55 protein-coding genes, 3 tRNA genes and 1 other RNA gene (2 of these 59 running past the window's edge) are annotated in these 57,671 nt (G+C 40.9%); 34 read left to right on the top strand and 25 right to left on the bottom strand.

The annotated features are described in order from the left end of the window. Window positions 1-1,346 carry the 3' portion of a DNA helicase II gene (gene uvrD, locus EL144_RS09110; protein WP_005704070.1) on the top strand. 829 nt of this gene lie to the left of the window's left edge, so only the last 1,346 of its 2,175 coding nucleotides appear in the window; its start codon lies off the left edge, out of view; the stop codon is at window positions 1,344-1,346. Between the two features lie 76 nt (window positions 1,347-1,422). On the opposite strand, the gene EL144_RS09105 is transcribed toward uvrD, so the two are convergent. The 5 genes from EL144_RS09105 to EL144_RS09085 form a co-directional block, all read right to left on the bottom strand. Continuing rightward, the gene (locus tag EL144_RS09105; RefSeq protein WP_050332822.1) at window positions 1,423-2,970 is read right to left on the bottom strand and encodes a YdgA family protein; all 1,548 of its coding nucleotides are present in this window, start codon (window positions 2,968-2,970) and stop codon (window positions 1,423-1,425) included. A 183-nt stretch (window positions 2,971-3,153) separates the two neighbouring features. Then, window positions 3,154-3,981 (bottom strand): DNA ligase, encoded by an 828-nt coding sequence (locus EL144_RS09100; protein WP_005704074.1) that lies wholly within the window; start codon window positions 3,979-3,981, stop codon window positions 3,154-3,156. Between the two features lie 254 nt (window positions 3,982-4,235). Then, window positions 4,236-4,979, bottom strand: coding sequence for a YdcF family protein (locus EL144_RS09095; RefSeq protein ID WP_005704075.1), 744 nt, complete (start codon window positions 4,977-4,979; stop codon window positions 4,236-4,238). Next, complete coding sequence (locus EL144_RS09090; RefSeq protein WP_005704076.1) at window positions 4,979-5,938, bottom strand: polysaccharide pyruvyl transferase family protein; 960 nt, start codon at window positions 5,936-5,938, stop codon at window positions 4,979-4,981. Before EL144_RS09090 ends, EL144_RS09095 begins: the two co-directional genes overlap by 1 nt. Beyond that, window positions 5,935-7,458, bottom strand: coding sequence for an MATE family efflux transporter (locus EL144_RS09085; protein ID WP_005704077.1), 1,524 nt, complete (start codon window positions 7,456-7,458; stop codon window positions 5,935-5,937). Before EL144_RS09085 ends, EL144_RS09090 begins: the two co-directional genes overlap by 4 nt. Before the next feature lie 137 nt (window positions 7,459-7,595). Here EL144_RS09085 and EL144_RS09080 point away from each other — a divergent pair, with 137 nt between their 5' ends. From EL144_RS09080 to EL144_RS09070, 3 genes are read left to right on the top strand one after another with little or no spacing between them, the layout of a single operon-like run. After that, entirely contained in the window at window positions 7,596-8,366 is a 771-nt protein-coding gene (locus EL144_RS09080) for a glycosyltransferase family 25 protein (RefSeq protein ID WP_005704078.1), read from the top strand. A gap of 7 nt (window positions 8,367-8,373) precedes the next feature. Then, complete coding sequence (locus tag EL144_RS09075; protein ID WP_005704079.1) at window positions 8,374-9,573, top strand: hypothetical protein; 1,200 nt, start codon at window positions 8,374-8,376, stop codon at window positions 9,571-9,573. Further along, window positions 9,566-10,450 (top strand): glycosyltransferase family 2 protein, encoded by an 885-nt coding sequence (locus EL144_RS09070; protein ID WP_005704080.1) that lies wholly within the window; start codon window positions 9,566-9,568, stop codon window positions 10,448-10,450. The genes EL144_RS09075 and EL144_RS09070 overlap by 8 nt, the downstream gene beginning before the upstream one ends. 35 nt (window positions 10,451-10,485) lie before the next feature. Here the strand turns inward: EL144_RS09070 and EL144_RS09065 are convergent, their stop codons facing one another. Continuing rightward, on the bottom strand, window positions 10,486-11,070 hold the full coding sequence (locus tag EL144_RS09065) for a DUF1439 domain-containing protein (RefSeq protein WP_005704082.1): 585 nt from the start codon (window positions 11,068-11,070) through the stop codon (window positions 10,486-10,488). An 85-nt stretch (window positions 11,071-11,155) separates the two neighbouring features. Here EL144_RS09065 and EL144_RS09060 point away from each other — a divergent pair, with 85 nt between their 5' ends. From EL144_RS09060 to EL144_RS11705, 3 genes are all read left to right on the top strand, one after another. Continuing rightward, window positions 11,156-11,782 (top strand): hypothetical protein, encoded by a 627-nt coding sequence (locus tag EL144_RS09060; RefSeq protein ID WP_032995226.1) that lies wholly within the window; start codon window positions 11,156-11,158, stop codon window positions 11,780-11,782. A gap of 63 nt (window positions 11,783-11,845) precedes the next feature. Then, window positions 11,846-12,583 (top strand): lipopolysaccharide kinase InaA family protein, encoded by a 738-nt coding sequence (locus EL144_RS09055; protein ID WP_005700805.1) that lies wholly within the window; start codon window positions 11,846-11,848, stop codon window positions 12,581-12,583. Then, window positions 12,584-12,712 (top strand): hypothetical protein, encoded by a 129-nt coding sequence (locus EL144_RS11705; RefSeq protein ID WP_089503482.1) that lies wholly within the window; start codon window positions 12,584-12,586, stop codon window positions 12,710-12,712. Between the two features lie 85 nt (window positions 12,713-12,797). On the opposite strand, the gene tesB is transcribed toward EL144_RS11705, so the two are convergent. Next, complete coding sequence (tesB, locus tag EL144_RS09050) at window positions 12,798-13,664, bottom strand: acyl-CoA thioesterase II (protein ID WP_005704085.1); 867 nt, start codon at window positions 13,662-13,664, stop codon at window positions 12,798-12,800. 135 nt (window positions 13,665-13,799) lie between these two features. On the opposite strand from tesB, the gene ffs reads away from it, so the two are divergent. After that, window positions 13,800-13,898, top strand: an RNA gene (ffs, locus tag EL144_RS09045) — signal recognition particle sRNA small type. A gap of 28 nt (window positions 13,899-13,926) precedes the next feature. On the opposite strand, the gene cydC is transcribed toward ffs, so the two are convergent. From cydC to EL144_RS09025, 4 genes are all read right to left on the bottom strand, one after another. After that, window positions 13,927-15,660, bottom strand: a complete 1,734-nt coding sequence (gene cydC, locus EL144_RS09040; RefSeq protein WP_050332824.1) for a heme ABC transporter ATP-binding protein/permease CydC — start codon at window positions 15,658-15,660, stop codon at window positions 13,927-13,929. Further along, entirely contained in the window at window positions 15,660-17,423 is a 1,764-nt protein-coding gene (cydD, locus tag EL144_RS09035; RefSeq protein WP_005704088.1) for a heme ABC transporter permease/ATP-binding protein CydD, read from the bottom strand. Before cydD ends, cydC begins: the two co-directional genes overlap by 1 nt. Before the next feature lie 98 nt (window positions 17,424-17,521). After that, window positions 17,522-18,472: a thioredoxin-disulfide reductase gene (gene trxB / locus EL144_RS09030; protein WP_005704090.1), complete on the bottom strand. Its 951-nt coding sequence runs from the start codon at window positions 18,470-18,472 to the stop codon at window positions 17,522-17,524. Between the two features lie 55 nt (window positions 18,473-18,527). Beyond that, a complete protein-coding gene (locus EL144_RS09025; RefSeq protein WP_005704091.1) occupies window positions 18,528-19,385 on the bottom strand; it encodes a co-chaperone YbbN in 858 nt (285 codons plus the stop codon). Between the two features lie 530 nt (window positions 19,386-19,915). On the opposite strand from EL144_RS09025, the gene EL144_RS09020 reads away from it, so the two are divergent. The 4 genes from EL144_RS09020 (at window position 19,916) to EL144_RS09005 (ending at window position 23,467) form a co-directional block, all read left to right on the top strand. Continuing rightward, window positions 19,916-20,776, top strand: coding sequence for an SDR family oxidoreductase (locus tag EL144_RS09020; protein WP_005704092.1), 861 nt, complete (start codon window positions 19,916-19,918; stop codon window positions 20,774-20,776). Beyond that, complete coding sequence (locus EL144_RS09015) at window positions 20,766-21,590, top strand: ABC transporter ATP-binding protein (protein WP_005704093.1); 825 nt, start codon at window positions 20,766-20,768, stop codon at window positions 21,588-21,590. Before EL144_RS09020 ends, EL144_RS09015 begins: the two co-directional genes overlap by 11 nt. Before the next feature lie 101 nt (window positions 21,591-21,691). Further along, window positions 21,692-23,209, top strand: coding sequence for an ABC transporter permease/substrate-binding protein (locus EL144_RS09010; RefSeq protein WP_032995229.1), 1,518 nt, complete (start codon window positions 21,692-21,694; stop codon window positions 23,207-23,209). A gap of 81 nt (window positions 23,210-23,290) precedes the next feature. Beyond that, window positions 23,291-23,467: a hypothetical protein gene (locus tag EL144_RS09005; RefSeq protein WP_005704095.1), complete on the top strand. Its 177-nt coding sequence runs from the start codon at window positions 23,291-23,293 to the stop codon at window positions 23,465-23,467. 144 nt (window positions 23,468-23,611) lie between these two features. On the opposite strand, the gene EL144_RS09000 is transcribed toward EL144_RS09005, so the two are convergent. Continuing rightward, complete coding sequence (locus EL144_RS09000) at window positions 23,612-24,436, bottom strand: D-hexose-6-phosphate mutarotase (protein WP_050332825.1); 825 nt, start codon at window positions 24,434-24,436, stop codon at window positions 23,612-23,614. 60 nt (window positions 24,437-24,496) lie between these two features. Between EL144_RS09000 and EL144_RS08995 the strand changes: the two genes are divergently transcribed. The 5 genes from EL144_RS08995 (at window position 24,497) to rnd (ending at window position 30,714) form a co-directional block, all read left to right on the top strand. Further along, complete coding sequence (locus EL144_RS08995; protein ID WP_080987872.1) at window positions 24,497-26,440, top strand: ATP-dependent DNA helicase; 1,944 nt, start codon at window positions 24,497-24,499, stop codon at window positions 26,438-26,440. A gap of 8 nt (window positions 26,441-26,448) precedes the next feature. Continuing rightward, window positions 26,449-27,171 (top strand): tRNA (adenosine(37)-N6)-threonylcarbamoyltransferase complex dimerization subunit type 1 TsaB, encoded by a 723-nt coding sequence (tsaB, locus tag EL144_RS08990; protein ID WP_005704100.1) that lies wholly within the window; start codon window positions 26,449-26,451, stop codon window positions 27,169-27,171. Window positions 27,172-27,201: 30 nt separating this feature from the next. Further along, the gene (locus EL144_RS08985; protein WP_005704101.1) at window positions 27,202-27,759 is read left to right on the top strand and encodes a Slp family lipoprotein; all 558 of its coding nucleotides are present in this window, start codon (window positions 27,202-27,204) and stop codon (window positions 27,757-27,759) included. A gap of 41 nt (window positions 27,760-27,800) precedes the next feature. After that, window positions 27,801-29,489: a long-chain-fatty-acid--CoA ligase FadD gene (gene fadD / locus EL144_RS08980; RefSeq protein WP_050332827.1), complete on the top strand. Its 1,689-nt coding sequence runs from the start codon at window positions 27,801-27,803 to the stop codon at window positions 29,487-29,489. 67 nt (window positions 29,490-29,556) lie between these two features. Further along, the gene (gene rnd / locus EL144_RS08975) at window positions 29,557-30,714 is read left to right on the top strand and encodes a ribonuclease D (protein WP_032995230.1); all 1,158 of its coding nucleotides are present in this window, start codon (window positions 29,557-29,559) and stop codon (window positions 30,712-30,714) included. Between the two features lie 83 nt (window positions 30,715-30,797). Here the strand turns inward: rnd and EL144_RS08970 are convergent, their stop codons facing one another. Then, window positions 30,798-32,183 (bottom strand): cytochrome-c peroxidase, encoded by a 1,386-nt coding sequence (locus tag EL144_RS08970; RefSeq protein ID WP_005704105.1) that lies wholly within the window; start codon window positions 32,181-32,183, stop codon window positions 30,798-30,800. Between the two features lie 368 nt (window positions 32,184-32,551). Here EL144_RS08970 and EL144_RS08965 point away from each other — a divergent pair, with 368 nt between their 5' ends. After that, complete coding sequence (locus EL144_RS08965; RefSeq protein WP_005700782.1) at window positions 32,552-32,761, top strand: hypothetical protein; 210 nt, start codon at window positions 32,552-32,554, stop codon at window positions 32,759-32,761. Between the two features lie 57 nt (window positions 32,762-32,818). Continuing rightward, on the top strand, window positions 32,819-33,241 hold the full coding sequence (locus EL144_RS08960) for a DUF417 family protein (RefSeq protein ID WP_005704107.1): 423 nt from the start codon (window positions 32,819-32,821) through the stop codon (window positions 33,239-33,241). A 57-nt stretch (window positions 33,242-33,298) separates the two neighbouring features. On the opposite strand, the gene EL144_RS08955 is transcribed toward EL144_RS08960, so the two are convergent. Next, window positions 33,299-33,796 carry a DUF302 domain-containing protein gene (locus tag EL144_RS08955; protein WP_005704108.1) on the bottom strand — a complete coding sequence of 166 codons (498 nt, stop codon included), beginning with the start codon at window positions 33,794-33,796 and terminating at the stop codon, window positions 33,299-33,301. A 183-nt stretch (window positions 33,797-33,979) separates the two neighbouring features. Here EL144_RS08955 and EL144_RS08950 point away from each other — a divergent pair, with 183 nt between their 5' ends. Further along, window positions 33,980-34,807: an endo alpha-1,4 polygalactosaminidase gene (locus EL144_RS08950; RefSeq protein WP_005700779.1), complete on the top strand. Its 828-nt coding sequence runs from the start codon at window positions 33,980-33,982 to the stop codon at window positions 34,805-34,807. A gap of 92 nt (window positions 34,808-34,899) precedes the next feature. On the opposite strand, the gene EL144_RS08945 is transcribed toward EL144_RS08950, so the two are convergent. The 4 genes from EL144_RS08945 to pgsA form a co-directional block, all read right to left on the bottom strand. After that, window positions 34,900-34,975: transfer RNA gene (locus tag EL144_RS08945), tRNA-Lys, on the bottom strand. A gap of 49 nt (window positions 34,976-35,024) precedes the next feature. Then, window positions 35,025-35,111: transfer RNA gene (locus EL144_RS08940), tRNA-Leu, on the bottom strand. A 1-nt stretch (window position 35,112) separates the two neighbouring features. Beyond that, window positions 35,113-35,188: transfer RNA gene (locus EL144_RS08935), tRNA-Gly, on the bottom strand. Window positions 35,189-35,350: 162 nt separating this feature from the next. Beyond that, window positions 35,351-35,908 carry a CDP-diacylglycerol--glycerol-3-phosphate 3-phosphatidyltransferase gene (gene pgsA / locus EL144_RS08930; RefSeq protein WP_005704109.1) on the bottom strand — a complete coding sequence of 186 codons (558 nt, stop codon included), beginning with the start codon at window positions 35,906-35,908 and terminating at the stop codon, window positions 35,351-35,353. Between the two features lie 189 nt (window positions 35,909-36,097). Here pgsA and metC point away from each other — a divergent pair, with 189 nt between their 5' ends. Then, a complete protein-coding gene (gene metC, locus EL144_RS08925) occupies window positions 36,098-37,285 on the top strand; it encodes a cystathionine beta-lyase (RefSeq protein ID WP_050332829.1) in 1,188 nt (395 codons plus the stop codon). A gap of 208 nt (window positions 37,286-37,493) precedes the next feature. Next, window positions 37,494-38,537 carry a porin gene (locus EL144_RS08920; RefSeq protein WP_005700736.1) on the top strand — a complete coding sequence of 348 codons (1,044 nt, stop codon included), beginning with the start codon at window positions 37,494-37,496 and terminating at the stop codon, window positions 38,535-38,537. Window positions 38,538-38,678: 141 nt separating this feature from the next. Here the strand turns inward: EL144_RS08920 and dnaJ are convergent, their stop codons facing one another. Next, window positions 38,679-39,803, bottom strand: a complete 1,125-nt coding sequence (gene dnaJ / locus EL144_RS08915) for a molecular chaperone DnaJ (RefSeq protein WP_005704113.1) — start codon at window positions 39,801-39,803, stop codon at window positions 38,679-38,681. Window positions 39,804-40,202: 399 nt separating this feature from the next. Beyond that, a complete protein-coding gene (gene dnaK, locus EL144_RS08910; protein ID WP_080987868.1) occupies window positions 40,203-42,179 on the bottom strand; it encodes a molecular chaperone DnaK in 1,977 nt (658 codons plus the stop codon). Between the two features lie 207 nt (window positions 42,180-42,386). Here dnaK and EL144_RS08905 point away from each other — a divergent pair, with 207 nt between their 5' ends. Continuing rightward, complete coding sequence (locus EL144_RS08905) at window positions 42,387-43,820, top strand: YdgA family protein (protein ID WP_005704116.1); 1,434 nt, start codon at window positions 42,387-42,389, stop codon at window positions 43,818-43,820. A gap of 359 nt (window positions 43,821-44,179) precedes the next feature. On the opposite strand, the gene argS is transcribed toward EL144_RS08905, so the two are convergent. Next, window positions 44,180-45,913 carry an arginine--tRNA ligase gene (gene argS, locus EL144_RS08900; RefSeq protein WP_005704117.1) on the bottom strand — a complete coding sequence of 578 codons (1,734 nt, stop codon included), beginning with the start codon at window positions 45,911-45,913 and terminating at the stop codon, window positions 44,180-44,182. 88 nt (window positions 45,914-46,001) lie between these two features. Here argS and EL144_RS08895 point away from each other — a divergent pair, with 88 nt between their 5' ends. From EL144_RS08895 to EL144_RS08865, 7 genes are all read left to right on the top strand, one after another. Beyond that, window positions 46,002-46,589, top strand: coding sequence for a VOC family protein (locus tag EL144_RS08895; RefSeq protein ID WP_005700729.1), 588 nt, complete (start codon window positions 46,002-46,004; stop codon window positions 46,587-46,589). Between the two features lie 79 nt (window positions 46,590-46,668). Then, on the top strand, window positions 46,669-47,124 hold the full coding sequence (locus tag EL144_RS08890) for an outer membrane lipoprotein (protein WP_005700728.1): 456 nt from the start codon (window positions 46,669-46,671) through the stop codon (window positions 47,122-47,124). 144 nt (window positions 47,125-47,268) lie between these two features. Next, on the top strand, window positions 47,269-48,351 hold the full coding sequence (gene prfA / locus EL144_RS08885; RefSeq protein WP_005700727.1) for a peptide chain release factor 1: 1,083 nt from the start codon (window positions 47,269-47,271) through the stop codon (window positions 48,349-48,351). Window positions 48,352-48,364: 13 nt separating this feature from the next. Next, a complete protein-coding gene (locus EL144_RS08880) occupies window positions 48,365-48,919 on the top strand; it encodes an RDD family protein (RefSeq protein ID WP_005704119.1) in 555 nt (184 codons plus the stop codon). Next, window positions 48,916-49,815, top strand: coding sequence for a peptide chain release factor N(5)-glutamine methyltransferase (gene prmC, locus EL144_RS08875; RefSeq protein WP_005704120.1), 900 nt, complete (start codon window positions 48,916-48,918; stop codon window positions 49,813-49,815). The genes EL144_RS08880 and prmC overlap by 4 nt, the downstream gene beginning before the upstream one ends. Before the next feature lie 9 nt (window positions 49,816-49,824). Further along, a complete protein-coding gene (gene kdsA / locus EL144_RS08870) occupies window positions 49,825-50,679 on the top strand; it encodes a 3-deoxy-8-phosphooctulonate synthase (RefSeq protein WP_005700722.1) in 855 nt (284 codons plus the stop codon). Window positions 50,680-50,858: 179 nt separating this feature from the next. Beyond that, entirely contained in the window at window positions 50,859-51,365 is a 507-nt protein-coding gene (locus EL144_RS08865) for an NlpC/P60 family protein (RefSeq protein ID WP_005704121.1), read from the top strand. 91 nt (window positions 51,366-51,456) lie between these two features. On the opposite strand, the gene EL144_RS08860 is transcribed toward EL144_RS08865, so the two are convergent. From EL144_RS08860 to EL144_RS08850, 3 genes are all read right to left on the bottom strand, one after another. Further along, window positions 51,457-52,152: an IS3 family transposase gene (locus EL144_RS08860; protein ID WP_089503470.1), complete on the bottom strand. Its 696-nt coding sequence runs from the start codon at window positions 52,150-52,152 to the stop codon at window positions 51,457-51,459. Window positions 52,153-52,261: 109 nt separating this feature from the next. Further along, a complete protein-coding gene (locus EL144_RS08855; protein WP_005704123.1) occupies window positions 52,262-52,636 on the bottom strand; it encodes a helix-turn-helix domain-containing protein in 375 nt (124 codons plus the stop codon). A gap of 81 nt (window positions 52,637-52,717) precedes the next feature. Then, window positions 52,718-53,167, bottom strand: coding sequence for a LexA family protein (locus EL144_RS08850; RefSeq protein WP_005700716.1), 450 nt, complete (start codon window positions 53,165-53,167; stop codon window positions 52,718-52,720). A gap of 321 nt (window positions 53,168-53,488) precedes the next feature. On the opposite strand from EL144_RS08850, the gene sstT reads away from it, so the two are divergent. The 3 genes from sstT to dinB all read left to right on the top strand — a co-directional run bounded on the left by sstT (window position 53,489) and on the right by dinB (window position 56,545). Continuing rightward, window positions 53,489-54,736 (top strand): serine/threonine transporter SstT, encoded by a 1,248-nt coding sequence (gene sstT, locus EL144_RS08845; RefSeq protein ID WP_005704126.1) that lies wholly within the window; start codon window positions 53,489-53,491, stop codon window positions 54,734-54,736. Window positions 54,737-54,874: 138 nt separating this feature from the next. After that, entirely contained in the window at window positions 54,875-55,387 is a 513-nt protein-coding gene (locus EL144_RS08840) for a hypothetical protein (RefSeq protein WP_005704127.1), read from the top strand. A 75-nt stretch (window positions 55,388-55,462) separates the two neighbouring features. Beyond that, entirely contained in the window at window positions 55,463-56,545 is a 1,083-nt protein-coding gene (gene dinB, locus EL144_RS08835) for a DNA polymerase IV (RefSeq protein WP_005704128.1), read from the top strand. Window positions 56,546-56,551: 6 nt separating this feature from the next. Here dinB and EL144_RS08830 read toward each other — a convergent pair whose 3' ends face one another. Next, window positions 56,552-57,013 (bottom strand): Lrp/AsnC family transcriptional regulator, encoded by a 462-nt coding sequence (locus tag EL144_RS08830; protein WP_005700711.1) that lies wholly within the window; start codon window positions 57,011-57,013, stop codon window positions 56,552-56,554. Between the two features lie 139 nt (window positions 57,014-57,152). On the opposite strand from EL144_RS08830, the gene rarD reads away from it, so the two are divergent. After that, on the top strand, window positions 57,153-57,671 hold the 5' portion of the coding sequence (rarD, locus tag EL144_RS08825; RefSeq protein ID WP_050332831.1) for an EamA family transporter RarD. 387 nt of this gene lie beyond the right edge of the window; 519 of the gene's 906 nt are visible here — the first part of the coding sequence; its start codon is at window positions 57,153-57,155; the stop codon falls past the right edge of the window.

The raw sequence follows: 57,671 nt of genomic DNA, 5'->3' as shown, positions 1-57,671 counted from the left end.
CAGAAACCATTCGATTAGAGCAAAATTACCGTTCCACTATGAATATTTTGCAAGCGGCGAATGAGCTGATTTCCAATAACAACAATCGACTAGGAAAAAATTTGTGGTCGGAAGGTAATCAAGGTGAGCCAGTAGGCATTTATGCGGCTTTTAACGAATTGGATGAAGCGCTGTTCGTTGCCTCACAAATTAAAACTTGGATTGAAGACGGCGGCAAACTGAATGATTGCGCCATTTTATATCGCAGTAACAGTCAATCACGGGTGATTGAGGAAGCGTTAATTCGTTCACAAATTCCGTACCGTATTTATGGTGGCATGCGCTTCTTCGAACGTCAGGAAATTAAGGATGCATTGGCCTATTTGCGCTTAATTGCTAATCGCCAAGACGATGCCGCCTTTGAGCGCGTTATTAATACGCCACCACGGGGCGTTGGCGATCGCACGTTGGACACCTTGCGTAATCTGACTCGTGAACATCAAATCACGTTATGGCAAGCCACAAATTTGGCGTTACAGGAAAATAAACTGGCAGGCCGCGCCGCGACCGCCTTACTTCGCTTTATGGAGTTAATCAATTCTCTGCAACGGGATACGGAAGAAATGCCGTTGTTTGCACAAACCGATTTTGTTATTAAGCATTCCGGCTTGTATGAAATTTACAAACAGGAAAAGGGCGAAAAAGGCGAAGTGCGCATTGAAAACTTAGAAGAGTTGGTCTCTGCCGCCCGCGAATTTATCAAGCCTGAAGAGGCGGAAGACATGACAGAACTTACAGCTTTCTTGACGCACGCCTCGTTAGAAGCCGGCGAAGAACAAGCGGCACCGCATCAAGCTTGTGTGGAAATGATGACCTTGCACTCGGCAAAAGGCTTGGAGTTTCCACGAGTCTTCATGATTGGCGTGGAAGAGGGATTATTCCCAAGTTTCCGCTCTTTTGAAGAAGCCGGGCGTTTGGAAGAAGAACGTCGTTTGGCTTATGTGGGGATTACCCGTGCCAAACAAAAACTCACCATTTCTTACGCAGAAAGTCGTCGTTTATATGGCAAAGAAGAACGTCATTTGCCTTCTCGTTTTATCACAGAATTACCACCACAATGTTTGCAGGAAATCCGTTTACGTGGCACCGTTACACGCGCCTTGAATCAAGCCAAAGTAGGTAGCGTTTCGCCGAACGCTAATGAAAGCGAATGGAAAATGGGGCAAAAAGTGAAACATGAAAAATTCGGTTTTGGCACGGTGATCAATGTAGAAGGTGCGGACAATAATTTGCGCTTACAAATCGCTTTCCAGAATCAAGGGATAAAATGGCTGATTGCTCATTTGGCGAAGTTGGAGAAAGTTTGATTTCCGGTTATCCATAAAATAAAGTGCGGTCAAAAAAACATTTAAATTTTTGACCGCACTTTTTTATTCATGCCGCTTATTTGGTTTCCGGCATTTCCGGTGTTTCGGATTCTTCCAGAGTTTCATCAGGAATCGAGTTTGGAACCATTGCTACCATCATAACAAACTCTTCCCAAGATAGCATATTGCCATTGAGGTTGATTTTGTTGTTTTCTAATTTAGCATTGAGTTTTATGCTTTTATCATCAACCACAAACAACGGAGTGCTTTCAGCGAGTGATAAGAATTCACGTAGTGTTTTCTCTGCTTCTTTCTCCGGAGTTTCCTGCATGGTGACATTGGTATCTAGACGTTTTGCTTGAGTAATAAAATCTAAAATTGCAGGGTTATCTAAATTAATGTTTAGAGCAAATTGCTTAAACATTTCTAACACCTTATTAGATTGGATTTTAGCCTGTAAATCACCCGGTGCAAATTCAATATCTAAATCGGCACTGAGTTTCCCTCCCTTGTTCGATAATTTGAAGGGGGCAATTTTCACTTGAGGCTGTTTTTGGGAAAGTTCTATAAATGCCTGGAATACTTCTTCAGATGGAGTATCTTGTTTTTTATCGCTCTCGGCAACCTTGGCCGCTTCAGTGAGAATAATATTTAGCGGTTTTGCCGCCAAGTGATTAAATTGAATATTAAAAATACTGTCGTTGATAGAGAAGTTTTCTTGACTATCGGAAACAAAACGTATTCCGCCGAGTTTGTAAGTGAAGTCATAATCAACAAAGTTATCTTTTATTTTGCCGTTAATGTCTGATTGAATATCTTTCATTTCTAACAAAATATCTTTGTCATTATCTTTGGCGCTAAATCGCATATTTGCAAGTTTAGTGCTGTAGTTACCAACGATAATTTTATCCAGTTCGGCTGATGCGCGATCCCAATTTAGGGAGGTTTGTGAATCAGTAAATTCAAAAATTCCATTTTGGAGATCGTTTTTCTTCTCATTTTGGATTGTTTGTTCCACCTTTGGAAAAACTAATTTTGCATAAGGAGAGAAAATATCCACTTTCCCAAAACCGTTTTCATCAATGTCATAATTGGCCGTGAATTTCCAGTCAATGTCTCCACCGTCAATATGTGTATTGACTTCAGAATTCAGATTTCCTGACACCTGTTTGTTATAGCTCATGGAAAAATTAGAATATAGTGGGCTTTTTCCATTTTTACCAAACCATTCTTTATTTTGTTCGGTTTTTGTGACTTCGGTTTCTGTTGAAAACATCACCGGTGTAAAGTTGAATTGGCTAAGTTGATTTATTGGTAACGGGCCATGGTAAAGTTTGCCGTTAAATGGGACTGTGTTGATGTTATCGCTTTCATTAGATGAGAAAACGAGCTCATAGCTAATATTAGAACTAAAAAAGCCGCGTTGAAATTTTGCGTTATCAATTTTTACAGTTCCAGTAGATTTCACATTTGGTGTGCTAAAAAAACGATCTAACTTTTCGTTGATTTGGTTGATTTTCGCGTGAAATTGTTGTTCTGCCGTTTTGCCGGAATACCAAGTCACGCCAGCCCAAGCTCCCCCTAAAACGGCGATTATACCTAATGCCACAGCTGATTTTTTCATATTTAAGTTCCTTATTTTGGTTAGATGATCAAATTTTACGCATTCTATCATATTGAAATTTAAACGAATAGATATAGAAGTGCGGTCACAAAAAAATCTATTTCTGAACGTTGACTATGCCAACAGCGCCGACGCAACAAATAAATGACATAAGTGATTTATGAGTATTTTAAGATGCACTTTTTAAGGTGTTTTTTCTTGAGCGGCAATTCGCCAAAAGGTCGCAAATCTTGGTTTTCCTTTGTTAGTTAAGCCACGATATTTATAAGTAATTTGTGAACCGACTGGCGGCGGATTGATTCGCTCCTCCAGTTTGAATCCCGAACCAATTTTAAATTGACCTAGATGATTTTCACAGGTGAGCGATCCCATGACATTTTCAAATTGTCCTTTACCGGCATGATGAGCAATGACCGTACATTCTTCATCAAGTGCGGTCTTTAGTTTAAGAATTTGTGTACTGCGTTTTCGTTCATAAGGTGCGTTTGGGTTACGGATGATCACTCCTTCGCCTTTCGTTTGTTCAACCTGTTGTAAAAATTGTTGAATGTGTTGCGGATTTTCGATGGGAATCTGCGTAATGATTTCAATAGGTGCTGAAGGATGCTGCGCTAAGTAGGCTTTTAATTGGTCTAAGCGTTCAAATAAATTGCCGTTGGCATCAGGAACATCAAACACATGAAGCTTTAATTTATGCCAACCTTTATCCTGTTGAGAGCGAACAATAGAGGAAATTTCTGCAAATTGATCACGTTGGCTAAACAATTCTCCGTCAATGGCAAAAGGAGGAAATTCGGCTAAAAAATCTTTTGGTGGCGATAGTGTTACTCCCCCACGGGTAAAGAGTTGTTTGCCGTCCCAGTAGCCACGAACACCATCTAATTTTTCGCTCATAACCCATCCTGTCACATTCTGGTTTTTGTAGGATTCTAATAGCATTAGGTCAGGTTTTTCTGCGTAACAAATAAGATGAAAAAAGAGTAAGGCAAAAAATGAAGTGAAGTGGCGCATATTACGTTCCTTTAAATAAAAAGAAGATTAGCGACAGGGCAAAGAGACAACCATGAAAAGACAAGATTTTTGTGAAGCAGATCGAAGATAAAAGAAAAAAGAATAAAAAAATACGCCTTGCGAGGGCGTATTTTAGGCATATTTTGATGGAAAGTGCGGTTAAAAAAATAAACGTTTTTTAACGCCGATGACATCAACGACTCAGTCAGGAGGAGATAAACGAATGACTGAGCTTATGAATAAACACCGGGGAATTACTTCTCTTTTAAGTAACCTAGCCATTCTTTTAGCAATTGCATATTTTTCGTCATGGCGCCGGCTTGAGGAATAAAATGCATCATGTTGAGTTTATATTCTGTCGGTGTAAGACCTTCACCGACGCTTGCCGGCAATACTTGAAATCCTTGTTCTTCAAATAATAATTTTGCCCGTTGCATATGCCACTCGTTGGTGACCAAAATAATTTTATTAATGCCTTCTTTTTCCAGAAGTTGACGGGTAAACAGCGCATTTTCTTTGGTGGTTAAGGATTTTTCTTCCAACCATTGCGTTGGCACATTAAAGAAATCTTGTAATTCTTGCATCGATACCTTGGCTTCAGAAGCACCCGTTGGGCTAATACCACTGATTAGCAGCGGCAATTGGGTTTCTTTTTGTAAATAAGCGGCATAACGTAACCGTTCCAATTGAACAGCAGAAGAGGCGAGAGGCGCATAGAGTTCTTTACTATCACGCACGCCACCGCCAAGCAACACAATGGCCTGTGCTTGTCTGTAGTCATTTAAGGTTAAATGATCCTCTGTGATTAAACTGTCCTTTAGCGTTTGCGCGGTGTAAGGAATACTTACAACGTACAAAATGGCTATTCCTAAAAAAGCACAAAGGCGGCTGAAGACTTTGCATTTAAATAGAGAAAAGAAAAGGGATAACAGCCATAAAATTAACACATTAAATGGCGGTAACATCATGGCGGTGAGCAGTTTTTTAAGTTCGAACATCATGCTTTATAAAACTCCACAAAATCCATTGCTTTGGTCCACAAATTTGCGTAGCCGGTATTTTTGCCGTAGGCGTTATCACATACGACGTTTGGGATTTCCAACAGGCAGGAAAAAATGTGGCCGTGTAAGCGGGTAGTCGTAATTTTGTCATAGCTTAGGAAGTTTTTTGCCACTCGCTTCACAATGCGTAAGGTGTAGCTTTTCCAGAATTGATGCACAACATCTTTTAGCCAACAGATATTGTTACGATTGGCAAATTTTGCTAAACGCCAGCTTATCGCTAGTACGATGTCATCCCGGCCGGATAAAATGTCGTCCCAATCTTTAATATGGCTACCGACGGGTAATTGCGCCGTGATATTTTTCTCAATATCGCTGGCTTCAATATCTTTGCGTAAGAAATAAAGAGATTGTTCCATTTTGGTATTTTTTGTCGGTAACGTGCCGTACAATTCATGTGCCATGTCAGGGGATAAATAAACGTGCGGAGAAAATTTTTCAAAGACGTTGGCGGTTCTTTCATCCCTCGCCAATAGATGACAATCGTTATGCTGCATGAAAAGTGCGGCAGATTTTTCCAACGTTTCTTGGTTTTTATAATAAAGGGTTTGTGGCAACACAATCACCCGATTATTCGGAAATGTCTGTACAATCGTTTCCCGTAAATTTTGATGCTGTGGATAAAGATCACCAAAATTACCTCCACCGTGCAATAAAATGGTCGTATTTGGCGTGATTTTACGTTTTATTTCCGTAAGATCCATGTCGAATTCGCTACGTTTTAAAGTAACGTTAATGCCGTGATCGACAAAAAACTGCTCCGTTCCATGATAAATCAATAAATCACCCACGTTTAAATGCAGCGGGTAATCTAGATAAAAAACATCATTTTTATCTTCGATTAAGCCTGCAATGGGAGAAAGTTTATTCTTTAAATCAATAAGTTGTTGATTCATCTCATCACTCTTTTCTTTAAATAGCTAAATAAAAAATCTTTTTCGGCTTTGTTTAATCCCACAAATAAAATGACCGAAATTAAAATGGTTTCTAAAAGGACGGCTTCACCCACAAACGTCCAAAATGAATAGGTATGTTGTGTGTCCGATAAGTAAATTAAGCCCAGCAATAAGGCGAAAATGATGCTGATATTCACTAAGTATGAGGCAAATTCTTTGCGATTAAATTTGATTTTTTTGTTAATAAAATACAAACGATAAATTTGCATAATGACCATGATGCCGAATTTCCCAATAAAAGCATATACGGGGTTATAGCCAAGCGTGAATAAATAATAGGCAAGCGGCACGGTACAAAGATCGATGACGGCCAATACGATATTGTATTGTTTAATGCTATTTGTGCCGATAGCCAATGCCGTCATCCAAAAAGAACCTGCCATGGCACTGATTAAGGAACAGACAATGGTAGCCTGTACTAATTTTTCGGCATACATTGGTACATGATCGCCCAACCATAATGTTAGTAATGTGTGACTAAAATACAGTACTGGTGCAGATAAAATGGCAATTAAATAGAAGGAATATTTTGATGTGCCTAAAATCAGTTTTTTGTTGCGATCGTAATCTTTCGCAGCATAGGATTGTACTAACTGTGGGTTAAATGCCACTTGGAAATTATTCACAAAACTATACACGGCGGTATCTACTTGGGTCGCAATTCCCACAGCTGCATTAGCGGCAACGCCAAAGAATAGGTTGGTTACCATATTTAAGCCTTGCGTAGAACCGACATAGGCCAATTGTCCCACCAACATCCAGCCGGAAAAGCTCATCATTTCTTTAGTTTTGGTAAAGTCTTTTTGTAGGTGAAAACGGGTTTCGGCATGAAATGCTTTGCGGGTAAATCGGAAATAAAGACTAAATACCGCTATACTGACGCACAGTAATAATAAACTGTAAGAAATGAGTTTGTCGTAATGTTCAAGCTGCATCAAAATGAAAATGGCGCTCAGTTTTAGTGCGGTTTCCGCTAAGCCCAACCAAGCATAAAATGACATCTTTTCATGAGCCACAATCATGGCGTTAAACGGCACTTTAATGATTTCAATGAGGGCAATAATGAGGGCAACTTGATAAACGATATTGGCCGCTTGCATACGGTTGGCCGGGATGATGAGTTTATGGTTGAGAAACCAAAGCCCAACGGTTTCTGCCAAAATGACCACGACCAACATGATAAATAAGTGATTGATAATACTTATGTTAAAGACTTTATTGACACGGCTTATATCGTTTGATGCTTTTTCTACATTAATGAATCGTTGGGAGGTGGCCGTCATGGTGCCATTAAAGAAGGAAAATAAAATTACCACGCCCATAACGATGTTATAAATCCCAAAGTCTTCTACGCCCAATACGCGCAACACAACACGCGAAATATAAAGCATCGCGCCCATGTTGAAGAGCATGCGGATGTAAAGAAACAGCGTATTTTTAGCAATGGTTTTATTGGACATGGTGAGACATTGAGTTTGTGTTTTTACCGTAAAATAGGTGGGGGATTATAGTTTTCTTTAGTATAATCGGCAATCTTTTATGCAACTATTTCCCCTTAGCATAATCAAACAGAAAATAGGTTTTAATTGAGATAATTATGAATAAATATTTGATTTCACTAGATAAAGATGTTCAGCGTCGTGAGCTGTTTTTTGCTCAACCCGATACCGCAGATTTTACTGTGTTTTCGGCCATTAATACCATGCAAAAAGAATGGGATGAGTTGGCAGAAGTGTTCAACCCAACGAAGTTTGAACAGCATTATGGACGCAACGTCACAAAAGGCGAGATTGGCTGTACATTAAGTCATTTGGCAGTTTATTGTCAGATTGTAGAAGATCAAAATGTGACGGAAAATGAATATGCTTTAGTCTGTGAAGATGATGCGCTATTTAATGCGAATTTATCCCCAAAAACGACCGCACTTTTAACTGAAAAGTGTGATGCGGATATCGTGTTAATCGGTCAATCAAAAATTGCGGAATTTAATGATGTGGAATTAGAAATTAATTATCCGACAACTTTCTCGTTTTTACGCAAAACATTTGGCGATGTCACTGTGGCTTATCCATATAAAAGTTACTTTGCCGGTACGGTGGCGTATTTAATTAAAAAATCGGCTGCCCGTGCATTTTTAACGGTGTTAGAAAACGAAAAACCGTTTTGGCTTGCCGATGATTTCTTGCTATTTGAAACGCAATTTCAGATTAATAACAACGTGGTTCGCCCGCTTGTGGCTATTGAAAATCCACAGTTAGTGAGTAATTTAGAAGCGATTCGCGGTTCAAAATCCAATAATTTAGTGAAGAAATTAATTAAATATCCGTTCAAAAAAATCTTAGCGGTGAAAAAGAATTTAGGAAAATAACGTAAAAATGACCGCACTTTTTAACCTTTTTTATCTTTACGATCCTTGGTTGTTTCATGTCGTGCGAATGTCCTTTGTCGCGGGCTTGGCAGCACTGGTTGTTTTGGCTTATCAGTACATTAAAAAGCAGAAACCGCAAGGCATCATTTTGCCTTTAGACAGTCTTGCTGTTTTAGGCGGATTGATCGTTTTCAGTGTGATTCCGTTATTGCTTAATGGCACAAAAGATCTTTCTGTTATCACCATGTATGTGAAAGAATTGATTTTATTCCTCTTAGGCGTGGGACTGTATAATGCGTTTTATTCCAATGCAAACGGACAACAACGAGTTGTGAGAGATTTGCAAATTGGTGTTGTGGTGCAATTTGCAGTGGGCATCATTGGCTTGCTCGGCGCATCATTTATGATCGATTTCTTGCTTTCGACCAATGCGGTGTTACCTACACGTTTTTATGGTTCAGAGCAGGAATATCGCTTATATAACATCACCGCAACCGCCTTTTTCCAACTGAGTTTATTCTATTTAATGCTGTTGCATTTCTTACTGGCTTACAACGCTAAACATAATACACTTCCAAGTATTTTAGTGTTTTTTATGCTATGTATCGGATTAATTTCAGGACGTACATTCCTTCTGTTATCCGTTGTGAGCATTTTAGTGTATTTCAAATGGCGTTATTTGCCGTCACTGATTGCATTTGCGGTTCTCGTATTGTTATTGGCGTATTTTTTACCCGAGAATCCTTATGTGGCACATGCTTTAGAACCGGTGATCAATTTATTACACGGTGCAGGTTTTGCGAGTTCTTCAACCGATACTTTGATGAAAAACCACCTGTTCATGCCAACGCTTAAACAGTTTATTTATGGCGATGGCATGTATATGACAGGGCAGTTAGAAGTAGGCCGTTATTATGGTCATACGGATTCCGGTTTCTTACGTCAGATTCTTTATGGTGGCGTATCTTATGCCTTAGTGTGTTTTGCCGTGACATTCTATTTTGTGCGCAAAGTCGCCTTAAATTGGTTTGATGGCAGCTGGAAATTTATCCTTTCTGCCTTTGTGATTTTGGCATTTTGTAACATCAAAGCAGACACCTTTGCTTTCCCTGGCATTATGTTTGTGATGTTGATGTTCTTATCGCTTTTTGGCACTCACGGTAAACAGCTTATTTTATTTAAACAAAAGGAGCCGAAAGATGTTTAGTATCATCGTGCCTTCTTATAATCGAAAAGAAGAAATTCCTGCGTTATTGGAAAGTTTAACCAAGCAGACCGCCTATAATTTTGATGTGGTGATTGTGGATGATTGCTCGAAAGAACCTGTTAAAGTCACGCAATCGTATCCATTTCCAGTTAAAGTCATTCGTAATGAAACTAATCAAGGGGCAGCGGAAAGCCGTAATATCGGCGTAAGAAATGCCGATAATGAATGGTTGTTATTCCTTGATGATGACGATCGTTTTGCAAATGATAAATGTCAAAAATTGGCAGATGTGATTGCCGAGCATGCTGATGTTAACTTTGTTTACCATCCGGCAAAATGCAAAATGGTGAATGAAGGTTTTACCTATGTAACAACTCCAATTGAGCCGCAAGAAATTAGTGTAGATAGAATTTTACTGGCGAATAAAATCGGCGGCATGCCGATGATTGGGGTGAAAAAAGATCTGTTTTTAAAAATAGGCGGATTATCCACCGCACTTCGTTCATTGGAAGACTATGATTTCTTATTAAAACTCGTGCTGGAACCCACATTTAAGCCATATAAAGTGGCAGAACCATTGACCTATTGCACATTCCATACCAAGCGTTCTAGCGTGTCAACCGATACAACCAATACGCAAAAAGCGATTGATTATATCCGTGAAAATTATGTGAAAACGGTAGAGCAAGAAAAGAATTTTGCTATTAACGCACAATATATGTTGGCTTACCCACATATTATGAATTTATCCCGTAAAGCGGCTTTTTACTATTTTGAGATTTTTAAATTAACGAAAAGTATTAAGCAGCTAATCATCGCTTTGGTAGTTTTAATCACCCCGAAATTAGCAATTAATGTGAAACGATTTATTTCGTAAGTATATGGGCGGCTTTATTCCGCCCATGCCATCATCTAATTCCCAAATGCATTCTCAAGCGTATCTACTTCCAAGCGACCTTGTTCAATCCGGATGCCTTTGGCGATTTTTTTGATCATAGCGTCTCGTGAGTTGCGCTCATCTAACGTGTAGATTGGGGTACTGCTTAAATAATTTGCTACGCTGGTTGTGAGTAAGGGAACTAAGCTTTGCACTTGATCCATATATTGCTGCGGAGAGCCGGACCAGTTGAGTATGCGAATATCTCTTAAATAAATGGCACCTTTTTGAGGATCGTAATAAGGCACGGTGTCGAAGGTTAGGTTTAATTTAGCGGGAAATTGATTGTTTGGCAGCTTAAATAAGCCGTCAACAATACCGCTGAGTTCTAGGCGTTTTTCTGCGGTTTGTCCGATTTTTGCGCTAAAGTCATGTAGCTTGTAATCTACGCTGGCAATACCAGGAATGCCATAGTTGCTTTGGTAATTATTGTTGCGGGCTAATAATTGGTTAATTTCAGTTTCTCCGATGGCTAATGCGAAGGCGGAAGAGGATAGGGTGAATGTGAGAAAAAACGTCGCAAAAAGCGTGAAAAATTGACCTTTTAAACGTTGAAACATGCTTGATTCTCCAAATAGATTGAGGTTTAAAAATCGCAAAAAAACGGTTAAACTAGACCGCACTTTGATCAAATAGGAGTTATTTATGCATAAATATATCACTAAAATAGCATTATGCTCATCGGTTTTATTATTATCAGCCTGTGGTTCATTGACTACCGACAGTTCACAAAGTCCTGCTGCTGTTGTTACCGCAGGCAACACCGATATTCAGGCGCTAATTAAAAAAGCCGAAGCGCTACCAAGTTTTGAATATATCCACAATAACACCCAATATATTGCTTACTTAAATGGACAACCGGAATTAATTAAAGTTAGCAATGGTACTGATAATAAATTGTTCTTTTATAAAGGTGGCAAGGTCTTTGTAATTCAAAATAACCGAGAGGTTTATCAAATTAGTGGGCAAAATCATCAGCAAGAGGCTTTAGTCGCTGAAGCGGCTAAGTTGCAGAAAATGCTTGGGCCGAATAGTGCAGACAAAGGGGCATCTAATGTAAAAACCGGTAGTGATGCAAAATTGAACTATTTATGTATTACCAAAATTCAGCAAGTGGCTCAAACTAAACGAGTGTTTCGTAGTTCTGCCAATGCGGCAAATAGCGATTCTCGTTTAACAGCGGATGTACGTTTAAACGGTAATCAATTCTATAAAATGGATTGCCAGTTAGCGGGAGAACGTGTCGCCAAATTAAGTTTAATTAAGAAGTAATTTGTATCGTTGCGCTAAAAGTGCGGTTAAAATTAACCGCACTTTGCGTTTATGGGAATATTCATGTCGGACTCAGCACGGAGCGCGTTTAAAGAGTATGTTTGGCAGTTGTTGGCCGAACACAAAGGGGAGCGTGTCTATCATTTTACTTATCAAAAACAGGCTTATTGGCTAAAACAGCCTGAGCAGCTACGTGGTGTGTGGCGTTTATTAAAGCCCCATCCCAAACAATCTTTTCTAAATGAAATTCATAGTTTACAGCATTTTGCCGAGCGTCAGGCGCCTGTGCCGAAATTGATGATGTTTGGTGAAGATTATCTAGTGCTAGAAGACGGTGGCCATAATGTGGCATATTGGGTCAGTCGTAATATTGATAACCAAACCAAGCAACGGATTTTATGTGATGCGGCAAAGGCATTGGCTGATTTACACCGCCGTGGTTTAGTACATGGCCGTCCGGCAATTCGCGATATTTTGTGGAAAGACGGCAATGTATTATTTATTGATTTTGAAGTGAATGCGGAAAAACATAGTCTGAATGAGCAAAAAGCCCGAGATTTGTTATTATTTATTTATAATTTATGCCGTGAGCAACATCTATCTGATGAATTAATTTGTAATGTAATGCGGAAATATCAGGCATATTGTGATCCCCAAGAATGGGATGATATGATGCATACGGTTTGTCATTATCGGTTTATTTATTATTTGTTGTTACCGTTTAAATACATTGCGAAAAAAGATTTAATCGGCATTTATCGTTTATTTAAAAATGTTGATTTAGTCAAAAAAGGAAAATAAATGAAAACATTCATTCTTGCGTTATTTATTGGTTTAAGTGTGACGGCTTGTTCTGTCGGCGTAGGTGCCAGCGGCGGATCAAATGGCGTTGGGGTTGGCTTTGGAGTAGGAACCGGCGTGCGATTTTAGAAAAAATTCCCGATAAGTAAATTTATCGGGAATTTTTTTGTTATTTTTTAGAGGGAAAAGTGCGGTCACTTTTCTTTCTATTTTTTTATTTTTCTTCCGCCTGATAACGAATTAATCCTTCTTGCTGAGTGGTAGCAATGAGTTTACCGTCTTCTGAGAAGAACTGACCGCGAGCTAAGCCACGCGCTGCGTAGGCGTTATTGCTTTCGATGGCATAGAGTAGCCAGTCGTTCATATTAAAAGGACGATGGAACCAAATGGAATGGTCAATGGTGGCGACTTTCATGCCTTTTTGCAAAAAACCTTTTTCATGCGGGTGAAGTGCGGTCAAAATACAATGAAAATCTGAGAAGTAGGCAAGCAGACATTGTTGAATGCGGTAATCCGTCGGTGCTTCGCCATTAGTCCGAACCCATGAAAATTGTTGTGGTGGTAGTTTATGTCCATGGAAAGGGTTATTTAAATATTTCGTGCGAATGTCGAAAGGACGCTCGGCAGTAAATTTATCACGCACGGCTTCCGGAATCGTTTGAGCCATTTGTTGAATTACTGAGCTTTCCGACATCAAGTCATCAGGTCCTTCCACTTGTGGCATATCGCTTTGGTGTTCAAAGCCCTGTTCCTGTGTTTGGAAGGAGGCGGTGATGTGGCAAATCGGCGATTTATGCTGAATGGCTTTTACCCGCATAGCCGTGAAGTTTCGGCCTTCACGCAAGATTTCTACATCGTAAATAATGGCATATTGGCTGTCGCCCGGTGATAAAAAATAGGCGTGGCAAGAGTGCAAAATACGATCCTCCGGTGCGACTTGAATGGCAGCAGAAAGCGCTTGTGCCACGACCTGACCGCCAAACACTTGACGAAAACCGAGATCTTGGCTTTTACCACGGAATAATAAATCGTCAATTTTTTCCAATTTTAATAAGTCGATTAATTGGGTTAATGCGTTCATGGTTTTTCCTTATTTGTTTAAAGTTCAGGCAGTTCTGAAGGAATTCGGTGATAAAATTTGCAATTCAGAAGTGCTTATTGCATAATGCGAGCCCTTAGCTAGTCGGTTATTCCATTAGCTAATTCAATGGAAACCTTTTCGGTTCCTCGCAATGATGTCTGATTTACCCGGTCAGGTTCGGAAGAAAGCAGCCAAAGTCAGAATTTTCGTGTGCCGAGATCAAGCTGGAAAGGTTTCCACCTCTCCAACCCTATCAAATTGCCTAAATTCGCTGTGTGAGTTGTTTGAAAAAGCCGTTTTCTTTATTCACCAAGTCTTGATAAGTCCCTTGTTCAATAAGTTTGGCATTATCGATAATCACCAAGTGATCAAACTGTTCAATCGCCGTTAATCGGTGTGTCACCATAATCAGAGTTTTATTGGCGCTGTGTGCCAAAATAGCTTGTAGCATTTTTCGCTCTGTTTCGCGATCCAAACCTTCTGTCGGTTCATCTAACAATAAAATCGGGGCGTCATTTAATAGAATACGTGCCAAACCCAAACGGCGTTGTTCGCCGCCGGATAACGGACGACCGCCGTCACCCAGCCATAAATCCAAGCCTTGTTCTTGCTGCAATAGTTTTTCTAACCCCACTTGTTGCAAAATCGCCATCATTTTCTCATCGCTGATTGGCGTATGAGTAGCAATTTGCAGGTTGTTGCGCAGGCTGTCACTAAATACGTGTACCCGTTGAGTTAAGAAACAGAATTGTTGACGTAAACTTTGTTCACTGTAACGTTGAATCTCTTTACCGGCTAAGACAATCCGTCCTTGGTCAGCGTCATAATTACGAACCAAGAGTTGTAATAAAGTGGATTTTCCGCTACCGGTTTTACCTAAAATGGCGATTTTTTGTCCTGTTTGAATAGTTAAATTCAATTCGATTAATGCCGGATTGCTTCGTTGCGGATAATGAAAATCGAGATTTTGCACGCTTAACAACGGTTGTGCGGTGTTGAATTCAACTCGCTCCGTACCGGAAAATTTAACTAAGGGTTGTTGCTCAATAATGTCGCTGACCCGTTCAGCTGACGCGATAACTTGTCCTATGTGTAAAAATGCCGCACCAATAGGCATCAGAATTTCAAATGCCGCAAGGGCAGCAAAAGTAAATAAACCGATAAAGGCGGCGCGGTATTCATCGTTGCCTAAATCTGCCTGAGAAGCGGCCCAAAGGGTAATGGAGAGCACTAAACCGTTGGCAAGCAATAAAAGTGCGGTGGAAAATCCGGATAAATTTGCTTCCCGTTGTTGATAGGCTTGCCATTGTTGTTCGGTTTGTTGCAATTTTTCTTTAACTTTGGCTTCGCTGTTAAATAGCAATAATTCCGCCTGAGCCTGGATAAATTCGACAAATTGTGTGCGATAGGTGGCACGGGATTGCGTTAATTTTGCACCGAATTTTGTGCCTAAACGGTAAAAAATGATCGGGATCACCAATAATAAAATCAATAAGGTTCCACCGATGAATAACGCCAATGGCACATTGATAAAACTCAAGCCGATCGTCATCATCAAAATCACGACAATGGCGCTGATAAATGGGGCGACAAGGCGTAAATACAGGCTGTCTAGGGTGTCAACGTCGGCAACCAAACGGTTTAATAAATCACTGTTGCGATAGCGATTTAATACAGCCGGGCTAAGCGGAATGATTTTGCTAAATACTTGCACGCGCAATTTCGCCAATACACGGAAGGTGGCGTCATGGGTGACAACTTTCTCAAAATAACGGGCAACCGTGCGACTGATGGCTAATCCGCGTACGCTGGCGGAAGGGTAGAAAAAGTTAAATAATGTGCCAAAGCCCGCAATGGCGGTAGCGGCCAAGAACCAGCCGGAAAGTGTTAACAAGCCGATACTGGAAGCCAAGCCCAAGATCATTAACAGCCCGCCCAAGAACAATGGCCATTTAGCAAATTTGAATAAGCGAATAAAAGGAAGTAAAGCACGCATTAGTTAATGTCCTGTTGTCGTTGTGCTAACAATTCGGCAAAGAAACCTTCATGTTGTAATTGCTCGAAATGCCCTTGTTGAATGATTTGCCCTTGTTGCATAACTAAAATATTGTCGCATTGTTTTAAATCTTCAATACGATGGGTAATCATCAAGGTCGTTTGTTGTTGGCTGATCGTTTGTAGTGCTTGTAACACTAAATTTTCCGATTGCGCGTCAAGGCTCGCAGTCGGTTCATCTAACAGTAATAAGTGACCTTTGCGCAACAACGCGCGAGCCACCGCTAAACGTTGGGCTTGTCCCACGGACACGCCAATGCCGCCTTCCTTAATTTCTGCCTCCAAGCCCAAACGATCGGTAAACTCTTTCGCTTGTGCCAAACTTAAGGCCTGATCGATTTCTTGTTCAGTGGCTTGGATGTCACCTAATAGCAAGTTTTCTTTAATGGAGCCTTGTAACAACAGTGGGTTTTGCCCAACCCACGCGATGTGTTTGCGCCATTGCATTAAATCTAACTCACGCAGTTCCTGGCCGTTAATGGTTAAGCTGCCTTGATAGGGTAAAAAGCCCAAAATAGTATTGACCAACGACGTTTTACCCGCACCGCTTTGGCCGACAACAGCTACATGGCTATGAGCGGGAATATGGAAATTTAATGCCTCTGTCAACGGCTTGCCATGCGGTGATAACACCACCACATTTTTAGCGGAAATTTCCACCGCACTTTGCGCCTCAAATGAGGTTTTCTTTTCACCTTGCGCGATTAAATAATCGTCTTCCAAGAAATCCACAATGGCATCCGCGGCGCCGATACCTGCCGCACGGTCGTGATAATAGGTGCCAAGATCACGCAATGGTTGATAAAACTCCGGTGCAAGAATGAGACAGAAGAAACTGATAAAAAGGGTAATTGGCGTACCGTAAGTACCAAACTCAATTTGGCCTAAATAGCTGAAACCGAAATACACAGCCATAAGCGCGATGGAAATAGACGTAAAAAATTCCAACACGGCAGAGGAGAGAAACGCCATTTTTAGCACATCCATGGTGGTTTCGCGGAAGTCCTCTGTGCTTTCTTCAATGTGACGGGTTTGCTCTGAAGTGCGGTCAAATAATCTCAAGGTTTCTAAACCGCGCAGACGATCCAAAAATTGGCCACTTAAACGGGCAAGCGTGGCCATATTTTTTTGACTGCTATCTGCTGCCGCTTTACCCACTAAAATCATAAAAACTGGAATTAATGGCGCTGTGCCCATTAAAATCAAACCGGCTGCCCAGTTAAGTGAAAAGACGGCAATTAAAATAATTATCGGCACAATGGCGGAAAGCGCTTGTTGTGGCAAATAACGGGCATAGAAATTATGTAAGTTTTCTACCTGTTCCAACATAATACTTGCCCAACTGCCGGCAGGTTTATTATTGATGGTGGCCGGGCCGACTCGGTGAATTTTATCTAAAATTTGTTGGCGAATAATATTTCGTAATAATTGACCGCACTTAAAGCCGATTTTTTCACGCAGCCATAAGATAAATGCACGCAAGACAAAACTGATAACTAACCCGATAAAATAAGGTATAAGATCGGCCGCGGCTTCGTTTAGCATAATTAATTTATGCAATAACGAAGCCAGTAAATAGGTTTGCGCCACTAAAATCACGGAAGAAATAGAAGCGAGTAGGATGTTTAGATTTAAATATTTTTTAATCGGCTTTTGCTGTTTCCGTAGCCATTGTTGTAAATATTTTTGACGGGATTTATCCATAAGTGACGGTTTTTTAGTAATGTATAAAAAAACGTAAGGTGGGCTTTAGCCCACCTCTTTTACATAATGAGTTATTGGGGAAATTCTACCCATAATTATTACTGAGTATCCAAGAAACGTTCGGCATCTAACGCGGCCATGCAACCAGTACCGGCAGATGTGATGGCTTGGCGATAATTGTGATCCATCACATCACCTGCAGCAAATACGCCTTCTACAGATGTGGCGGTCGCATTGCCCTCTAAACCGGATTTTACTACAATATAGCCGTTATTTAATTCCAGTTGGCCTTGGAAAATTTCCGTATTCGGTGCATGACCGATAGCGATAAATATGCCGTCTAATACCACGTCTTCTTTGGCGCCGGATTGAACATCTCGCAAACGAACGCCAGTCACGCCCATGTCATCGCCCAATACTTCATCTAAAGTGCGGTTGGTATGCAGAATGATTTTTCCTTCTTCCACTTTTTTGTATAAACGGTCGATCAAGATTTTTTCTGCACGGAAGCTGTCACGGCGGTGGATTAAATGTACTTCACCGGCAATGTTAGCCAAATATAACGCTTCTTCCACTGCAGCATTGCCACCGCCCACTACGGCAACCGGTTTATTGCGATAGAAGAAACCGTCGCAAGTTGCACAGGCAGAAACACCACGACCTTTGTAGTTTTCTTCGGAAGGCAAGCCCAAATAACGGGCGGAAGCGCCAGTCGCAATAATTAAGGCGTCGCAACTAAAAGTTTGAGCGTCACCATAAAGTTTGAATGGACGGGAAGATAAATCAACACGGTTGATGTGATCAAACACGATTTCCGTTTCGAATTTTTCTGCGTGCTGCAACATTCTTTGCACTAATTCCGGGCCGGTTGTTTCCCCAAAATCACCCGGCCAGTTTTCGATTTCTGTCGTGGTGGTTAATTGACCACCTTGTTGTAAGCCGGTCACCAATACAGGATTTAAATTGGCACGTGCCGCATAAATCGCAGCAGTATAACCTGCCGGGCCTGAACCCAAAATTAATAGTTTAGTATATTTAATATCTGACATAAAACATCCTTATATAAATTGAAAAAACGTACCCGCTATTATAAAAGATTTCTTTTTAGTACAACAATGAATAGAGCAATCGGCGAAACTTATTGGTTAGCGGATCATTTGTGCCGATAGCAGCTAAAATAGATAAAAATTCCTGCTTAATTTTGCCGTCTTCCGCGCCCAAATCTTGTCGTAAAATGTTAAACAATAACTCCAAGGCTTCTTCGTTGCGGTTGGCTTGGTGTAATTGTAACGCCAGTTTCAGCGCCAAATCATGGCTTGGTTGTTTGGCAAATTCTTCTTGTAATTGCTGAACTTCAGGGGTGTCGGCGGCTTTAATTAACAACTCAATTTGAGCCTGTAAGCCTTGCCAACGGCTATCGCGATCTTGTAGCGGGATCTTGTTCAAAATCTGCTGTGCCGGTTCGGTTTTCTTCATGGCGATATAAGTTTCCGCATAGAGCAGGGCAATATCGCTATTTTTTTGATTCGATAATTCCCATGCCTCTTTTAGCAATGGCAACGCCTGTTCATAGTTTTCCACCTGCAACAAATCCAACGCCTGATTGAATTTAATTTCTTCCTCTTTCGGTAAAATAACACTCAAACGTTGTTGCAACGTAGCCTGCTCCAACGCCCCTTGAAACGCGTCTAACGCTTGACCTTCTTTGAATAAATAAGTGGTCGGCAAGGCTTGAATAAGGAATTGTGCCGCCACCATTTGTTCTTTTTCACAATCCACCTTCGCTAATACAAATTGCCCTTGATATTGGTTGGCATAATCTTCCAAGGTCTTCACAAACGCCACAGAATCTGCATGGCTTGGCGCATAAAAGGTGATAACGAGAGGAGATGCTTGTGAAAGCTGGAGGATCTCGTTGAGATTGTGTTCGTTTAGGTCACGGATATAAGGAAAATCGGTCATGGCTATCTCTTATTTTTGATGAAATGAAACGGGGCGCATTATAGCAAAGTGCGGTGGGATTTTTTAGTGTTTTTCGAGAATAGAGTAGATGCGTTTTCGGCAACAGTAGTATGAATTTCAGTAAAAATAATACTTGAAGGAAATTTGAAAAAGGAATTTAAGAGATAGCCAAGCGGGTAGATTTTGAAAGAAATTTGCAAAAATGCTTTGAAATTTGACCGCTCTTTATTAAAAAACGGTTCTACCGCGGTCTATCCCAGTGCAAAATTCATGATAAATGTCGAATATTTTTTTATTTTAATCAACGACAGGAAATGCCCTCATATGGTCATGATTCCTCGTTGGAGGCACGAGAATAGGTCTGTGCCGATATGGGGTTGGCGGTGTTACTTTTCGGTGATGCTACACCATTGATAGAAAATATGGCCAATTGAGTGTTGTTTTGCCTGAATGCAAACTTCCTACTACCCTAAAGCCACTTTTTCAGCTACCCTTATCCTATATCTACACAGTTCCCCAAGGAGTTTCTCATGAACATCGCCATCACCGGTTCCAGCGGTAACATCGGCGGCATGGTCGCCCGACACCTCAGCACACGCGGCCTGCCGCTTATTCTGCCGCTGCGCAACCCCGCCAAAGCTCCCGATCTGCCGAACTGCGAGGCGCGGCGGTTTGCCTATGGCGATTTGGAGCTTGCTAAGCAGGCGTTAAATGGGGTGGACGTGCTGTTTATGGTGGCCGCCGCCGAAAGCCCGACGCGCGAACAAGAGCATTTGACTTTGGTGCAGGCTGCTTCGGAAGCGGGTGTGAAACACATGGTCTATCTCTCTTTTGCACAGGCGGCGTTGGACAGCACCTTCACGCTGGCGCGCACTCATGCGGTTACTGAAAATGCAATCCGGCAAACGAATATGCGTTACACCTTGCTGCGCGACAATTTTTACAGCGAGATGATGGCAACGATTGCCAACGCAGACGGCATCATCGCAGGCCCAGCCAACGACGGACGCGTTGCTTGCGTTTCGCAGCGCGATGTCGCCCAAGCGGCAGCAAACGTCATTGCCGACATCGCATGCGGCAACCACCGCCACGACAATCAGACCTACACGTTGACAGGTTTCCAATCATTAAGTTTTGCTGAAATAGCTGCCGTCTTAACCGAAATCACCGGCAAACCGCACCACTACCACAATGAAACCCTAGAAGAAGCCTTCGCCAGCCGCAAAGCCGCGTACCCTGACACGCCCGATTGGCAGATTGAAGCCTGGGTTTCCACCTACACCGCCATTGCCAAAGGCGAACTTGCTGCCATTTCAGACGACCTGCCGCAGTTATTGGGACACGCACCGCTTAATTTTGAAGATGTAGTAAAGGCACAATATGCAAAATAATCTTGTTCCCTTTATCGAATTTCGTGGCGCAGGCAAGCAATATGATGGCAAATATGCTGTGCGCGATTTGGACTTGACCATTTATCAGGGTGAATTTTTCGTGTTGGTGGGCGGTTCGGGTAGCGGAAAATCCACCACTTTACGCATGATTAACGCGCTAATTGAACCGACCGATGGCAACGTTTATCTGCACGGCAAACGCATTAAAGACTACGACATCCGCCAGCTCCGCCACCAAATCGGTTACGTATTGCAGCAAATCGCCCTGTTCCCCACTATGACTGTGGCGGAAAACATCGAACTCATGCCAGACGTACTGGGGTGGCCGAAAGCCGAACGCAAAACGCGTGTGAATGAATTATTGGAGTTGGTGGAACTTGACCCTGCGCACTACCGCGACCGCTATCCGCATGAACTTTCCGGCGGTGAACAGCAGCGCATCGGCATTTTGCGCGCCATTGCCGCCAAACCCCAAGTACTGCTGATGGACGAACCGTTTTCCGCGCTCGACCCGCTGGTGCGCACCGTGCTGCAAGACCAAATTGCCATGATTCACCAAAAATTTGGCACCACTATCGTTTTCGTTACCCACGATATGCAGGAAGCCGCCAAACTTGCATGCCGTATCGGTGTAATGCATAACGGCAAACTGGTACAAATCGGCACACCGGAAGAAATCAAAAAGCAGCCGGCAAATGATTATGTGCAATCGCTGTTTTCCACCGCCGACGCACCCGATGCCGAACGCATCATCAACCAATTCTTACGGTTGGATAAACAGGGGCAGGAAGCTGTGAGAAGGACAGTGTTATGATGGTGAAGGCCGTCTGAAACCTCTTTCAAGGCGCTAACACCTTGCTGTAAAGCAAACATAAACATCTATTATTCAACATACTAACCATAAAATTTAAAACTATGTTCTCATCCCTAAACGTTACCCTAACAGAACTCTGGCAAATGCTGCTTACGCATTTATGGCTTTCCGGACTGGCTTTGCTCGCGGCAGTGGCAATTGCAGTGCCTGCCGCCGTGTTGTTTGCGCGCAGACAGTGGGCAGCGGAAGCGGTATTGCAGTTCACCAATATATTGCAAACCATTCCGTCTTTGGCGCTGCTGGGTTTGCTGATTCCGTTTGTCGGCATTGGTTCGCCGCCCGTCTTGATTGCGCTCACGCTATACGCGCTGTTGCCGATTTTTCAAAATACCTATTTGGGGCTGACCCAAATCGACCAATCGATTCAAGATGCGTACACCGCATTCGGGCTATCGCGTTGGCAATCATTGTGGCGGATTGAACTGCCGATGGCACTGCCTGCCATGATTTCGGGCATCCGCACAGCGGCAGTGCTGATTGTTGGCACGGCAACACTGGCGGCGTTAATCGGTGCAGGCGGTTTGGGCAACCTGATTTTGCTCGGTATCGACCGAAACAACATGACGATGACGTTTACCGGCGCATTGCTCTCCGCGCTGCTGGCGGTCGGCGTGAGCGGCATCATTGGCCTGTTGCAAAAATCGCGGCGCAAGCTGCCGATTATTCTTGCATTGGCTGTGGGCTTTGGCGCACTCGGCCTGTCGCAGATTTCATTTACGCCTGCCACAAAAAACGTAGTGATTGCCGGCAAAATGGGCAGCGAGCCTGATATTCTGATTAACATGTATAAGTTATTGATTGAACGTGAAAATCCGAATATCAAGGTTACAGTCAAACCTAATTTCGGCAAAACCACTTTCCTGTTTAACGCACTGAATAGTGGTGAAATCGACATTTACCCTGAATTCACCGGCACCGTGCTAGAAGCCTTAGTACAAGTGCCAACTGAACAGAAAAACCACCATCTGTCGCCAGATGAAACCTATCAACGGGGCAAACAATTATTGGCGGAACAATATCAGCTGGGGTTTCTACCACCGATGTCTTATCAGAACACTTACGCGTTGGCGGTCAAAGAAAGTTACGGCGCGGCGCACCAACTGAATGCTATCAGCGACTTGAAGCAGGCTGCGCCCGATATTCGGGCAGGTTTCTCACTGGAGTTTACCGACCGGGCGGACGGCTACAAAGGCATGCAGGCTGCCGGTATTACGCTAAAACATATTGTTAGCCTAGAGCCCGCCCTGCGCTATACAGCGCTGCTGAATGACAAAATCGACCTAGTGGAAGCCTTTTCTACCGATGCTGAGTTGAAACAATATCAATTGCGCCTACTGAAAGATGATATTTCCCTGTTCCCCGCCTATCAAGGCGCACCATTGATGAAAGTGGAATTTGCCGAAAAAAATCCTCAAATTGTGACCGCACTTAACCGACTGGCGGGAAAAATTAGCGAAGAAGAAATGAGCGAGATGAACTACCGCGTAAAAGTGCAAGGTGAAAGCGCGGAAAACGTGGCTCGGGATTATTTAGAGAAAAATGGGTTGTTAGGAAAGTGAAATTGGTAGCAGGCTACCTGAAAGCATCAGAAGCAGCCTGCAAGCTCTCTCCCAATAAAAATAACTTCTTAGGAAAACGTTATGAAAGCCGTAAAAATCTACCAAGCCGGCGGCCCGGAACAACTAATTTATCAAGACGTGCCAACACCTGATATCAAAGAGGATTGGTCACTGGTAAAAATCAAAGGCTTCGGCATCAACCATTCTGAGATTTTCACGCGTGAAGGGAAATCGCCCACGATGGTGCACGTTTCCTAACCTGTGCCTTTTCCTAAAATATAAGCGCACGCTAGGAAGCGTGCGCTATCAATAGCTATTAATATCAGATTTTGCCAAGATCTCAAGCGATCAGATTTTAGAATTAGTTTGTAAAAACATCTGAAAATCTGACCGCTCTTTGAGCTATTTCACGCTCAATCTCACTGCCACCGTTTCTCCCGTTTGAAGATATTCATCAATTCGGGCTGTTTCTACGCATACCATGGTTTGATAACCATTTTCCGCCATATTGCTGGTGGTTTTATGCCATGGGTTCCATAGCACCACATTACCGGCATTCAGGTGTTCGATGGTAATTATGCGGTGGTTGCCTATGTCGTGAACCTCGGTTGGTTGTTGAGGGGCGGTATAAATGCAGTCAACGTTTTCGCGAATGGCGCGTGGTGAAGGCACGATTTCCTGCGATTGACTCAATGAATTAAAGCATTCTGTCGGGAGGTTGGCGATTTGTGTACGGTTGATGTCAGCGACATTGAAATAACTGTGTAAAGCCACTTGTACGTTTTTCATCGTCGAATCGCCATAATGGGTAAAACGTAATTCGCATTGTTCGCTAAATTGTATTTCCACTTTGGCCAACACGATATTCAATGCAGAAAACAGGGAAAAAACTAACCGCACTTTGTCGGTGCGAATCTCATAATCGCTTAATTGCCAAAGGCTGGTGCGGGCGAAACCGTGCGCCGGCGTGCCGGCATTGCCAAACCACGGATAGCAAATAGGAACGCCGCCACGAATGGCCGTGCCTGTTTCAAAAGGTTCAATTTCGCTAAGCCACAGTACATCTTGTTGGCATTGTGTCGGTTGCCAGCTGAATAAATGTGCGCCTTGCAAGGCAATTTTTGCCGAACCGAAGGCGTGTTGTAAATGCAGTACGGGAATGTCGTTGTAGGCATAAAGGCTAAGTTCCGGCGTGATTTGCTGTTGGAGTTGGATATTTACTGTCATTTAGACCTCGTGGATTTAGAAAAAAAGGAAATCTGCTATACTGTGCCGACTTTTGATTTGATGAAAAAAATAATGGCGTATAAGAAACAAATTAGCAAGGTTTTTTCTATTGATGGTGAGCTAAGTCAACACATAAAGGGATTTCGTCCGCGCGAAGAACAGCGCGAAATGGCGACTGCCGTTGGAAAAGCCATTGAGCATAGCAGTCCGTTGGTGGTGGAAGCCGGAACGGGCACGGGAAAAACTTTTGCTTATTTGGCGCCGGCGTTATTGGCGAAGAAGAAAACCATTATTTCCACCGGGTCAAAAAATCTACAGGCTCAGCTTTTCAATCGGGATTTACCCGCCATTCAAAAAGCCCTTGGCTATAGCGGCAAAATTGCCTTGCTTAAAGGGCGTGTTAATTATTTGTGTTTAGAACGTTTGGAGCAGGTGATTGCGCAAGGCGTATTGGGCGATCGCAGTGTGCTGCATGATTTATCCAAAGTACGAAAATGGCGTAATAGCACCAAAAGCGGCGATTTGTCCGAATGTACCGAACTTGCCGAAGATAGCCCGATTCTGCCACAACTCACCAGTACTGCTGAAAGCTGTCTGGGGAGTGATTGTCCCAATTATGCCGATTGCTATGTGGCGTTGGCGCGCAAAAAAGCCTTGAATGCCGATTTGGTGGTGGTGAATCATCATTTATTTTTTGCCGACATGGCTGTGAAAGAAAACGGCTTTGGCGAGCTGATTCCTAATGCGGAAGTTATTGTTTTTGACGAAGCACATCAATTGCCGGATATTGCCAGTCAATATTTCGGGCAATCTATCACCTCCCGCCAACTTTTTGATTTATGCAAAGATATTCAGATTACTTACCGCACGGAAGTGAAAGACATGGCGCAACTTGGTGTGACTTCCGATCAGTTACAAAAAATCGTACAGGATTTTCGCTTGTTGTTGGGAGAAGGCAATACGCGAGGTAATTGGCGTGAAATGTTGCAGCAAAGTGCGGTCAAAAAAGCCTACGATTTTTTACTGGAAAAACTCAATTTCACCGCTGAAGTTATTAAGCTCGGTTTAGGACGTTCTCAAACGCTGGACAGTATTTTTGAACGCATTGCAGGATTTCAAGGCTTGTTAAAACGCCTGTTGGAAACAGAAATTACGGGATATTGTTATTGGTATGAATGTATTGGTCGCCAATTTGGATTGCATATCACGCCGCTCACTGTGGCGGATAAATTCGGTGAGCAAATGGCAAAACAAAAATGCGCGTGGATTTTTACCTCCGCTACGTTGGAAGTCGGCGGCACGTTTGAGCACTTTTGTCAGCGCTTAGGCATTCAGCATGCGGAACAAAAAATTCTGCCAAGCCCGTTTAATTATGCCGAGCAATCCTTGCTTTGTGTGCCACGTTACTTGCCGGCAACCAATCACAGCAACACCTTTCGTCAGCTGGGTGAGATGTTGTTGCCGATTATTGAAGCGAATCAAGGTCGCTGTTTCGTGCTTTGTACATCCTATGCCATGATGCGTAGCCTGGCGGAGTTTTTCCGTGAAAATAGCGATTTGTCGATTTTGTTACAGGGCGAAACGGCAAAGGCAACTTTACTTGAGCAATTTGTCTCTCAGCCCCATAGCGTGCTGGTTGCTACTTCCAGTTTTTGGGAAGGCGTGGATGTCAGAGGTGACGCATTGTCGTTGGTGATTATTGATAAATTGCCATTTACGGCGCCGGATGAACCCCTGCTTAAAGCACGTATTGAAGATTGCCGTTTGCAGGGTGGTGATCCGTTTAATGATATTCAAATTCCGGAGGCGGTGATTACCTTAAAACAAGGTGTCGGACGCTTGATTCGGGATGTCACTGATCGCGGCGTGGTGATTATTTGTGATAATCGTTTGGTGATGCGGCCTTACGGCGAAACTTTTTTGCGTAGTTTGCCGCATTTTAAACGTACGCGAGACCTTAACAAAGTGGTACAATTCCTTACAGAGACTAATAGAGAAGAATAGAAGAAATAATGAAAAACGTCACATTGTTAGCGTTAGATACAGCAACTGAAGCTTGTTCGGTTGCTTTGTTACACGGTGGAGAAAAAATCCATTTGGAACAACTTGCCCAACGCGAACACACGAAACATATTCTGCCTATGGTAGATCACGTTTTGGCTCAGGCAGGGATTACACTTAATCAAGTTGATGCCTTGGCATTTGGGCGTGGGCCGGGCAGTTTTACCGGGGTGCGAATTGGTGCGGGCATTGCGCAAGGTTTGGCATTCGGTGCTAATTTACCGGTGATTCCTATTTCCAATTTAGCCGCCATGGCGCAAGCCGCTTATGTGCAATATCAGGCGGAAACCGTGTTAAGCGCCATTGATGCCCGCATGAATGAAGTCTATTTCGCTCAATGGCAGGCACAAAAAGTGCGGTCGGATTTTGGCACGTTTTTACACTGGCAACCTGTGATTGAAGAACAGGTTTGCAACCCGCAAAATGTGTTGGAACAACTCGCACGGCAGGAACATTCCGGCGCAGTTTTAGTCGGTACCGGTTGGGCAGCATATCCGCAATTGGCGGAGGCCAATTTAGGCAAAACCACCAATATTACCTTGCCTTCCGCATTATATATGTTGGATTTGGTCTTGCCGCAATGGTTTGCCGGGCAGGTTATTAGCCCGTTAGACATTGAGCCGATTTACTTGCGTAATGAAGTCACTTGGAAAAAATTACCCGGACGAGAATAAGTTTTAATTATCTTTTAGAGGAGAATTAAAATGCGTAAAAAAACATGGCTAATTCTGACCGCACTTTCTTTGGGTTTGGTCGGTTGTGTCTCTGCACCACAAGGGTTCGAACCCAAACGGTTTGATGCGTTGAATTTAAAAAGCGTACAGTTACAAGATTATGATTGTCAATGTAAGAAAGTGCGTTTAGGCGGCAAGGTGATTTCTGCTACGGCGTTAAAAAATCAAACCAAAATCGAAGTGTTAAATCAAACGGTGGCGTATTTTTCCGCCAAACCTATTGTGGATAGTCATAGCGATGGGCGGTTTATTGCCTATTTAAACGGCTTTGTTGAACCGGAAAATTTGAAAGATCAATATGTCACGGTAGCAGGCGTGTTAAAAGGCAAAGAAACGGGCAACATTGATCAAGCAGAATATAGCTATCCCGTAGTGCAGGCCGATCAATATCGTATTTGGAAATTAGTGAAGGAATATTATTACGATCCGGATGATTTTTATGATTACGGTCCGTTCCGTCCTTATGGTTGGGGATTTTCCTCCCGCTTTTTCTGGGCTGAACCCCGTGTTCGTTACAATTTATACTAATTTCAACACCATAAAAATAGAAACAATACTAAGGAACATTAATGGAAAAACCTTGGCTTAAAAATTACCCTGAAGGTTCTGAGCATGAATTAAATACATCGGAATACGATTCCATTTTAGATATGTTTGATAAAGCGGTGCGTGAGCATCCGGACCGCGCGGCTTATATCAATATGGGTAAAGTGCTGACTTTTCGTAAGTTGGAAGAGCGTAGCCGTGCCTTTGCGGCGTATTTGCAGAATGAATTGAAGCTGGAACGTGGTGAGCGCGTGGCATTAATGATGCCGAATTTGTTGCAATATCCTATTGCGTTATTTGGTATTTTACGCGCAGGTCTCGTGGTGGTGAATGTAAACCCGCTTTATACACCGCGCGAGTTGGAACACCAACTCCAAGACAGTGGTGCCAAAGCTATTGTGGTGGTCTCTAATTTTGCTTCTACGTTAGAAAAAGTGGTGTTCAACACAGATGTGAAACACGTGATTTTAACCCGTATGGGCGACCAACTCTCTTTTGGTAAACGCACATTGGTAAATTTCGTGGTGAAATACGTTAAGAAATTGGTGCCGAAATACAAGCTGCCGAATGCGGTGACATTTCGTGAAGTGTTGAGTGTCGGTAAATATCGCCAATATGTACGTCCGCAAATAGAACGGGATAATTTGGCGTTTCTGCAATACACCGGCGGCACGACGGGCGTGGCAAAAGGCGCTATGCTGTCTCACGGCAATATTATTGTGAACGTATTCCAATCTAAGTGGATTGCTTATCCTTTCGTAGGCGATCGCCACCGTGAACGCTTGGCGATTTTAGCACTACCGCTGTATCACGTTTTTGCGCTAACAGTGAACTGTTTATTGTTTGTCGAGTTGGGAATAACTGCCGTATTAATCACCAATCCGCGTGATATTCCGGGGTTTGTTAAAGAACTGAAAAAATATCCTTTCGTTGCCATTACGGGTGTGAATACGTTATTCAATGCGTTGTTAAACAACGAGAATTTTAAAGAAGTTAATTTTTCTTCGTTAAAACTTTCCGTAGGTGGTGGCATGGCGATTCAACAAGCGGTGGCAACCCGTTGGCATGAAATTACCGGTTGTAACATTATTGAAGGTTATGGTATGACGGAATGTTCTCCGCTGATTGCCGCTTGCCCGGTCAATGTAGTGAAACACAACGGCAGTATCGGTGTACCTGTACCGAATACGGATATTAAAATTATCAAAGAAGACGGTAGTGAAGCTGCAATCGGCGAAGCAGGGGAGTTGTGGGTAAAAGGTGAGCAAGTCATGCAGGGGTACTGGCAACGCCCAGAAGCTACCGCTGAAGTACTCAAGGATGGTTGGATGGCGACCGGTGATATTGTCGTTATGGATGAAAGTTACAGCTTGCGCATTGTGGATCGTAAAAAAGACATGATTTTGGTGTCCGGTTTTAACGTATATCCGAACGAAATCGAAGATGTGGTAATGCTCAACTATAAGGTCTCCGAAGTGGTAGCTATTGGTGTACCAAATGAAGTCTCGGGTGAAACCATTAAGATTTTTGTGGTGAAAAAAGACGAAAGCCTGACCCGCGACGAGTTGCGTCAACATTGCCGTCAACATTTAACCGGTTACAAAATTCCGAAAGATATCGAATTTCGCGAAGAGTTGCCAAAGAGCAATGTAGGTAAGATTTTACGCCGCGTATTGCGTGACGAAGAATTGGCTAAGCGCCCGGCGAATTAGTCATTAATTTTATCAATCAATAAGAGAGAATGTCGCTTTTGTGAGCAATATTCTCTCCTTTATTTCTATGACGTATCAAATAAAAGAATGCAAAAACGCACCGCACTTTAAGCTCATTACTGAGGATGAATCCTTGGCAGAGGTTTGTGCATTGGCCGGACAGCAAAGTGCGGTGGCTTTAGACACCGAATTTGTCCGCACCCGAACTTTTTATCCGAAGCTCGGTTTGATTCAGCTCTATGCCGGTGATGAAGTCGCGCTTATCGACCCGACAACGATTCAAGATTTTTCTCCTTTCATTGCCTTACTTGCCGATGAACGCGTCACCAAAGTGTTACATGCCAGTGGGGAAGATTTGGAAGTTTTTCAACATTATTTCCAGCAATTGCCGCAACCAATGTGTGATACCCAAGTGATGGCCAATTTTCTGGGCTTTGCCAATTCACCGGGATTTGCCACATTGGTGCAACATTATTTCCAAATTGAAATTGATAAAGGCGCTTCCCGCACCGATTGGTTGGCTCGCCCGTTATCCGATACGCAATTGCAATATGCGGCGGCCGATGTGTGGTATTTGTTGCCGTTATATCAGCAAATGCAAGCACAGCTGGCGCAAACCGAGTGGCAAAGTGCGGTGGAAAATGAATGTGAATTTTTACTCAATAAACGGGCGCACTCTGCAAGGGATCCGGAGGAAGCGTATTTTGCTATTCCCAATGCGTGGAAACTCAATTCATTAGAATTAATGCGCCTCAAACTGTTGGCAAAATGGCGTATGCAAGAAGCCATGCGACGGGATCTCGCTTTAAATTTTGTGGTTCATGCGGAAAATTTATGGACGGTAGCAAAACATGATCCGAAAAGTACCTCGGTGTTGTTGGATCTTGGTTTAAGCACGGCAGAAGTGCGAATTCACGGTAAAAAATTATTACAGTTGCTTGAACAGGTTAAACGAATTGATCCGAAAGATTATCCGCCAACGATTCAACGTCTAATGGATGATCCGCGTTATAAAGCGGCATTAAAAACCTTGCAACAGGAATTAACGAAAATTACGCCTGAAAATTTACCAAAAGAGTTAATTGCCGGCCGACGTGGCTTGGAAAGTTTAATGAAATGGCACTGGCGAAAAGAAGCGGATAACGAACCGCCGGAATTGTTAAACGGTTGGCGTCGACCTTTTGGTGAAAAGCTTTTGAGCGCCTTGAAAGCATTCGACGCATAATCCTTTTAAATAAAAAAGTGCGGTGAGTTTTTACGACATTTAAAAACGTGTTGAAAATCCACCGCACTTTTTATTGATTGCCGTTATTGCAATTTCTTACCTTCAAATTCACCATTCAGACTTTCTAAGAAGGATGTAATATCATCAATATCTTGTTGTTGCGGTTTAGCGTTGCTTTGATATTTCAACATAATACGAACCGCTTCTTTCAAGTCTTTTGCGGAGGCATCGTGCATATAAGGCGCAGTTAATGCGATATTACGCAATGAAGGCACTTTAAAGCGATGCATATCGTACGGATCTTGGGTTTGCGCGAAACGACCTTGGTCGGCTTCCGTGATTGGTGTGCCACGATCTTTGAAGTAATCACCGTAAATACCCATGTATTCGTAAGATTGACCTCCCATATTCACGCCGGTATGACAGGTATCGCATTTATGCTGTTTAAACAATTCATACCCTTTTAATTGTTGCGCGTTTAATGCCGTTTTATTGCCTTTTAAGTAGCGGTCGAAATCGCTATTCGGCGTGATTAAGGTTTTTTCATACTCACCGATGGCATGGGTTAATGTGGCTTGGGTGACTTCAGGATAGATTTTTAAGAATTCTTTTTTAAATTCTTCATCTTGTTCAAATTTTGCCACAATGTCATTCCATGTGTGGGAACCCATTTCTACCGGGTTAACAGGTGGTCCGCCTGCTTGGTCGGCTAAATCAATGGCACGACCATCCCAGAATTGGACAAAGTTAAATGCGGCGTTAAATACGGTCGGTGCGTTAATACCGCCTTTTTTGCCTTCAATGCCGGTAGAAACATCTAAACGGTCAACCCCGCCTTTGTCGAGCTGGTGACAGGTGTGGCATTGAATAGTGCCGTCTGTCGATAAACGACCGTCTTTAAAGAGCTTGCGACCTAGAGCCACCTTAGCCGGATCTGTCATGATGGCATCCGGAATCGGTTGAATTAGGCGATTGTTATCGGTGCCTTCAGTATTTGCCGGTAAAAAGGCTTTACGTTGTTCACGAATCCAGTTTAACAACGTGGTTTTTTCGTCTTCATCAGGACTGCTTCCCCAGTGAATATGACGGAATTTTGCAATCGGCATTTCGCCATTTTCAATGACGCGCTCAAGTTTTGCCAAATCCACTTCCGATAATTTACTTGGATTTTTTAAGCCTTCGAGCAATTTATTCAATAGAAATACGCGGCTGCCTCCTTTAATGTCGTTTTGCATTATAGAATCAACTAGCGGAACACGAGCATAAAATGGCAACTCGGCACTTGGTGTGTGACAATATTGACACCCATTGTTAAAAAAGACTTTGGCAATTTTTTGTTGTTCAGCAGAGTAATTACCTTCGGCAAGTAATTTCTCCATTTGTCCTTTGTCATAGTGATGAACATATCCAACAACCCCAAGATAACCGGCAATCGCGATGACTGCGCTTTTCAATGCAAATTTTTTCATAATTATGCTCCAACATTAAAAAATAAATTAAATTACAGGAGCAGATTATCAGTTAAATTCAAGGGGAAATATATGATTTAAATCAATAAAATTAATTTGTAAGGACAATGGATGAAATAGGTTTTGGTTATTAAATATCTATTTAAACTTAGAAAGTTTGTTATCAATATGTTTTTATATAATAGTGGTAATAGAGATGTTTGTTTTATTCTTTAGTTTAATTTTAAAATTTGTTGTAAGAAAATAAAAGTTCCACCGTCTAATATTACATGTGTGGGAGTTTGTTATGACTTTTTCACTTTATATGCTCGTTTAACAAACGAGAAACATTTTGATTTTTAAATAATATTAAGATTAAGGAGTTCATTATGAAAAGAATTAAATTATTAACAGGTGTATTTGCATTTTCTATTGCATCATTAGCATCCGCTAATACAGCAAATATGGAAAAAGTTATGATGCATTCATACAATATTAATCAAGAGATTAGTCATAAAATGAAAGATAGTTCAGCAAATATGAATTCTCATAATTCAATTGTTAGAGAGTATGATAAACGGATGAGAGGAGATAAGTGATTTTCTTAGGCTTACCATGAAATATGGTAAGCCATTATTTGTATATGGAGAATGTATATGAAAGAATTTGTTAGAAAATTTTGTTTTTCTGATGTTGATGTTGTTTTACTAAGATTTTCAGTTGTTTTTATTATTGCGTTATTTGGTAATTATAAATGGTTTGATTTCGAAGTCGAGGCATTGAAATCTTTAATATCTTCAACATGGCTCAATTTCCTGTATGACTATTTAGGGTTTTATGGAACCAGCTATCTTTTAGGGGCGATTGAAAGCATTAATTATATTTTTCTTACCATTGGTTTTTTCAAACCAAAGTTTGGTGTATTGGGTAGCCTTTTTACTATCTCTCTTGGTGTAGTGACATTGAGCCTTATCCCTCAAATTGGATTGAATAGTTTTATTGTTAAAGATATTATATTAATTGGTTCTGGTTTGGTTTTATTAAAGTATGATTTAAAGAAAACTTTGCTCAGTAAATAATAATTAAAAGTAAGTTCGCTGTTGTTTAAGCGAACTTATTAGTTAGTATTTACAAAATTATTTAGTAACACTTTCACTTATTAATTTCACTAAGCCATCCATCTTTTCTACGTTTCTTTGATCGATATTGTGCTTCTCAGCTATGATTTTGGGTTTATTTAAACTCACGAATATTTCTCCTTGATTGCTTTCCCATACTAAAGCTTTTAATGGTAAATCAATTGCTAAAGTTGGGGATTCAATCATCATTGGAGTACCTAATTGCGGTTTTCCAAAAATCACTACACTTGAAAACAGCATATCCAAACCTACTTCCTTTGCTGCAGCTTGGTGATCTATTATACTAAATACTTTTATGTTATTGTTACCTAAAACCTGTTTTATTTTTAAAATACTATCTTCGGCAGAATATTTGCTTTTAAATGTTTGCAAATATGGGTTATTAATTCCCATTAAATAGCTACTAGAGTGACGGCTTTCGGTATCAGGAATAGCTTGAACATTTCCTGTTGAAAATATAGTAACCATTGTTAATGCTAAAAATTTCAATTTCATAAGTACCTCCTAGATTTTTTATTTTATTCTATATTTTATTGATATAGTTATCAATTATTGTTGAAATATATAAAATCAATTTGATCTAAGTTATAGATCAAATGATTTATTCCAGTGTTAGATTTAATTATTGACAATGTTATTTCAAATTTCTCTGTAATTTTTTAATAAAGGATTATTGAATTGATAAGCAATATTAGATTTTTAAAATTCTGTAGTAGATTTTTTATTCTCTTGATACCTTTTTCCAGTATAGTTGACGCGCTCCCCTTAGATTTAAAAAAGAGTAACTACGGTGTATTTATTGGTATTAATGGGGACGAAGAAGATAAATTACAGGCATACGATATTGTTGTTATTGAACCTGCTATGTTTGAAGCTTCACAGATTGAGAAGCTACATGCCTCAGGAAAAACCGTATATGGATATATTAATATTGGTGCAATTGAGGAGTACCGCCCATATTATTATCGTTTTCGATCAATAATGTTTGATATTTATGAAACTTGGCCGGATGAGCGATGGATTGATGTGTCTTCTCCTGTATGGCAACATTTTATCATTAATGAACTAGGAAAAAAGTACGCAGATATGGGGATGGATGGTTTTTTTCTTGATAATGCAGATATTTATTATCATTATCATACAGATGAAATATTTCAGGGGCTTGTGGAGATTTTAGGTGGGCTTCGACATTATAATATTCCACTTATTATTAATGGAGGGGATCTTTTTGTGAAAAAATGCATTGAGCAAAATATGGTCTTAATTGATGGTATTAACCAAGAAAGCGTTTTCACCACTATTAATTTTGAGAACGGAACGTATGGAATTCAACGAGAGATAGAAACTGCCTATTTTCAAAAATATCTTACAGATGTTAAAGCTTATGGACTATCTGTCTATTTACTTGAATATCATGCAAGTGAAGAACTTTCGAAAAAAATTGATGAGTATACAAATAAAAATGGCTTTCTTTGGTATAACGCAACAGGATTAGAGCTTCGGTAACCCGCTATATTAGTTCAAGTATAAAAAAGAAAAACACAAAACAAAAAGTAGATTTAGATAAGAAACTTTAACTATGAGCAAATTAAACTAGTTGGTGGGTCGTGAAGGATTCGAACCTTCGACCAACGGATTAAAAGTCCGCTGCTCTACCGACTGAGCTAACGACCCGACGATATGATTTGAAGGGGGATTTAATAAACTAAAGAAGAGTATTAAATGGTGCCCGAGGCCAGACTTGAACTGGCACGCCTCGAAAGGCGAGGGATTTTAAATCCCTTGTGTCTACCGATTCCACCACTCGGGCTTGGAGCGGGAAACGAGGCTCGAACTCGCGACCCCGACCTTGGCAAGGTCGTGCTCTACCAACTGAGCTATTCCCGCATCGTCATTTAGCAGTGCTAAACAACGTGGTGCATTTTACTGATTTATTATGACGAGTCAAACGGAAATTTTAAAAATTTATTTAATTGCTTAAAAAAAATTCAATTCAAATTGTTCTACAGTTGAGAAACTTTTAAAAACAAACTGAAAATCAACCGCACTTTATTTGCGTAAATCTTCTAACAGGCTATCTTTAGCTGCAATTAAGTATTGCAGCATAGACCAAATTGTTAAAATGGCTGCGATATAAAGTAGGATAATGGCAGCTACTTCCATATAGATGTTGTAACGCCATAATAAGCCGCCCAGCGCTAACATTTGTGATGTGGTTTTGACCTTACCCAACCAAGACACTGCTACTTTACTACGACTGCCTAATTCAGCCATCCATTCGCGCAAGGCGGAAATGATAATTTCTCGGGAAATCACTACAATGGCCGGCAAAGTAATCCAAAAGGTATGATTATATTCCACCACTAATACCAACCCCGCAACCACCATTACTTTATCTGCCACCGGATCTAAAAATGCGCCGAAACTGGTGGTTTGTTTCCATTTACGTGCAAGATAGCCGTCAAGCCAATCTGTGACGCCGGCAATGAAAAAAATAAACGTGGTTAAAAAAGGAGCCCAATCAAAGGGAAGATAGAAAGCAATAATGAAAAAAGGAATTAAAATAACTCGAAATATCGTCAGAAAAATAGGGATGTTTAATTTCATGATTCGCGTTCTAACCAAGAATGAATTGTAGGGGTATTCTAAATCAGATTTAGCGATTTTTAAATGCCTCATGAGTAAATTTGCGTAAAAAGAAACTAGTGCAGAGACAAAATTAGCGTTAATATTTTTTACACGAAAAAATGACCGCACTTTTCAATAAATTTCTCTCAATTTTAATAGGATATAACCATGTTAACAAAATCATTAGCCACCACCTTAGTGCACGTTGGAAGAAAAAAACGCTACACCCAAGGTTCAGTCAACCCGGTTGTACAACGTGCCTCTTCCCTCGTGTTTGATAGTTTGGCAGATAAAAAGCATGCCACCATTAATCGAGCTAAAGGTGAGCTTTTTTATGGCCGCCGTGGAACCTTAACCCATTTTGCTTTGCAAGATGCGATGACAGAATTAGAGGGCGGGGCAGGTTGCTATTTATACCCTTGTGGTGCTGCTGCTGTGACAAATAGCATTCTTTCTTTTGTGGAAAATGGTGATCATGTGCTAATGACAGGTGCTGCTTATGAGCCGACGCAGGATTTTTGCAATGTGGTGTTAAAAAAATTAGGTGTAAGTACGACATTTTATGATCCAATGATTGGTGGCAAAATTGCCGATTTAGTGCAACCGAATACAAAGGTTTTATTTCTCGAAGCACCAAGCTCTCTCACCATGGAAGTCGCTGACATTCCGGCAATTGTTTCCGCCGTGCGTAACATCAATCCGGAAATTGTGATTATGATAGATAATACATGGGCTGCCGGTGTATTGTTCAAGGCTTTAGAACATGGGATTGATATTTCTATTCAGGCTGGCACGAAGTATTTAGTTGGTCATTCCGATGTCATGATCGGCACGGCAGTTGCGAACGCCCGTTGCTGGGACCAATTGCGCGAACATTCTTATTTAATGGGGCAGATGGTGGATGCCGACAGCGCATATACTACTATTCGCGGGCTACGTACTCTCAACATTCGTTTGAAACAACATGAAGAAAGTAGCATAAAAGTGGCACAATGGTTGGCACAACAACCGGAAGTTAAGGCTGTGTATCATCCCGCGTTGCCAAGCTGTCCCGGTAATACATTTTTTAAACGGGATTTTAGCGGTTCAAGCGGTTTGTTTTCTTTTGAATTAAAGCAAAAATTGACACAAAAACAGCTTGGAATTTTTATGAATCATTTTGAATTATTCACAATTGCCTATTCATGGGGCGGTTTTGAATCCTTGATTTTATATAATCAACCAGAAGAAGTAATGAAAATTCGTCCGAATATACAACGGAAGTTAGAAGGAACATTAATTCGCATACATATTGGTTTGGAAAATGTGGATGATTTAATTGAAGATTTAAGAGCAGGATTTAAACGCTTAAGTTAGAATTAAATATGTGTTTATTAGACATTTTTCGGCAAAAATTGTGATCTGTATCAGAAAATAGAGAGAAAAAAATGAAGTTTCAGTTGACACTCCAGTTTTTCTTTGCCAAGATTGCCATACTTCAAAAGAAGTAGCTTGAACTATTCATTTTATTGAAAAGTTCAATTTTGCCCTAATAACAAATTATTTCTGAAAAGGAATGAAGATTATGAAAAAGACAGTAATCGCATTAGCAATCGCTGCTTTGGCAGCAGCAGGCACATCAAGTGCCGTAACAGTTTATAATCAAGATGGTACAAAAGTTGACCTTGGTGGTTCATTACGTATTTTCTTAGGTAAATTAGGAAAGAATCAACGTGGTGACCTAGTAAATGATGGTTCCCGTATCAAAATTAGTGCATCTCAAGACTTAAATAATGGCTTATCTGCATTCGCAGGTTATGAATTGCGTTTTGAAAGGGAAGCGCTCAAAAATAAACAAAAAGCTAAAAACGACTTTGGGGATCCTACAACCCGTAAATTATTTGTCGGGTTAGGTTTTGAAAATGTAGGTAAATTAAGTTTTGGTCGTCAGTCAACTACAGCTGATGACGTTGTAGGCGATAGTTTATACTATGATTCTGGAGCGTTAAACCCATTAATAACTCGTGCAGACAAATCTGTTAGTTTCCGTTCTGCTGAATTTAGTGGCTTTAGCTTTGGTGTAGATTATTTATTTGGTAATGCTGAAAAATATACCGCTAACCGTTACAAAAATGGCTACCAAGTAGGTGCGTTTTATAATTATGAAATTGCTGATAACCACAAATTTGATGTCGCTGCAGTTTATACAGTAGATCAATTTGATACAGTAACAAGCTCTGAAACTAATCAGAAGAATCATACTTGGGTCTTAGCAACTCATTATCAATTGCGAGACTTGAAATTAGGCGCTGCTTATGGTCAAGGCGTTGAAAAATATAGATCTGAAGCTAGTAAAAATAGATCTAAGTATATCTTCTTAGAAGCTAAATATGACTTAAATGGTCTTACAGGTATTCCTACAACATTTGGTTTACAATGGGAACGCAAGAGTGAAAAACAAACTTCTGAGGTTCCAAACCGTATTAAGAACCATTATGTTGCAAATGTTGATTATAAACTTAACAAACATGTAATTCCTTATGTATCATATATTCGTGCAACTGATAAATATGAAGATAACCGTGTAAATGAAAACATTTATGGTGCGGGTTTGCGTGTATTCTTCTAATTTAAGTAAATATCGTTGAAAAGACCGACAAAACGTCGGTCTTTTTTTTTTTTTTGTATTTGAATTTTTTATTGTTAACAAAAAAGTGCGGTAGAAATTCTTAGTATTTTTACCGGACTTTGCTTTTAAATTTTATCAATCTTACTTTGTCAAATCATCAAAGAAGCGTTTTACACCGTCTAAAAAACTAGAAGATTTTGGGCGTTGTTTGGTTTGTCCTTCTAAACTTTCTTCAAGTTTACGTAATAATTCTTTTTGTTCTTCGTTTAATTTAACCGGTGTTTCTACAACAATTCGACAAATTAAATCACCGGTATAACCGCTACGAGTTGAGGTGACACCTTTGCTACGCATACGGAACAATTTATCGGTTTGGGTTTCTTCCGGGATACGAAGTTTTACTCTGCCATCTAACGTTGGCACTTCAATTTCACCACCAAGCGCTGCCATAGTGAAACTAATCGGCACCTCGCAATAAAGATTGCTACCGTCGCGTTCAAAAATATGGTGTTTTTTAACATGAATAACTACATATAAATCGCCTGCTGGCGCACCGTTTTCACCCGCTGCGCCTTCACCGCTTAAGCGTAATTGATTACCGGTGTCCACTCCCCCAGGGATTTTAACAGAAAGATTTTTCAGTTTGTTTACTCGGCCATCACCGTGACAAGCTTTACATGGTTTTTCAATTTTCTTACCGCTTCCATGACAGAAATGACAAGGTTGTTCAGTCACAAAGAAACCTTGTTGACGACGTAAGCGGCCGGAACCGTGACAATGTGGACAGGTTTCCACTTTAGAACCTGCTTCAGCACCTGTACCATGGCAAGTTTCACAAGGCGCCAAAGTATGAATTTTGATGTCTTTGGTTGTGCCTTTTACAGCTTCTTCAAGCGTGATTTCAAGGTCATAACGTAAGTCATCACCACGCACGACACGTTGGCGTCCACGTCCGCCACCACCAAAGATGTCACCGAACATATCCCCAAAAATGTCACCAAAATCTGCACCGCCAAAACCACCGCCGGAGCCAAAGCCTTGTTCAAATGCGGCGTGTCCGTATTGGTCATAATTTGTGCGTTTTTGTTTATCGCTTAGAATTTCATAGGCTTCTTGGATTTCCTTGAATTTTTCTTCTTTCTCTTTATCCCCTTTGGTTCTATCCGGGTGATATTGCATGGCGAGCTTTTTATATGCCCGCTTAATTTCTTTTTCATCGGCGTTTTTAGAAACGCCGAGAAGTTCGTAGTAGTCTTGTTTTGCCATTAGGTTGTTTCCGTTTTGGTCTCTATGTTACTTTTCTTTGCTTCATTGAATTTGCTTTACAGAAATTTTTGAACTCATTTCGGCTCATATATGTAAAACTTTCCTACAAATTCAAATCTACAAAGGCGGAAAAGAAGGGAATCCATTTTTGTTCCTTTTCCGAATTGTTCTCTCTTCAATAAAGAGATGATTCAGGAGGAGTTTAAGTGCGGTCAAAAATTGAAATGTTTTTTATCGTAGGGATAGGCTTTATGCCTGTCCTGTCAATAACATTCGCAATACCGGATAGACATAAAGTCTGTCCCTATAAAAAAATCAAAAAATTAACCGCCCTTTTTGTTTATCGGTAAATAGCCAAAAAGGGCGTAATCATACGCCCTTTATTATCTAACAAATCAATTACTTGTTATCTTTCACTTCTTCAAACTCTGCATCAACAACATCGTCATTCGATTTGCTGTTACTTTGAGCTTGTTGTGGCTCACCTTGCGGTTGTGCTGTTTGTGCAAGTTTTTGTGCAACTTCGGCAAGGGCTTGAAGTTTGGCTTCAATTACCGCTTTATCTTCACCTTTCGCAGCCGCTTCTAAGTCGCTTAATGCGCTTTCGATAGCCGCACGATCTGCGGCAGGTACATTGTCACCGGCTTCACTTAATTGTTTGCGGGTGCTGTGTACAAGGTGATCTGCTTGGTTGCGGGCTTGTACTAATTCTTCAAATTTACGGTCAGACTCTGCGTTCGCTTCAGCATCACGTACCATTTGTTGAATTTCTTCATCACTTAAACCGGAAGACGCTTTAATGGTGATTTGTTGTTCTTTGCCTGTGCCTTTGTCTTTCGCAGAAACATGGATGATACCGTCTGCGTCGATGTCGAAGGTCACTTCAATTTGTGGCATACCGCGTGGCGCCGGGTTGATGCCTTCAAGGTTGAATTGACCTAAAGATTTATTGGCAGAAGCCTGTTTACGTTCACCTTGTAACACGTGAATGGTTACCGCACTTTGGTTATCTTCCGCAGTTGAGAACACTTGCGATTTTTTGGTTGGAATCGTCGTGTTTTTCTCAATTAAAGTGGTCATCACACCACCCATGGTTTCGATACCCAATGATAACGGAGTAACGTCTAACAACAAGACGTCTTTCACATCACCGGCTAACACACCGCCTTGTACCGCTGCACCAATTGCAACAGCTTCATCCGGGTTCACGTCTTTACGTGGTGCTTTGCCGAAGAATTCTTCTACTTTTTGTTGTACTAATGGCATACGGGTTTGACCGCCCACAAGAATAACATCATCAATTTGAGACGCTGTTAATCCGGCATCGTTTAATGCAACTTTTACCGGCTCAAGAGATTTCGCCACTAAATCTTCCACTAAGGATTCTAATTTCGCACGAGTCAACTTGATGTTTAAGTGTTTAGGACCGGTTGCATCCGCTGTGATGTAAGGAAGATTTACATCGGTTTGTTGTGCGGAAGAAAGCTCAATTTTCGCTTTTTCACCGGCTTCTTTTAAACGTTGCATTGCAAGCGGATCTTTGCGTAAGTCAATGCCTTGTTCTTTTTGGAATTCATCGACCAAATAGTTGATTACACGGTTATCGAAGTCTTCACCTCCTAAGTGAGTATCACCGTTGGTTGCTAATACTTCAAAGGTTTTTTCGCCACCCACTTCATCAATTTCGATGATGGATAAGTCGAATGTACCGCCCCCTAAGTCGTAAACCGCGATGGTTTTGTTACCTTGACCTTTATCTAAGCCGTAAGCTAGTGCGGCTGCAGTAGGTTCGTTGATGATACGTTTAACTTCTAAGCCTGCGATACGACCTGCATCTTTGGTTGCTTGACGTTGTGCATCGTTAAAGTATGCCGGCACAGTAATAACGGCTTCAGTAACCGGTTCGCCCAAGAAATCTTCGGCGGTTTTTTTCATTTTTTTCAACACTTCGGCAGAAATTTGCGGAGGTGCTAATTTATCGCCTTTCACATTGACCCACGCGTCGCCATTGTCTGCGCGTGTAATTTCAAATGGCATGATGTCAATATCACGTTTTACTTCAGCATCTTCAAAACGACGGCCGATTAAACGTTTAATTGCAAATAATGTGTTTTTCGGGTTGGTGACCGCTTGGCGTTTTGCCGGTTGACCTACTAAAGTTTCATTATCATTTGTATAAGCAATAATTGACGGAGTGGTGCGATCGCCTTCTGCGTTTTCAATCACGCGTGGTTTATCGCCATCCATAACAGCAACACAAGAGTTTGTTGTACCTAAGTCAATACCAATAATTTTTCCCATTTGTTTTCTCCTAAGTGAAATTTTAAATTCGGTATAATGGTTTACGGATTGTAAGATGTGGATTGAATTTCGCATTTCAAGTTTATTTTTAAATTTTTTTCAATGAACCTAAAGTGCGGTCAAATCCCGATTCGTTTCTGTAAAATAAGGTTAAAAAGGTGAACTTCAAGGGAAAAAATTAAAATTTTTCATTTTTATTTTGTTGATGAATTGATCCCTTTTTAATTTATGCTAGATTACACAAATTATTTTTAATACTTATCACTTAGTTAAGGACATATTATGAAGAAATCAGCGTTAGCTTTAGGAATCGTTATTGCATTGGGCGCAGCCTGGGGCGGCGGTGCTTGGTACACCGGTAAAGTTGCCGAAACGGAATTTGCCCGTCAAATTAATCTTGCCAATAAAGATATTAATAAATCCGCCTATTCTTTAGGCTTGGATATTCGATTTGATAACGTTTCTTTTGAACGTGGTTTGTTCAGTTCAAAAACCAAATATCAAGTTATTGTCAGCCCACTTGATGAGCCAAGTAAAACTTGGGTTTTACCATTTGAAGGCACGTTATATCATGGTCCATTACCGTTAAATCAGATTAGCCATTTTAATTTCATGCCGAGTATGTTTTCCAGCGTCGATCAAATTACTAAAAACGATACTACGGCGCCTTGGTTTGATGCCACTAAAGGTAAAACACCGATTACAGTCACTACCTCAGTTAGTTATACCCAAAGCGGCGATTCTAAGTTGGATTTGGTGCCATTTGAAGCTTCAATGAAAAATGGCACATTAGCCATCAACGGCTTTGAATTAAAATTCGGTTTTGTGCGTGAAGGCATTAATAAACTAGATTTAGGTCTTTCTAAACTTGTGTATAACGAAGCTACTAAAAAGGGTGGTTTTGAGCTTGAAAATGTGAAAATTGATGCTAATTACGGGCGAATTCCGGAATGGGATTATGTGACAACCGGCAAGCAATTTATTTCCGGCGGAGCGGTTAAAATTACCGGTACGGATATTCAAGGCAAGGTGAATAACTTTGGCATTAAAGATTGGAAAATGGATTTTGATACGGTGAGAAAAGATAAATTCTTAGATTCTGCCGCTAAAATAGTTGCTAATGGTTTTACTTATAATCAAGCGGAATTTGGTGATTTAAATATTGATTCGGCTTTTAATCATGTTGACGGTGAAACCTTCAACCAATTAATGCATATTTTTACCGAAGCGACTAAACAGCAAAAAGAAGACTTAAGTGACAAGGAAATCGCAGCGGTCAAGAAATTCTTTGATACCCAACCGCAATTTATTTTTACACCAACCTTAACTAATCAAAAAGGCAAATTGGCTGCTAATTTAGATGTTTCCATTGCTAGTTCCGATTTTGAGAACTCATTACCAAAAGGCAAAGTTTTCAATTTATTTAATCACTTTGTTTTTAAAGTGGATGCTAATAAAGCTGCGTTAGTTGATCAGGTTGCCACAGGATTGCAGTTGCAAAGTTTAGATAAAGAGCAGGCAACAAAAATGGCGACTATCCAAATTGATCAAGGCGTAAAAAATGGTGTTCAACAAGGTATTTTAGTGGATGACGGCAAGCAAGTGAAATTGGAGCTTGTGTTGGAAAAAGGCCAGTTGAAATTAAACGGTCAGGTAATTCCGGAAGAGCAAGTGATTTCCATGCTGTTTTTAGCTACGATGTCGATGGGGCATTAATTTAGATTAATTTTAATCTATTCCCATTAATAGGGTTAAGAAGTGCGGTAAGATTTTTAAATGTTTTGTGAAAATTGACCGCACTTTTTATTTGTAAAGCCAGCTTAAGGTTAAAGTAAATTTATGTAAAACAGTGGCTTGATTCACAAATTTCTTAATAATTATTTGCTTTGCGGTGGTTTATTCAGTATTCTTAGCGCCAACAAAAATAAGTGCTATATCAGTAGCCAAACATATTTTGCTTTCCGAGTAGTGCCTCTTATGAGGCACTTTTTTTGTCTCATTTTCTCAAAATCGACAATTTGATTTTTTAATAAAAAATTCCGCTCAAATGAACGGGATATTGTTTGGAAGTCTGATTACATTTTCTCAACGGTTTTAATACCGAGTAAACCCAATCCTTGTTTTAGCGTTCTTTCTGTTAATAAAGCCAATTTCAAACGGCTTAATTTTACCTGTTGATCTTCGTTATTTAAAATCGGGCAATGCTCATAGAAAGAAGAGAACACGCCTGCCAACTCATACAAATAAGTACAAAGCACATGTGGTGTGCCGTCTTTTGCTACTATTTGAATAGCTTCTTCAAATTGTAATAATTTGATTGCTAAAGCACGCTCTTTTTCATCTGTAATGCTTAATTGGGCTTGTTCCACTTCGCTTAGGGCAATTTGGCTACGATTGAAAATCGAACGAATACGGGTGTAGGCATATTGCATGTAAGGCGCAGTGTTGCCTTCAAAGCTCAACATGTTGTCCCAGTCGAACACATAGTCTGTGGTACGATTTTTGGATAAATCTGCGTATTTTACTGAACCAATACCGACAGCCTCAATGACATCCGCTTTTTCTTGATCGGAAAGTGCGGTGGATTTTTGTGAAATTAATACACCCGCGCGTTCAATGGCTTCGTCCAATAAATCCGCCAATTTTACAGTGTCGCCGCTGCGGGTTTTGAATGGCTTGCCGTCTTTGCCGAGCATCATGCCGAAATTTTTATGTTCCAGTTGAAAGCTGTCCGGCACATAACCGGCTTTGCGGGTAATCAGCCATGCCTGTTGCATGTGTTGGCTTTGGCGGGTATCGGAGAATACCAATGCACGGTTGGCTTTTAAGGTTTCATAGCGATATTTGGCGGCGGCAATATCGGTGGTGGTATAAAGAAAACCGCCGTCTTTTTTCTGCACGATAACGCCCATCGAGCCACCGTCTTTATTTTTAAATTCATCTAAATAAACCACCCACGCGCCATCGTCTTCTACGGCGAGACCTTGTTTTTTAAGATCTTCTACAATGCCCGGCAGCATTGGGTTATACAGGCTTTCACCCATGACATCTTTTTCGGTTAAGGTCACATTTAAACGATCGTAATTGTGTTGATTTTGTTGCATAGTGATTTTTACCAGCTTTTGCCACATGGTACGGCAATATTCATCGCCGCTTTGCAGTTTCACCACATAATTGCGGGCTTTCTCGGCAAATATCGGATCTTCGTCATAATGTTTCTTCGCTGCACGATAAAAGGCTTCCAAATCGCAGAGTTCCATTTCAGAGGCGTGCTCGTTTTCCATTTTTTCCAAATAGGCAATGAGCATGCCAAATTGTGTACCCCAATCGCCTACATGGTTAGCGCGGATAACGTGATTGCCTAAAAATTCTAACGTACGCACCACAGCGTCGCCGATGATGGTGGAACGTAAATGCCCTACATGCATTTCTTTGGCAACGTTGGGAGAAGAGTAGTCCACCACCACCGTTTGTTTATCCTGGTGGTGAATGCCTAATTTCGGATCTTTCACAGCGTTGCCGATATTTTCCGCTAACCAACCATCTTTCAGAAAAATATTAATAAACCCAGGGCCGGCGATTTCGGTTTTTTCCGTAATATCTTGCAATTCGGCTTTCGCTAACACCAGTTGTGCAAATTCACGCGGATTTATGCCTAATTTTTTGGCAGCAGGCATTATGCCGTTAGCTTGATAGTCACCAAATTGTACTTTGCCCGATTGACGTACCAACGCTTCACATTGCGAATCTGCACCGGCAGCAAGCATCGCTTGTTTGATTTTTTCGGATAAAATAGATTGAATATTCACGGTTGAACCTTAAATTCTTTTGAGGGATAAAAATTGCTGGATATAATACCGTTGTTTCACGTTTCAGAAAAGCCAAAAAGGGAAATTTATGTCGTTTCATTTGCCCCACGAAATGTTTCAAAATCAGACCGCACTTTTAGCGGATCTTCAGGATTTCGAGCAAAAAATTCAGGCGCTTGCGGAAGCGATTCATTTAGACCTAACCAAATATGAAATCGATCATCTTTCGTTGCGTGTTAATTCAGAGCAGAAGGCTCGTGAATGGTTGGCATTGTTGTTAAACTATGGCTCCGTGTTAAGCGATAATTCAGTGAATGGTAGGGTGATTTATTTAATTGCCTTAACTCAACCGTTATACCTTGCCGGACAGGCAATTGACGTAGTGGAGTTGCCGTTCCCGAAGAATAAACATTATCCGCAAGAAACGTGGGAACATATTGAGGTGGTTGTGCCGTTTTTAACCGGAGAAACCGAGGCGGAATGGTTAGCCCGTATAAAAAATTTGTTTTTGCGGAACCAATTCGAAGGTTTGAAAGTCAAAACGAGCGAACCGAAAGCCGATGGTGAAAAACTGGTCAATTTATCGGTGGCCATCAGTTTTTCGGACCAGAACCATAATCATATTTGTATTAAAGTTCATCCATACAGCATAAAACAAATTATTGGGGCTGTGTAGTGTAAGTCGGTGGTTTATTCCTCACTTAATTTGGGCTAATATAGTCATGATAATTTCATTTACCGTTTAAGGAGCATTTATGAAAAAAATCGCAGTTGTCGTTTTAATGGCATTGGGCATGGTTGGTTGTGCTAACCAAGATATTTATGGCGGTAACGTTTATTCTTCCGAACAAGCGAAAGAAGCGCGTTCAATTAGTTACGGCACGATTGTTTCTACTCGTCCGGTGAAAATTCAGGCAGATAACCAAGGCGTGATCGGTACTGTTGGTGGTGGCGCCATCGGTGGTATTGCGGCTTCCGGTATCGGCGGTGGTACAGGTCAAGTGCTTGCCACTGCTATTGGAGCGGTTGCCGGCGCGGTAATCGGTAGTAAAGTAGAAGAAAAAGCCAGCCAAGTGAGTAGTTTGGAAATGGTTATCCGCAAAGATGACGGCAAAGAAATTGTGGTAGTGCAAAAAGCCGAACCTAATCTTGTGCCGGGTGCGCGTGTGCGTATCGTTGGTGGTTCACGTTTGAATGTATCTGCACTTTAATTTTTGTCCATAAAAAGGAAAGGCTTTCGAAAATTCGGAAGCCTTTTTTCTTTATGTGAACTTCAACAAAATCCCTATTATGTGCTAGAATGCCCCGATTTTTTAGTTTAATTTTCCTTTTTCAATTTTTTCCAAGGTTAAGCAATGAAACCATCTATTATTACCAAATTAGAGAGCTTAAAAGAGCGTTATGAAGAGTTAGAAGCGTTATTGGGTGATGCTTCTGTCATTAGCGATCAAGATAAATTTAGAGCCTATTCCAAAGAATATTCACAACTTGAAGATGTTGTGAAATGTTTTAATCGTTGGAATCAACTTAATTCTAACCTTGAAGAAGCAAAAATTTTGCTGGATGATCCTGAAATGAAAGAAATGGCACAAATGGAAATTGAAGAATCTGAAGCCGAACTTACAGAGGTTGAACAGCAATTACAGATTTTATTATTACCGAAAGATCCGAATGATGAATATAACTGCTATTTAGAAATCCGCGCAGGGACAGGCGGTGATGAAGCAGGCATTTTTGCCGGCGATCTTTTCCGTATGTACAGCCGTTATGCCGAACTCAAACGTTGGCGCGTGGAAGTGCTCAGTGAAAATGAAAGCGAACAGGGTGGATTTAAAGAAATTATTGCGCTTGTTAGCGGTGATGGCGTATATGGGCAATTAAAATTTGAATCAGGCGGTCATCGTGTTCAACGTGTGCCGAAAACAGAATCACAGGGGCGTATTCATACTTCTGCTTGTACCGTTGCGGTGATGCCTGAGTTACCGGAATCCGAAATGCCGGAAATTAACCCGTCAGATTTGCGTATCGATACCTACCGTGCATCCGGGGCGGGTGGCCAGCACATCAATAAAACCGACTCTGCCGTGCGTATTACCCATATTCCTACCGGCATGGTGGTGGAATGTCAGGATGAACGTTCGCAACATAAAAACAAAGCCAAAGCGTTGTCCGTGTTAGCTTCCCGATTGGTTCAGCAAGAACAGGATAAATTGGCACAAGAGCAAGCGGATACCCGCCGCAATTTATTAGGTTCGGGTGACCGTTCCGACAAAATCCGCACTTACAATTATCCGCAAGGCCGCGTAACCGATCATCGCATTAACCTTACAATTTATCGCTTGGATGAAGTCATGAATGGAAAGATTGATGAACTCATTCAGCCGATTATCACCGAATATCAGGCGGATCAATTAGCTACATTATCGGAACAAAATTAAACGATATTGCGATATGTTAGTAGAAGAGCCTAACAAGCGTAAGGATGCAGAAAGGGGATTGGTTTTTAATCCGAGAGATAAAACAATCTCCCCGTCTAGAGAATTTGCACAAAACCATAAAAAACAGTCCAATGAAGCGAAGCTACAAAAATCCAAAGCGGCTTATCAAATTTCTCACCCCATTGAATCTTATGTTTATGAAAAAGCGCCATTTTGGCGCCGAGTACTGGCGGTATTGATTAATATTTTGCTGTTTTACCTTTTTATGATTTTTTCTATATTTTTTCATAATAAAGGTGATGTCTCTCGGATTTTGATTACAGTTTTTCCTTACTTTGTGTTTCAATTGTTTTTTATTTTTCGTTATGGGCAGACTATTGGTAAGCGAATAATGGGATTATTTATATTGAACGCCGAAACGAGAAAGAAAATTGGAGCCTTCCATTACCTTATGCGTGAAGGGGGGAGTCTCATCCGTATGCTTAATCCATTCTCATTTCTAGTAACACTATTTTCTACTACCTACGCCAATTCGATTATTGTGCAAAAAGTGACACGTAAAAAATGAATTATCAACAATGGCTTCAACAAGCCACGCAAGCGTTAAATCAGGCGAATTCCTCTGAAAACGGCAGAGTGGATGCCTTGGTGTTATTACAATCCGCTACACAAAAATCCCGCGCCTTTATTTTGGCATTTGGCGAAACAGTATTGGAGAAAAAAACACTGGAAAAATTGACCGCACTTTTGTCTCGCCGTTTGAAAGGCGAACCTATTGCTTATCTTCTTGGTGAAAAAGAATTTTGGTCGTTGCCGTTGGCAGTGTCGGAAAAAACGCTAATTCCGCGCCCCGATACGGAGGTTTTGGTGGAAAAAGCGGTGGAGATTGCTATTGAAAAGCTACAAAAGTGCGATCAACATTCACCCTCTTTTCGCATTTTAGATCTTGGTACGGGAACCGGTGCGATCGCGTTGGCGTTGGCATCGGAATTAAAATTCGTGACACAAAAACAGCAGATTCAACTTGATATTATCGGCGTGGATTTCTTGCCTGAAATAGTTGAGTTGGCAAGAACGAATGCGAAAAAAAATCAATTAAATGTCCATTTTTTACAAAGCCACTGGTTTGATAATGTTAGGGGACAATTTGATGTAATCGTGAGTAATCCGCCTTACATTGATAATAACGATGAACATTTAAATCAAGGCGATGTACGTTTTGAACCCTTGTCTGCTTTGGTGGCGGAGGAAGGCGGTTATACTGATTTACGACATATTATTGAACATGCACCACAGTATTTAACGGAAAATGGCTATTTGTTGTTGGAACATGGTTGGCAACAAGGCGAAAAAGTGCGGTCGATTTTTCAGATGAATTTATGGCAAGATGTTGAAACATGCCGGGATTATGGAAATAATGAGCGTGTTACGCTAGGGCGTTGGGCAAACATTTCAGATAAATAAGGAAAACTTATGCAAAATAAATTAATTCAATTAGGCGATATCCAAATTGCCAATGATAAGCCGTTTGTATTATTTGGCGGCATGAATGTATTGGAAAGCCGTGATATGGCCATACGAGTGTGCGAAGCATATGTGGAAGTGACGCAAAAATTGGGCGTGCCTTATGTGTTTAAGGCTTCTTTTGATAAGGCGAATCGTTCTTCCATTCATTCCTATCGTGGCCCGGGTATGGAGCAGGGTTTAAAGATTTTCGCCGAGTTAAAACAAACTTTCGGAGTAAAAGTCATTACCGACGTGCATGAAATTTATCAATGCCAACCGGTAGCTGAGGTGGTGGATATTATTCAACTGCCGGCATTTTTGGCTCGCCAAACCGATTTAGTGGAAGCTATGGCGCGTACTGGCGCTATAATTAATGTGAAAAAACCACAATTTTTAAGTCCGGGACAAGTGGGCAATATTGTGGAAAAAATTGCAGAATGCGGTAACGATAAAGTGATTTTATGTGATCGCGGTACCAACTTTGGTTACGACAATTTAGTAGTAGATATGCTGGGCTTTAGCGTGATGAAAAATGTGTCTAAAGGTTGCCCGGTCATTTTTGATGTAACTCATTCATTACAATGTCGCGACCCATTTGGCGCAGCTTCCGGTGGACGTCGTGCACAAGTGACCGAGTTGGCACGCGCGGGCATGGCAGTAGGTTTGGCAGGACTATTCTTAGAAGCTCATCCGGATCCGAACAATGCAAAATGCGATGGGCCGTCAGCATTGCCATTGGATAAATTGGAGGGGGTTGTACGCCAAATGAAAGCTATTGATGATTTGGTGAAGTCTTTCCCTGAATTGGATACCGCAAATTAATCCTTTCAGTTATCAATATATAGTGTATAATTTAGGCGTTATGCACTATATGTGCTAAAAAATTTCCATATTTCTTTAAATTTAATGCCATTTTAGCTGGATCTTTACACAAATTTACGATATTATTTCGCGCGATTAACTAAGTCGAAAAACCTCATTTAAAATAACCACTTAAATTTATGTTCAGAAAATTATTGATTATCGCGCCTTTGCTTGCTCTCACAGCCTGTTCAAGCAATATTGCTTACCAACAAGATCAAGATGAAGACCAACTTAACCAATTAATTGCAGCACAATTAAAAACTAACAAACCCCATCAATATTCAGGCATCATGGATAAACGCCTTTCCAAAGTTTATCAAGAGTGGGTCGGTACCCGTTACCGTTTCGGTGGTTTAACGAAAAAAGGAATTGATTGTTCCGGATTTATGCAAACCACATTCTTAGATGCTTTCGGTGTTGCATTACCACGTTCCACTTCCGAGCAACGCTATGTAGGTAAGGAAATCAAGAAGCACGAGTTAAGAGTGGGGGACTTGGTCTTTTTCCGTAAGAACCATCATGTAGGCGTTTATATCGGTAATGACAAATTTATGCATTCTAGTACAAGCCGCGGTGTGATTATTGAATCGTTGAACGATAATTACTGGACAAGAACTTATACTCAATCCCGTCGTGTTCTTTAAGATAAGTTTTTTAGAAAACAAAAAGTGCGGTCAGAAATATAAAAATTTCTGACCGCACTTTGATCTGCCCCCTAAAAGTTGGACAGGTTAGTTAACTTAAATATTGAGTTCGGTATTGCACCGGGCTCAATCCTTTTAAATCAAGTTTAATTCGTTTTTGGTTGTAATACACCAAATATTCTTCAATCTCTGCCTGTAATTCGGCAATAGATGTGTAACTGCGTGAGTAAAAGCACTCGGATTTTAATATCGCAAAAAAACTTTCAATCACGGCATTATCGTAGCAATTTCCTCGACGACTCATGCTCTGTACGGCTTTTCCTTTCAACATATTCACCCATTCTGCCGTGCCATACAATACCCCCTGGTCACTGTGAATAATCGGGTATTCTGTCGGTTTAAGACGGCTAAGCCCTTGTTCTAACATCTTTTTTACAAAAGGAAACTTGAGGCGTGTCGCAAAGTTATAGGCAATAATTTCTCGATTTGCCAAATCCATCAATGGCGAAAAATAGAGCTTTTCTTGCCCAACTTGAAACTCGGTAACATCAGTTACCCATTTTTGATTGAGCGCCGTTGCGGTAAAGTCACGATTCAGTACATTCGGGGCAATATGCAATGTTTTTCCGCGTTTTCCATGTCTTTTCTTACGTAAAATGGAATGAATACCTAACTCATTCATCAGTCTTAACACCGTTTTATGATTCAAATGGAAACCCATTTGGCGTAATTTGAGTGTCATTGGGCGATAGCCATCTCGTTTCCTGTTGTTTTTATACAGCAGCAAGATTGCCTCTTTTATCTCATGATAATTGCATTTAACCGCGTGATAATAAAAAAGGTTGAGCGAGGCATTTTAGCCACACGAAGTAAATCATTTAACGCGTGGTTTGGCTTCAGCGTTTCAATGATTTTTCTTTTTTCTGCCGTTGTTTTTGACGGTCGAGCTCCTCCAACTTTTTTAGATAAGCAATCTCCGTACGAGCCAATGCCAGCTCTCGTTGTAACTTTTTAAACGCTTTAGGTGAAAAGTCTGTTGGTTCAGGAATTTCAATCTCTTTCTTTTTCATCTTTGGCTTCACTATTTTCGGTGTTTGAAGGTTTGTATAAGGCGATTTTACGCCATCCGGCCCTTTTTCATGAAATGCTTTCAGCCAATAGATGACGGCAGAATGGGGAAGTTTATGAAGTTTAGCCACCTCACGGATACCGAAATCCTGCTCGGTGACGAGTTTGATAATTTCTAAACGAAATTGATAAGAGTAAGACATAATCTGCACCTCAAATTAGGTGTCCAAGTTTTGGGGTGCAGATCACTTTTTGGTGCAATCAATAGGCTATTTTTTTAGAATTTATGCAGCGAAACGCATAGTATTCTTACGATGTAATTGATGAATCACATTTGTCACTGTGCCGACAATCGGCAAGTTGCGCCAGTTATCAGTTTTGATATTTTGCATTTGTGAATCTAAGGATAAGAATATAAATTCGCCATTAGTGTGGGCAATAAATTCATATACATGGAATTCGTTATTTATTTCTAACACAACCAACTCTTCCACAAATAATTCGTTATTATCTTCCACGACCAACATATCGCCTTCTTCAATACCCCAAGCCAACATATTCGGATTTGTGACACGGATAAAACAGGTTTGTTGCGGGCGTCTGATGCAATACAAATTAAGATCAAGTTTTTTATTAAAGTTAGTTTTTTCGTTTTTCATATCCTCAAAAAAAGGCATTGGCTGGTAAGAAAAAACTTGATGGTGTTGGGGTATGATGTGGTTTTGGTAGCTCATATTGATTCCTCTAAGTTAACTGTGTTTTTGTACAGTGGTAATGTACTGTTGTTATATACAGTAAGTCAACAGGTAAACATAAAAATTTTTCAGGGCTTTCATGATAACTGCTATTATGGTTCTAATTAAATTTAATAAATTGGGTAATTTTTTAAATGGTAATTAAATAAAATCTCAAAGTTTTTTATAAAGTCAAAAAAATCTCTTAATTCATATTTTCTTTATCTAAGTTTTAAGCTATCTTTATTTCCTCTTAGGTGGATCAATTCTGATTCGAATATCAACATAAAGTTTATTTGCACAAAATCATTAAAACTCATTATGAATATTTCCCGTTTAATTTCTTTGTTTTTCCAAGGTAATTTGGTTAAACGCATTGCTATTGGTTTGCTGTTCGGTATTATCGTGGCGCAGATCAGCTCCATGCTACAACCTGCATTAGGTTTTAACTTAGCGGAAAAAGTCGGTGTGTTGGGACAAATTTTTGTCCGTTCACTGCGTGCGGTGGCACCATTGCTTATTTTTGTTTTGGTGATGGCAGCTATTGCCAATAAAAAAATCGGCACCAAAACTAGCATGAAACCAATCATTGTTTTATATCTACTCGGTACCTTTTTAGCTGCAGTTGTTGCTGTTATCGCTTCCTTTATGTTTCCAATCGAAGTGGTGCTATCCGTTAAAGAAGACATTACTTCCGCACCAAAAGGCGTTAGTAATGTATTGCTAGATCTTATTTTCAATATGGTGGACAATCCACTTAATGCACTATTTAAAGCAAACTTTATTGGCGTATTAACCTGGTCTATCGGTTTAGGTTTAGCGCTTCGTCATGCATCCGAAAATACAAAAATTGTGATTTCCGATTTTTCTGAAGCCGTATCTAAAATTGTTTATGTGATTATTTCTTTTGCGCCGATCGGCGTGTTAGGCTTGGTCTCCGAAACTTTAGCCGATAAAGGGTTAGTAGCATTGCGCGGTTATGTGGAATTATTGAGTGTCTTAATCGGCTCTATGGTATTTGTGGCATTTTTGGTTAACCCACTTTTAGTCTATTGGAAAATCCGCCGTAATCCATACCCATTAGTTTGGACTTGCTTGCGTGAAAGTGGTGTAACCGCCTTCTTTACCCGTAGCTCGGCAGCAAATATTCCAGTGAATATTAACTTGGCGAAGCGTCTTGGATTGGATGAAGAAACCTATTCTGTATCTATTCCACTCGGCGCCAGTATCAACATGGCCGGTGCGGCAATTACCATTACCATCTTGACTTTGGCTGCAGTACATACATTGGGCATTGAGATTTCTTTCAGTAGAGCCATCTTATTAAGCGTAGTGGCCAGTCTTTGTGCGTGTGGTGCGTCCGGTGTTGCCGGTGGTTCTTTGTTACTAATTCCTCTGGCTTGTAGTCTATTCAACGTTTCCGATGATGTGGCAGCGCAAATGATCGGGGTTGGTTTTATTATCGGTATTTTGCAAGACTCCACTGAAACCGCACTTAACTCTTCAACCGATGTATTATTTACCGCAGCAGCTTGTATGGCTGATGAGCAAAAATATTTGAAAAGTTAAAAATTAGTGACTAATAAAAAAGGATAGGTTCTTAGGTCTATCCTTTTTGTTTTATGTAAGTTAAATGAAAATTCCGTTTCTTCCCCGTGGGAGATAGAGTAGAATTCTGCCCCAAGTTATTATTGTAAAGGTATCACGATGAAATATTTTAATTTATTCACCTCACTGGTATTGTCTTCTTTTCTTGCGCTAAGTTCGGTAAACGCAGCTGAGCCTAAAGCTAAAACGACACAGCCTGTTCAACAATCGACAAAAACGAAAAACACCCAAGAAGCTGCCTTGTCCCAATTTAAAAAGAGTGTTGATATTCATTTTGAAGAGCGTGATATAGTGGTGGATGAAGACAATCAGGCTTATGTTTTAGTGAAATATTCCGTTGAAAATAAAAGTAATAAATCCATTAAATCCTTGTATTGGATTGCAGCCTATTTATACGATCAACAAATGATTTATTCACAAGATGTGCCGCTGAATTTTGCGCAGCCTATGGCGCCTAAAGCAAAGATTACCGTGAATTTACGCATTCCGTTTAATCAAATTCCGGAGCAATATCGCACGTTATTTACGCATTTGCAGGAGCCGATTCAGGTGTATTCTGTGGCTCGTAATGTGACTTTTGCGGATGGACAACAAATTAATGTAGCTAATTAAATACTGTTTTTTTATACAGCTTTTTGTGTTAAAGTGCGGTCAAAAAAATACATGAAATTTTGACCGCACTTTTTTATGTCTGATACCTTAAATACTAAACCCAGAAAAATTATTCACATCGACATGGATTGTTTTTATGCATCCATCGAAATTCGTGAAAACCCCGCGTTGGCCGATAAACCTGTTGCGGTCGGTGGGTGTGCCGAACAGCGGGGCGTCTTAACCACCTGTAACTACATTGCGCGTAAATTTGGATTACATAGTGCGATGTCAACCGCGCAAGCCTTAAAACTGTGCCCGAATTTGGTGTTGTTGCCGGTTAATATGCCGTTGTATCGTGCGGTTTCCCAACAAATTCATCAAATATTTCAACGTTATACTTCTATTATTGAGCCGCTTTCGCTTGATGAGGCTTATTTAGACGTGACCGATTGTGATAAATGCGCAGGTTCTGCCACATGGATTGCGCAGGAAATTCGTCGGGCGATTTTCAATGAACTTCATCTTACTGCTTCTGCCGGCATCGCGCCGTTAAAATTCCTCGCCAAAATCGCGTCTGATCAAAATAAACCTAACGGACAATTTGTGATTGAGCCAAAAGAGGTGAGCAATTTTGTCGCTAATTTGCCCTTAAAGAATATTCCCGGTGTTGGCAAAGTGACGTCGGAAAAATTATTGCAAATGGGTTTAGTGTGCTGTGCCGATGTACAGAAAACGGAGCGTCACCTGTTGTTAAATTTATTCGGCAAAATGGGGCAACGCATTTGGCAGTATAGTCATGGTATTGATGAGCGGGAAATTCAGCCGCACCGTGAGCGCAAGTCTGTGGGTGTGGAAACCACGTTATTAAGTAATATTCATCAGTTGGAAGAAGGCGTTGACGTGTTGGCAACCCTGTATCCGCAACTGGTTAAGCGCGTGCAACGTGCTTGCCCAGAGATGCCTTTGGCGCAATTAAGAAAAATTGGTGTGAAACTCAAATTTGAAGATTTTCAAGTGACGACATTGGAGAAAAGTGCGGTGGAATTTTCAAGTGAAAATTTTCAACAGTTGCTTGGTCAAATTTGGGCGCGTCGGCAGGGAAGAAGCATTCGATTAATTGGTTTGCATGTCACGCTGCCGGAAGAAAAAGCCTCGGAACAAATGAGTCTTTGGTAATTTACGTTACAGAATAATTTTGCTTTCCGCTTTAAAGAAATTCATCACAAACTGACTTTTGTAACCTTTCACGTGGGCGCCACCGATTAACACTTGATGAATAAAACGGTGGTAGCTTGTCATATCTTCCGTATGTACCAACAGCAAATAATCATAATCGCCGGAGATTTCATAACAGGCGATCACATCCTTTTCTCCGCGCATTTTGCGTTCAAATTCAGCTTGATAATGAGATTGTTGATTATCTAACTCCACCAACACAAATACGCTAATGGATTTGCCCACGGCAGAAGGAGAGACAATGGCAACTTGTTTGGTGATAACGTGATGTTGTTTAAGTAACTGAATACGACGTTGGCAGGTGGCGATGGTACTGTTGACCCGATCAGCGAGTTCTTTTAACGGAATTGTCGCGTCGGTTTGTAATTCATTGAGAATTGCCCGATCGAGTTTATCTAAGTGGTACATAATTTCACCGTTTGAGAAGTTTTACCAAATATGATGTGAATTTTGGGAAATTATCTCATTATTCGCGATTAATTGAAATTGGTTATTTGGCGCTTTTAGTATAATTCTCATAGCGTTAACCTGATTTGGAGTGATAGTTATGCAACCGATATCCAAAGGTGTGTGGCTGTGTATTTTGTCGCAAAGTTTATTTGGCATTATGTATTTATTCAGCGCGTGGATGCTACCTTTAAGCGGCACAGATGTTTTTGTCTTGCGTATGATAGGTTCATTATTTGCCATATTGGCCATCTTATTACCGATAATGGGCTTAGTCGGTTTGAAAACATTTATTCGCAACGAATTAGGCTCAAGCTGGAAACGTTGGTTGATCTTTTTGATGGGTAGCGCTTTGGCGGGCAGTCAATTTTGGTTATTTATGTGGGCGCCGGTGAATGGTGAAGGCGTGAATGTGGCTGTCGGCTACTTTTTATTTCCCTTAGTGATGGCATTCGGCGGTTATTTGTGGTTTAAAGAACGCTTAACCTTATTACAAAAAATGGCGCTATTTTTAGCCGCACTTGGTGTCGCTCATGAACTGTGGGCGACACAAACCTTCTCTTGGACCAGCCTATGGGTCTGCTTGGGTTATCCTCCTTATTATTTAAGTCGTCGAGCC

The sequence above is a fragment of the Aggregatibacter aphrophilus ATCC 33389 genome (assembly GCF_900636915.1).
Lineage (GTDB): Bacteria > Pseudomonadota > Gammaproteobacteria > Enterobacterales > Pasteurellaceae > Aggregatibacter > Aggregatibacter aphrophilus.
This window is presented reverse-complemented; position numbering and strand designations above follow the sequence as displayed.

Bases quoted from the DNA above. Each gene is read 5' to 3' on its own strand.
- EL144_RS09105 (WP_050332822.1), bottom strand. From the start codon at position 2,970: ATGAAAAAATCAGCTGTGGCATTAGGTATAATCGCCGTTTTAGGGGGA.
- EL144_RS09100 (WP_005704074.1), bottom strand. From the start codon at position 3,981: ATGCGCCACTTCACTTCATTTTTTGCCTTACTCTTTTTTCATCTTATT.
- EL144_RS09095 (WP_005704075.1), bottom strand. From the start codon at position 4,979: ATGTTCGAACTTAAAAAACTGCTCACCGCCATGATGTTACCGCCATTT.
- EL144_RS09090 (WP_005704076.1), bottom strand. From the start codon at position 5,938: ATGAATCAACAACTTATTGATTTAAAGAATAAACTTTCTCCCATTGCA.
- EL144_RS09085 (WP_005704077.1), bottom strand. From the start codon at position 7,458: ATGTCCAATAAAACCATTGCTAAAAATACGCTGTTTCTTTACATCCGC.
- EL144_RS09080 (WP_005704078.1), top strand. From the start codon at position 7,596: ATGAATAAATATTTGATTTCACTAGATAAAGATGTTCAGCGTCGTGAG.
- EL144_RS09075 (WP_005704079.1), top strand. From the start codon at position 8,374: ATGACCGCACTTTTTAACCTTTTTTATCTTTACGATCCTTGGTTGTTT.
- EL144_RS09070 (WP_005704080.1), top strand. From the start codon at position 9,566: ATGTTTAGTATCATCGTGCCTTCTTATAATCGAAAAGAAGAAATTCCT.
- EL144_RS09065 (WP_005704082.1), bottom strand. From the start codon at position 11,070: ATGTTTCAACGTTTAAAAGGTCAATTTTTCACGCTTTTTGCGACGTTT.
- EL144_RS09060 (WP_032995226.1), top strand. From the start codon at position 11,156: ATGCATAAATATATCACTAAAATAGCATTATGCTCATCGGTTTTATTA.
- EL144_RS09055 (WP_005700805.1), top strand. From the start codon at position 11,846: ATGTCGGACTCAGCACGGAGCGCGTTTAAAGAGTATGTTTGGCAGTTG.
- EL144_RS11705 (WP_089503482.1), top strand. From the start codon at position 12,584: ATGAAAACATTCATTCTTGCGTTATTTATTGGTTTAAGTGTGACGGCT.
- tesB (WP_005704085.1), bottom strand. From the start codon at position 13,664: ATGAACGCATTAACCCAATTAATCGACTTATTAAAATTGGAAAAAATT.
- cydC (WP_050332824.1), bottom strand. From the start codon at position 15,660: ATGCGTGCTTTACTTCCTTTTATTCGCTTATTCAAATTTGCTAAATGG.
- cydD (WP_005704088.1), bottom strand. From the start codon at position 17,423: ATGGATAAATCCCGTCAAAAATATTTACAACAATGGCTACGGAAACAG.
- trxB (WP_005704090.1), bottom strand. From the start codon at position 18,472: ATGTCAGATATTAAATATACTAAACTATTAATTTTGGGTTCAGGCCCG.
- EL144_RS09025 (WP_005704091.1), bottom strand. From the start codon at position 19,385: ATGACCGATTTTCCTTATATCCGTGACCTAAACGAACACAATCTCAAC.
- EL144_RS09020 (WP_005704092.1), top strand. From the start codon at position 19,916: ATGAACATCGCCATCACCGGTTCCAGCGGTAACATCGGCGGCATGGTC.
- EL144_RS09015 (WP_005704093.1), top strand. From the start codon at position 20,766: ATGCAAAATAATCTTGTTCCCTTTATCGAATTTCGTGGCGCAGGCAAG.
- EL144_RS09010 (WP_032995229.1), top strand. From the start codon at position 21,692: ATGTTCTCATCCCTAAACGTTACCCTAACAGAACTCTGGCAAATGCTG.
- EL144_RS09005 (WP_005704095.1), top strand. From the start codon at position 23,291: ATGAAAGCCGTAAAAATCTACCAAGCCGGCGGCCCGGAACAACTAATT.
- EL144_RS09000 (WP_050332825.1), bottom strand. From the start codon at position 24,436: ATGACAGTAAATATCCAACTCCAACAGCAAATCACGCCGGAACTTAGC.
- EL144_RS08995 (WP_080987872.1), top strand. From the start codon at position 24,497: ATGAAAAAAATAATGGCGTATAAGAAACAAATTAGCAAGGTTTTTTCT.
- tsaB (WP_005704100.1), top strand. From the start codon at position 26,449: ATGAAAAACGTCACATTGTTAGCGTTAGATACAGCAACTGAAGCTTGT.
- EL144_RS08985 (WP_005704101.1), top strand. From the start codon at position 27,202: ATGCGTAAAAAAACATGGCTAATTCTGACCGCACTTTCTTTGGGTTTG.
- fadD (WP_050332827.1), top strand. From the start codon at position 27,801: ATGGAAAAACCTTGGCTTAAAAATTACCCTGAAGGTTCTGAGCATGAA.
- rnd (WP_032995230.1), top strand. From the start codon at position 29,557: ATGACGTATCAAATAAAAGAATGCAAAAACGCACCGCACTTTAAGCTC.
- EL144_RS08970 (WP_005704105.1), bottom strand. From the start codon at position 32,183: ATGAAAAAATTTGCATTGAAAAGCGCAGTCATCGCGATTGCCGGTTAT.
- EL144_RS08965 (WP_005700782.1), top strand. From the start codon at position 32,552: ATGAAAAGAATTAAATTATTAACAGGTGTATTTGCATTTTCTATTGCA.
- EL144_RS08960 (WP_005704107.1), top strand. From the start codon at position 32,819: ATGAAAGAATTTGTTAGAAAATTTTGTTTTTCTGATGTTGATGTTGTT.
- EL144_RS08955 (WP_005704108.1), bottom strand. From the start codon at position 33,796: ATGAAATTGAAATTTTTAGCATTAACAATGGTTACTATATTTTCAACA.
- pgsA (WP_005704109.1), bottom strand. From the start codon at position 35,908: ATGAAATTAAACATCCCTATTTTTCTGACGATATTTCGAGTTATTTTA.
- metC (WP_050332829.1), top strand. From the start codon at position 36,098: ATGTTAACAAAATCATTAGCCACCACCTTAGTGCACGTTGGAAGAAAA.
- EL144_RS08920 (WP_005700736.1), top strand. From the start codon at position 37,494: ATGAAAAAGACAGTAATCGCATTAGCAATCGCTGCTTTGGCAGCAGCA.
- dnaJ (WP_005704113.1), bottom strand. From the start codon at position 39,803: ATGGCAAAACAAGACTACTACGAACTTCTCGGCGTTTCTAAAAACGCC.
- dnaK (WP_080987868.1), bottom strand. From the start codon at position 42,179: ATGCGAAATTCAATCCACATCTTACAATCCGTAAACCATTATACCGAA.
- EL144_RS08905 (WP_005704116.1), top strand. From the start codon at position 42,387: ATGAAGAAATCAGCGTTAGCTTTAGGAATCGTTATTGCATTGGGCGCA.
- EL144_RS08895 (WP_005700729.1), top strand. From the start codon at position 46,002: ATGTCGTTTCATTTGCCCCACGAAATGTTTCAAAATCAGACCGCACTT.
- EL144_RS08890 (WP_005700728.1), top strand. From the start codon at position 46,669: ATGAAAAAAATCGCAGTTGTCGTTTTAATGGCATTGGGCATGGTTGGT.
- prfA (WP_005700727.1), top strand. From the start codon at position 47,269: ATGAAACCATCTATTATTACCAAATTAGAGAGCTTAAAAGAGCGTTAT.
- EL144_RS08880 (WP_005704119.1), top strand. From the start codon at position 48,365: ATGTTAGTAGAAGAGCCTAACAAGCGTAAGGATGCAGAAAGGGGATTG.
- prmC (WP_005704120.1), top strand. From the start codon at position 48,916: ATGAATTATCAACAATGGCTTCAACAAGCCACGCAAGCGTTAAATCAG.
- kdsA (WP_005700722.1), top strand. From the start codon at position 49,825: ATGCAAAATAAATTAATTCAATTAGGCGATATCCAAATTGCCAATGAT.
- EL144_RS08865 (WP_005704121.1), top strand. From the start codon at position 50,859: ATGTTCAGAAAATTATTGATTATCGCGCCTTTGCTTGCTCTCACAGCC.
- EL144_RS08855 (WP_005704123.1), bottom strand. From the start codon at position 52,636: ATGTCTTACTCTTATCAATTTCGTTTAGAAATTATCAAACTCGTCACC.
- EL144_RS08850 (WP_005700716.1), bottom strand. From the start codon at position 53,167: ATGAGCTACCAAAACCACATCATACCCCAACACCATCAAGTTTTTTCT.
- sstT (WP_005704126.1), top strand. From the start codon at position 53,489: ATGAATATTTCCCGTTTAATTTCTTTGTTTTTCCAAGGTAATTTGGTT.
- EL144_RS08840 (WP_005704127.1), top strand. From the start codon at position 54,875: ATGAAATATTTTAATTTATTCACCTCACTGGTATTGTCTTCTTTTCTT.
- dinB (WP_005704128.1), top strand. From the start codon at position 55,463: ATGTCTGATACCTTAAATACTAAACCCAGAAAAATTATTCACATCGAC.
- EL144_RS08830 (WP_005700711.1), bottom strand. From the start codon at position 57,013: ATGTACCACTTAGATAAACTCGATCGGGCAATTCTCAATGAATTACAA.